The 57,671-nt window shown below is 46.8% G+C and carries 52 protein-coding genes (2 of these 52 cut by a window edge); 39 read left to right on the top strand and 13 right to left on the bottom strand.

The window, feature by feature from the left end; all coding sequences use genetic code 11:
• A protein-coding gene (locus tag BQ8014_RS00805) for a DUF3822 family protein (RefSeq protein ID WP_080902686.1) crosses the window boundary here: on the bottom strand, nt 1-310 show its 5' portion. 521 nt of this gene lie to the left of the window's left edge; only the first 310 of its 831 coding nucleotides appear in the window; it begins with the start codon at nt 308-310; its stop codon lies off the left edge, out of view.
• Between the two features lie 90 nt (nt 311-400).
• Between BQ8014_RS00805 and BQ8014_RS00800 the strand changes: the two genes are divergently transcribed.
• The 4 genes from BQ8014_RS00800 to BQ8014_RS00785 all read left to right on the top strand — a co-directional run bounded on the left by BQ8014_RS00800 (nt 401) and on the right by BQ8014_RS00785 (nt 6,706).
• Nucleotides 401-1,816 (top strand): ATP-dependent DNA helicase, encoded by a 1,416-nt coding sequence (locus BQ8014_RS00800; protein WP_080902685.1) that lies wholly within the window; start codon nt 401-403, stop codon nt 1,814-1,816.
• A gap of 101 nt (nt 1,817-1,917) precedes the next feature.
• The gene (locus tag BQ8014_RS00795; protein ID WP_080902684.1) at nt 1,918-4,563 is read left to right on the top strand and encodes a transglutaminase-like domain-containing protein; all 2,646 of its coding nucleotides are present in this window, start codon (nt 1,918-1,920) and stop codon (nt 4,561-4,563) included.
• Nucleotides 4,560-5,687 carry a DegT/DnrJ/EryC1/StrS family aminotransferase gene (locus BQ8014_RS00790; protein ID WP_234997949.1) on the top strand — a complete coding sequence of 376 codons (1,128 nt, stop codon included), beginning with the start codon at nt 4,560-4,562 and terminating at the stop codon, nt 5,685-5,687. Before BQ8014_RS00795 ends, BQ8014_RS00790 begins: the two co-directional genes overlap by 4 nt.
• On the top strand, nt 5,684-6,706 hold the full coding sequence (locus BQ8014_RS00785; RefSeq protein ID WP_080902683.1) for a Gfo/Idh/MocA family protein: 1,023 nt from the start codon (nt 5,684-5,686) through the stop codon (nt 6,704-6,706). The genes BQ8014_RS00790 and BQ8014_RS00785 overlap by 4 nt, the downstream gene beginning before the upstream one ends.
• Here BQ8014_RS00785 and BQ8014_RS00780 read toward each other — a convergent pair.
• Nucleotides 6,691-7,542 carry an MBL fold metallo-hydrolase gene (locus tag BQ8014_RS00780; protein ID WP_080902682.1) on the bottom strand — a complete coding sequence of 284 codons (852 nt, stop codon included), beginning with the start codon at nt 7,540-7,542 and terminating at the stop codon, nt 6,691-6,693. The genes BQ8014_RS00785 and BQ8014_RS00780 overlap by 16 nt on opposite strands.
• Nucleotides 7,543-7,783: 241 nt before the next feature.
• Here BQ8014_RS00780 and BQ8014_RS00775 point away from each other — a divergent pair, with 241 nt between their 5' ends.
• From BQ8014_RS00775 to BQ8014_RS00760, 4 genes are all read left to right on the top strand, one after another.
• Nucleotides 7,784-8,362: a hypothetical protein gene (locus BQ8014_RS00775; RefSeq protein WP_080902681.1), complete on the top strand. Its 579-nt coding sequence runs from the start codon at nt 7,784-7,786 to the stop codon at nt 8,360-8,362.
• A gap of 93 nt (nt 8,363-8,455) precedes the next feature.
• A complete protein-coding gene (locus BQ8014_RS00770; protein ID WP_080902680.1) occupies nt 8,456-9,259 on the top strand; it encodes a metallophosphoesterase family protein in 804 nt (267 codons plus the stop codon).
• Nucleotides 9,234-9,884, top strand: coding sequence for a hypothetical protein (locus tag BQ8014_RS00765; protein ID WP_369808769.1), 651 nt, complete (start codon nt 9,234-9,236; stop codon nt 9,882-9,884). The genes BQ8014_RS00770 and BQ8014_RS00765 overlap by 26 nt, the downstream gene beginning before the upstream one ends.
• A gap of 72 nt (nt 9,885-9,956) precedes the next feature.
• Nucleotides 9,957-12,026 (top strand): alpha-L-fucosidase, encoded by a 2,070-nt coding sequence (locus tag BQ8014_RS00760; RefSeq protein ID WP_080902679.1) that lies wholly within the window; start codon nt 9,957-9,959, stop codon nt 12,024-12,026.
• Nucleotides 12,027-12,047: 21 nt separating this feature from the next.
• Here the strand turns inward: BQ8014_RS00760 and BQ8014_RS00755 are convergent, their stop codons facing one another.
• The 3 genes from BQ8014_RS00755 to BQ8014_RS00745 form a co-directional block, all read right to left on the bottom strand.
• Nucleotides 12,048-13,718 carry a SulP family inorganic anion transporter gene (locus BQ8014_RS00755; protein ID WP_080902678.1) on the bottom strand — a complete coding sequence of 557 codons (1,671 nt, stop codon included), beginning with the start codon at nt 13,716-13,718 and terminating at the stop codon, nt 12,048-12,050.
• A 112-nt stretch (nt 13,719-13,830) separates the two neighbouring features.
• Nucleotides 13,831-15,285: an aminoacyl-histidine dipeptidase gene (locus tag BQ8014_RS00750; protein WP_080902677.1), complete on the bottom strand. Its 1,455-nt coding sequence runs from the start codon at nt 15,283-15,285 to the stop codon at nt 13,831-13,833.
• A gap of 50 nt (nt 15,286-15,335) precedes the next feature.
• Nucleotides 15,336-16,343, bottom strand: coding sequence for a lysylphosphatidylglycerol synthase transmembrane domain-containing protein (locus BQ8014_RS00745; protein WP_080902676.1), 1,008 nt, complete (start codon nt 16,341-16,343; stop codon nt 15,336-15,338).
• Nucleotides 16,344-16,429: 86 nt separating this feature from the next.
• Between BQ8014_RS00745 and rsmA the strand changes: the two genes are divergently transcribed.
• The 8 genes from rsmA (at nt 16,430) to BQ8014_RS00705 (ending at nt 22,685) form a co-directional block, all read left to right on the top strand.
• On the top strand, nt 16,430-17,236 hold the full coding sequence (rsmA, locus tag BQ8014_RS00740) for a 16S rRNA (adenine(1518)-N(6)/adenine(1519)-N(6))-dimethyltransferase RsmA (RefSeq protein ID WP_080902675.1): 807 nt from the start codon (nt 16,430-16,432) through the stop codon (nt 17,234-17,236).
• 14 nt (nt 17,237-17,250) lie between these two features.
• On the top strand, nt 17,251-18,612 hold the full coding sequence (mgtE, locus tag BQ8014_RS00735) for a magnesium transporter (protein ID WP_080902674.1): 1,362 nt from the start codon (nt 17,251-17,253) through the stop codon (nt 18,610-18,612).
• A 98-nt stretch (nt 18,613-18,710) separates the two neighbouring features.
• Nucleotides 18,711-19,064 (top strand): CidA/LrgA family protein, encoded by a 354-nt coding sequence (locus BQ8014_RS00730; RefSeq protein WP_080905738.1) that lies wholly within the window; start codon nt 18,711-18,713, stop codon nt 19,062-19,064.
• Nucleotides 19,061-19,762, top strand: a complete 702-nt coding sequence (locus tag BQ8014_RS00725) for an LrgB family protein (RefSeq protein WP_080902673.1) — start codon at nt 19,061-19,063, stop codon at nt 19,760-19,762. The genes BQ8014_RS00730 and BQ8014_RS00725 overlap by 4 nt, the downstream gene beginning before the upstream one ends.
• 446 nt (nt 19,763-20,208) lie before the next feature.
• Complete coding sequence (gene efp, locus BQ8014_RS00720) at nt 20,209-20,772, top strand: elongation factor P (RefSeq protein ID WP_080902672.1); 564 nt, start codon at nt 20,209-20,211, stop codon at nt 20,770-20,772.
• 88 nt (nt 20,773-20,860) lie between these two features.
• Entirely contained in the window at nt 20,861-21,547 is a 687-nt protein-coding gene (gene radC, locus BQ8014_RS00715) for a RadC family protein (RefSeq protein ID WP_080902671.1), read from the top strand.
• 40 nt (nt 21,548-21,587) lie between these two features.
• Nucleotides 21,588-21,905, top strand: coding sequence for a metal-sulfur cluster assembly factor (locus tag BQ8014_RS00710; RefSeq protein WP_087880527.1), 318 nt, complete (start codon nt 21,588-21,590; stop codon nt 21,903-21,905).
• Between the two features lie 15 nt (nt 21,906-21,920).
• Nucleotides 21,921-22,685: a UDP-2,3-diacylglucosamine diphosphatase gene (locus BQ8014_RS00705; protein WP_080902669.1), complete on the top strand. Its 765-nt coding sequence runs from the start codon at nt 21,921-21,923 to the stop codon at nt 22,683-22,685.
• A gap of 84 nt (nt 22,686-22,769) precedes the next feature.
• On the opposite strand, the gene BQ8014_RS00700 is transcribed toward BQ8014_RS00705, so the two are convergent.
• The 5 genes from BQ8014_RS00700 to folP form a co-directional block, all read right to left on the bottom strand.
• Nucleotides 22,770-25,586 carry a M16 family metallopeptidase gene (locus BQ8014_RS00700; protein ID WP_080902668.1) on the bottom strand — a complete coding sequence of 939 codons (2,817 nt, stop codon included), beginning with the start codon at nt 25,584-25,586 and terminating at the stop codon, nt 22,770-22,772.
• A gap of 14 nt (nt 25,587-25,600) precedes the next feature.
• Nucleotides 25,601-26,803: an acetate/propionate family kinase gene (locus BQ8014_RS00695; protein ID WP_080902667.1), complete on the bottom strand. Its 1,203-nt coding sequence runs from the start codon at nt 26,801-26,803 to the stop codon at nt 25,601-25,603.
• A complete protein-coding gene (gene pta / locus BQ8014_RS00690; protein ID WP_080902666.1) occupies nt 26,800-27,813 on the bottom strand; it encodes a phosphate acetyltransferase in 1,014 nt (337 codons plus the stop codon). Before pta ends, BQ8014_RS00695 begins: the two co-directional genes overlap by 4 nt.
• Before the next feature lie 134 nt (nt 27,814-27,947).
• The gene (gene cdaA, locus BQ8014_RS00685) at nt 27,948-28,724 is read right to left on the bottom strand and encodes a diadenylate cyclase CdaA (protein WP_080902665.1); all 777 of its coding nucleotides are present in this window, start codon (nt 28,722-28,724) and stop codon (nt 27,948-27,950) included.
• Nucleotides 28,699-29,583, bottom strand: a complete 885-nt coding sequence (gene folP / locus BQ8014_RS00680) for a dihydropteroate synthase (protein WP_080902664.1) — start codon at nt 29,581-29,583, stop codon at nt 28,699-28,701. The genes cdaA and folP overlap by 26 nt, the downstream gene beginning before the upstream one ends.
• A gap of 96 nt (nt 29,584-29,679) precedes the next feature.
• Here folP and murF point away from each other — a divergent pair, with 96 nt between their 5' ends.
• Nucleotides 29,680-30,969, top strand: coding sequence for a UDP-N-acetylmuramoyl-tripeptide--D-alanyl-D-alanine ligase (murF, locus tag BQ8014_RS00675; RefSeq protein WP_080905737.1), 1,290 nt, complete (start codon nt 29,680-29,682; stop codon nt 30,967-30,969).
• Here the strand turns inward: murF and nadB are convergent.
• Nucleotides 30,961-32,550 (bottom strand): L-aspartate oxidase, encoded by a 1,590-nt coding sequence (nadB, locus tag BQ8014_RS00670; RefSeq protein ID WP_080902663.1) that lies wholly within the window; start codon nt 32,548-32,550, stop codon nt 30,961-30,963. The two genes, murF and nadB, sit on opposite strands and share 9 nt — an antisense overlap.
• A 136-nt stretch (nt 32,551-32,686) precedes the next feature.
• Here nadB and BQ8014_RS00665 point away from each other — a divergent pair, with 136 nt between their 5' ends.
• The 15 genes from BQ8014_RS00665 (at nt 32,687) to BQ8014_RS00590 (ending at nt 48,754) form a co-directional block, all read left to right on the top strand.
• Nucleotides 32,687-33,106: a PH domain-containing protein gene (locus BQ8014_RS00665; RefSeq protein WP_080902662.1), complete on the top strand. Its 420-nt coding sequence runs from the start codon at nt 32,687-32,689 to the stop codon at nt 33,104-33,106.
• Between the two features lie 116 nt (nt 33,107-33,222).
• Entirely contained in the window at nt 33,223-33,954 is a 732-nt protein-coding gene (locus BQ8014_RS00660; RefSeq protein ID WP_234997948.1) for a DUF4271 domain-containing protein, read from the top strand.
• Nucleotides 33,945-34,721 carry a uroporphyrinogen-III synthase gene (locus BQ8014_RS00655; protein ID WP_080902661.1) on the top strand — a complete coding sequence of 259 codons (777 nt, stop codon included), beginning with the start codon at nt 33,945-33,947 and terminating at the stop codon, nt 34,719-34,721. The genes BQ8014_RS00660 and BQ8014_RS00655 overlap by 10 nt, the downstream gene beginning before the upstream one ends.
• Nucleotides 34,708-35,094, top strand: coding sequence for a ribonuclease P protein component (gene rnpA / locus BQ8014_RS00650; protein WP_080902660.1), 387 nt, complete (start codon nt 34,708-34,710; stop codon nt 35,092-35,094). Before BQ8014_RS00655 ends, rnpA begins: the two co-directional genes overlap by 14 nt.
• Nucleotides 35,091-35,312 carry a membrane protein insertion efficiency factor YidD gene (gene yidD, locus BQ8014_RS00645; protein ID WP_080902659.1) on the top strand — a complete coding sequence of 74 codons (222 nt, stop codon included), beginning with the start codon at nt 35,091-35,093 and terminating at the stop codon, nt 35,310-35,312. The genes rnpA and yidD overlap by 4 nt, the downstream gene beginning before the upstream one ends.
• Nucleotides 35,312-35,947 (top strand): TatD family hydrolase, encoded by a 636-nt coding sequence (locus tag BQ8014_RS00640; RefSeq protein WP_080902658.1) that lies wholly within the window; start codon nt 35,312-35,314, stop codon nt 35,945-35,947. The genes yidD and BQ8014_RS00640 overlap by 1 nt, the downstream gene beginning before the upstream one ends.
• A gap of 68 nt (nt 35,948-36,015) precedes the next feature.
• Nucleotides 36,016-37,308, top strand: coding sequence for a tyrosine--tRNA ligase (gene tyrS / locus BQ8014_RS00635; protein WP_080902657.1), 1,293 nt, complete (start codon nt 36,016-36,018; stop codon nt 37,306-37,308).
• A 432-nt stretch (nt 37,309-37,740) separates the two neighbouring features.
• On the top strand, nt 37,741-38,265 hold the full coding sequence (locus tag BQ8014_RS00625) for a shikimate kinase (RefSeq protein ID WP_080902656.1): 525 nt from the start codon (nt 37,741-37,743) through the stop codon (nt 38,263-38,265).
• Entirely contained in the window at nt 38,266-39,474 is a 1,209-nt protein-coding gene (locus tag BQ8014_RS00620) for an alanine dehydrogenase (protein ID WP_080902655.1), read from the top strand. It begins immediately after the preceding gene.
• 145 nt (nt 39,475-39,619) lie between these two features.
• Entirely contained in the window at nt 39,620-41,470 is a 1,851-nt protein-coding gene (locus BQ8014_RS00615) for a 2-oxoacid:acceptor oxidoreductase subunit alpha (protein ID WP_080902654.1), read from the top strand.
• A 3-nt stretch (nt 41,471-41,473) separates the two neighbouring features.
• Nucleotides 41,474-42,493: a 2-oxoacid:ferredoxin oxidoreductase subunit beta gene (locus tag BQ8014_RS00610; protein WP_080902653.1), complete on the top strand. Its 1,020-nt coding sequence runs from the start codon at nt 41,474-41,476 to the stop codon at nt 42,491-42,493.
• 141 nt (nt 42,494-42,634) lie between these two features.
• On the top strand, nt 42,635-44,242 hold the full coding sequence (gene pckA, locus BQ8014_RS00605) for a phosphoenolpyruvate carboxykinase (ATP) (RefSeq protein ID WP_080902652.1): 1,608 nt from the start codon (nt 42,635-42,637) through the stop codon (nt 44,240-44,242).
• Between the two features lie 190 nt (nt 44,243-44,432).
• Nucleotides 44,433-45,539 carry a TlpA disulfide reductase family protein gene (locus BQ8014_RS00600; RefSeq protein WP_080902651.1) on the top strand — a complete coding sequence of 369 codons (1,107 nt, stop codon included), beginning with the start codon at nt 44,433-44,435 and terminating at the stop codon, nt 45,537-45,539.
• Nucleotides 45,540-45,579: 40 nt separating this feature from the next.
• Nucleotides 45,580-47,118 carry a YifB family Mg chelatase-like AAA ATPase gene (locus tag BQ8014_RS00595; protein WP_080902650.1) on the top strand — a complete coding sequence of 513 codons (1,539 nt, stop codon included), beginning with the start codon at nt 45,580-45,582 and terminating at the stop codon, nt 47,116-47,118.
• 313 nt (nt 47,119-47,431) lie between these two features.
• A complete protein-coding gene (locus BQ8014_RS00590) occupies nt 47,432-48,754 on the top strand; it encodes an acyloxyacyl hydrolase (protein ID WP_080905735.1) in 1,323 nt (440 codons plus the stop codon).
• 84 nt (nt 48,755-48,838) lie between these two features.
• Here BQ8014_RS00590 and BQ8014_RS00585 read toward each other — a convergent pair whose 3' ends face one another.
• Nucleotides 48,839-49,201 carry a Spy/CpxP family protein refolding chaperone gene (locus BQ8014_RS00585; RefSeq protein WP_080902649.1) on the bottom strand — a complete coding sequence of 121 codons (363 nt, stop codon included), beginning with the start codon at nt 49,199-49,201 and terminating at the stop codon, nt 48,839-48,841.
• Between the two features lie 231 nt (nt 49,202-49,432).
• Between BQ8014_RS00585 and BQ8014_RS00580 the strand changes: the two genes are divergently transcribed.
• Nucleotides 49,433-49,912, top strand: coding sequence for a cytidine deaminase (locus BQ8014_RS00580; RefSeq protein ID WP_080902648.1), 480 nt, complete (start codon nt 49,433-49,435; stop codon nt 49,910-49,912).
• 7 nt (nt 49,913-49,919) lie between these two features.
• Here BQ8014_RS00580 and BQ8014_RS00575 read toward each other — a convergent pair whose 3' ends face one another.
• Nucleotides 49,920-51,254 (bottom strand): NfeD family protein, encoded by a 1,335-nt coding sequence (locus BQ8014_RS00575; RefSeq protein WP_080905734.1) that lies wholly within the window; start codon nt 51,252-51,254, stop codon nt 49,920-49,922.
• A 319-nt stretch (nt 51,255-51,573) separates the two neighbouring features.
• Between BQ8014_RS00575 and BQ8014_RS00570 the strand changes: the two genes are divergently transcribed.
• The 6 genes from BQ8014_RS00570 to BQ8014_RS00545 form a co-directional block, all read left to right on the top strand.
• On the top strand, nt 51,574-52,083 hold the full coding sequence (locus BQ8014_RS00570) for an RNA polymerase sigma factor (RefSeq protein WP_080902647.1): 510 nt from the start codon (nt 51,574-51,576) through the stop codon (nt 52,081-52,083).
• Between the two features lie 102 nt (nt 52,084-52,185).
• Complete coding sequence (locus BQ8014_RS00565; protein ID WP_080902646.1) at nt 52,186-52,575, top strand: putative signal transducing protein; 390 nt, start codon at nt 52,186-52,188, stop codon at nt 52,573-52,575.
• 78 nt (nt 52,576-52,653) lie between these two features.
• Nucleotides 52,654-54,057: a glucuronate isomerase gene (uxaC, locus tag BQ8014_RS00560; RefSeq protein ID WP_080902645.1), complete on the top strand. Its 1,404-nt coding sequence runs from the start codon at nt 52,654-52,656 to the stop codon at nt 54,055-54,057.
• A gap of 182 nt (nt 54,058-54,239) precedes the next feature.
• Nucleotides 54,240-55,574 carry an NADP-specific glutamate dehydrogenase gene (locus BQ8014_RS00555; protein ID WP_080905733.1) on the top strand — a complete coding sequence of 445 codons (1,335 nt, stop codon included), beginning with the start codon at nt 54,240-54,242 and terminating at the stop codon, nt 55,572-55,574.
• 142 nt (nt 55,575-55,716) lie between these two features.
• A complete protein-coding gene (locus tag BQ8014_RS00550) occupies nt 55,717-56,310 on the top strand; it encodes an RNA polymerase sigma-70 factor (protein WP_080902644.1) in 594 nt (197 codons plus the stop codon).
• Between the two features lie 393 nt (nt 56,311-56,703).
• Nucleotides 56,704-57,671 carry the 5' portion of a FecR family protein gene (locus BQ8014_RS00545; protein WP_080902643.1) on the top strand. It continues 16 nt past the right edge of the window, so the window shows 968 of its 984 coding nt (coding positions 1-968); the start codon lies at nt 56,704-56,706; its stop codon lies off the right edge, out of view.

Below are 57,671 nucleotides of genomic sequence, written 5' to 3'. Positions count from 1 at the left end.
ACGCCAGTATCTGCTCCTTTTCTTCCGGAAGGTAAATCTCTTCGGGTACAAGTGTGTAAGACGACGGAAACGGAATCACAAATACTTTCTTGTAAGTATAGGTCAGGAATTCGTGAGAGAAAAAATAATCTTTCAGGGATTCAAGATAGGGCTTATCTTTATCAAAGACTACTTTCACAAAGAAATAACTCCCTTCTTCTTTTGTATTATATCCGGAGAAAGAGAGGCCGCCCGGATCCAAACGTAAATAGACGGTGAACAGTGCGGCGCTATCCAATGTCAAAGTTTCCGGTATTTCAAAAGATTTCATGCCTTTATCCTTATTTAATTTTACAAATGTATAGAAAAGAATATTTAATCCATACCTTTGTTTGTTTCTTTTTGATTAAGAAATGCTTTGATGATTGATACCTATTTACTTCAGCAAATAATAAAATCCTTGCCTTATGTTCCGACGGAGGAGCAGTACGGCGCCCTTCAGGCCATCACCGGCTTTCTGCTTTCCCGGGAAAACGATTCGCTCCTGTTGCTGAAAGGATATGCCGGTACCGGAAAGACGTCCTTGCTCGGGGCGGTGGTAAAAACCTTGACCGGATTGAAACAAAAAACCTTGTTGCTTGCTCCGACCGGACGGGCTGCCAAGGTCTTCTCCGAATACTCCGGAGAAAAAGCCTATACCATTCACCGGAAAATCTACCGGCAGAAGTCTTTTGGGATGGATTCCGGCTTTTCGCTGACCGATAACCTGCATAAGGATACCCTTTTCCTGGTCGACGAGGCCTCCATGATCGCCAACCAAAGCCAGGGGAACCATTTTTTCGGAACCGGCTGCCTGCTGGACGATCTGATTCACTTTGTCTATTCGGGTGAAAATTGCCGGTTGCTTCTTTTGGGCGATGACGCCCAGCTCCCTCCGGTGCAACAGATTGAAAGCCCCGCATTAAACAGGGATTTATTGCAAGGATACGGCTTGCATGTCATTCAGGTTAGCCTCACACAGGTGGTCCGCCAGACGGAAGGTTCCGGTATCCTTTTTAATGCGACGCGCATCCGTGAAGCCTTACGCCGGAATCAGATCCATCTCTTTCCCAAACTTCATCTGGCCGGCTTCCCCGATCTGAAACCGATCCCGGGAGGCGAATTGATCGAGGAAATTTCATCGGCCTACAGTCGCGACGGAATCGACGAAACGATGGTGATCTGCCGTTCCAACAAGCGGGCGAACAGCTATAACCAAGGCATCCGCAATCGTATCCTTTACCGGGAAGAAGAGCTTTCGTCAGGCGACTTGCTGATGGTGGCCAAAAATAACTATTTCTGGACGGCAGACTGCAAGGAGATGGATTTTATCGCCAACGGAGAAATTGTCCGTGTGCAACGGGTCCGCCGGCAAACGGAGTTCTACGGATTTCGTTTCTGCGAAGCGCTCGTCTACTTCCCCGACCATGAAGTGGAACTGGAGGTGAAGGTGATTTTAGACACACTCCAATCCGACAGTCCCGCCTTGTCTGGAGAACAGGCGGACACCCTCTTCCATTCTATCCTGGAAGATTATGCCTATGAAACGACGAAGGCTGGGAAAATGAAGAAACTAAAAGCCGATCCTTACTATAATGCCGTTCAGGTGAAATACGCCTATGCCGTAACCTGTCACAAAGCGCAGGGAGGGCAGTGGAAAAACGTCTTTCTCGACATCGGCTATGTGACGGAAGAAATGCTGGGGGAAGACTTCTACCGCTGGCTCTATACCGCTTTTACCCGTGCCACCCGCCGCCTTTATCTTGTTAATCTCCCGGACGAGTTTCTCGATACATAATGCTTCGTCGCAAAAGAAAAAACGATAAAAAGGGTTCGGAGGCGCAAAAAAAACGAAGGTTTGCGAGATATCATTATCTTTGTGACTTAAATACTGATTTTATGAAGATAAGTTGTTTCGGAACAATTTTGTGTTTCACCCTGCTGGTTACAACCGGCTGCCGGGAGGAATATTTTCTAACGGACAAGTACGTCCGTACACAAGTCTATGCAGACTTGGAAGTAAAGAAGAAAGATTTACCTGCGGGCGATTTGTTTAAAATACTCGATCAAGATATCAATTCACGGGAAAAAGAAGCGCTCGCGTTTCTCTATGCCTATATGCCGGTCGGTGATTTGACCGATTATGATGGTGAATTTTATTTGAAGAACGTACGTTCCTCTTTCCGGGCACAACAGGAAATGCCTTGGGGAAAGACGATCCCGGAAGGGATATTCCGTCATTTCGTCCTACCGGTGCGAGTGAATAACGAAACACTGGACGAGAGCCGGATGGTTTTTTATGATGAACTCAAAGACCGGGTGAAAGGGTTATCGCTTGCAGATGCAGCGCTGGAGGTCAATCACTGGTGTCATGAAAAAGTCATCTATACCCCTTCGGATGCACGTACCAGTTCGGCCCTTGCGTCAGTGAAGACCGCCTATGGGCGTTGTGGTGAAGAGTCTACCTTTGCGGTAGCCGCCCTGCGGTCGGTCGGTATCCCTGCGCGGCAGGTCTATACGCCGCGATGGGCACATACAGACGACAATCATGCCTGGGTGGAAGTCTGGGTAGACGGCAAATGGTATTTCATGGGCGCTTGTGAGCCGGAGCCGGTGCTCAACCTGGCTTGGTTCAATGCGCCGGCTTACCGCGGGATGCTGATGCATACAAAGGTGTTCGGTCGCTATAACGGCCCTGAAGAAGTGATGGATTCCACCCGGAGTTATACCGAGATCAATGTAATAGAGAATTATGCACCTACCGCCAAAAGCTTCGTTACGGTAGTCGATTCCGCCGGTAAACCGCTGGAAGGCGCTTCTGTCGAATTTAAAATATATAACTATGCCGAGTTTTATACGGTAGCGCGGAAAGTAACCGATGCGCGAGGGCAATGTTCGCTTTCGGCCGGTAAAGGCGATATGTTGGTCTGGGCGAGTAAAGACGACTGTTTCGGTTACCGCAGGCTTTCTTTCGGAAAAGAAGATACGGTCACTATTGCTCTGGAGCACCGGCCGGGCGACTTGGGCAATGCTGAGATAGATATCGTTCCCCCGGTTCCGGGCTCCATTCCGTCAGAGGTAGCGGAAGAGCAGAAGGAGGCCAATGCCGTGCGTTTAGTCAGGGAAGACAGCATCCGGAATCAATATGTAGCAACTTTTTATACAAAAGAGAAAGCGGAAATGCTGGCGGAAGAGATAGGCACCGACCCGGCTAAAACCTCCGATTATTTAGTGGGAAGCCGCGGAAACTGGAAAGAAATCGAACAGTTCCTTCGTGAGACACCGGTGGAACAACGTCCGAAGGCGATGGCGCTGTTGGGCGTCATTTCCGCTAAAGACCTGCGTGACACTCCCGCCTCCGTCCTGAAGGCACATCTGGAGTATACGCCGGTGGTCGACAGTCCCTTTTTCGACGCTTATATACTGAATCCGCGGGTAGGATATGAGTATCTCAGCCCTTACAAGAAAGAACTGGCGGAACAACTTTCTGCAGAAATCGGGAAGGAAGCTGTCTCCGAACCGCAGAAATTAGTCGATTGGATAAAAGTTCAAATCAAAGTGCGGGAGGATTTGAATCCGCAACGCATTCCTGTCCGGCCGCTCGGCGTCTATCGCGCCCGTGTGGCGGATCGTAATTCCCGGGATATTTTCTTTGTTGCGGCTGCGCGTAGCCTGGGCATTCCGGCCCGTATCGAACGGGTTGCCGGGAAGGTGCAGTATGCCAAGGGCGGCCAATGGACAGATGTGGACTTTGAATCAAATATACAGATAATCGCTCCGAAGGGGCAGGTGGTCGCCTCTTATCAACCCACGAAAGCATTACCGAATCCGAAATATTATACCCATTTTACTATCGCCAAAGTTTTGTCGGAGGGCATTCTGCAGACCTTGGATTTTGAGGACGGGAACAGCGATCCGACTTGGGCGGGCTTGTTGAAGAAACCTCTCACGCTGGATGCCGGTAACTATTTGTTGATCACCGGTATGCGCATGGCAAGCGGAAAGGTGTTGACAAAGGAAGCGTTTTTTACGGTACGCCCGGGGCAGACCACCTCGATCGCCTTGGAAATGCGGACCAGCAAGGACGATATCCAGGTAATCGGTAGTATTGACGCCGAGGCGAAATTCCGCCCGGTAGATACGTTGGAGCCTACGTCGATCCTGAATACTACCGGACGGGGGTATTTCATCCTCGGGATTTTAGGCTCCCGGCAGGAGCCGACCAATCATGCGATGCGCGATATCGCTGCTTTGCAAAAGGAATTTGAAACGTGGGGACGAAGCATGATCCTGCTGTTTAAGGACGAAGCGGAATGGAAGAAATTCGACAGGAACGAATTCGGCGCTTTGCCGGGTACGATTACCTACGGAATCGATACGGACGGAAAGATTGCCGGGATGGTGGGCAGCGCGATGAATTTGCCTTCATCCGGTATATTGCCCGTTTTTGTCATCGCCGATACATTCGGGCGGGTAGTCTTCGTTTCGCAGGGATATACTATCGGGTTGGGAGAACAAATGATGCAAGTGATTCATAAACTATGAATATAGAAATGGCGGATCTCCGCAGGCAGTATCACCGGCTGAAGCCGGAAATAGATGCGGCTTTGCAGGAGGTGCTTGAAAGCACAGCTTTCATTAATGGCCCGCAGGTTAAATCCTTTGCGGTACATTTGGCGGAATACCTGAATGTTCCGCATGTCATTCCCTGCGGGAATGGAACGGATGCTATACAGATGGCGCTGATGGCATTGAATTTGCAGCCGGGGGATGAGGTGATTGTCCCCGCTTTTACCTATATCTCGGCGGTGGAAGCCGTGGCGATGCTCGGACTGGTGCCCGTCCTCGTGGATGTCGATCCGGAGACTTTCAATCTGAATATCGAACAGATCGAACAGGCTATTTCCTGGCAAACCAAGGCGGTGATCGCCGTCCATCTCTTCGGCCAGTTATGCGACATGCAACCGCTTATGACCCTTGCGAAGAGGTATCATCTCTATGTCGTCGAGGATAATGCCCAATCCCTCGGTGCCGAATGCCTTTACCCTGATGGAAAGACGCAAAAGGGGGGGACGATCGGACATATCGGGACGACCTCCTTTTTTCCTTCCAAGCCGCTTGCCTGTTACGGGGACGGAGGTGCAATGATCACGCCGGACGATACATTGGCGGAAACTTTGCGGCAGATTGCCAATCATGGCCAGATCTCAAAGTACAATCATAAAATAATCGGCTGCAATTCCCGTTTGGATACTCTGCAGGCGGCAGTCCTCGAGATAAAACTGAAGCATCTCAAAGCCTTCAACGAGGCGCGCATCCGGCTAGCCCAGCGGTATGATGAGGGATTGAAAGGCTTTGATGCGTTTGTTCTCCCGGTGAAATCGCCTTTTTCCACCCATCTATATCATCAATATACGGTACAGGTGAAGGATGGGCAAAGGGAGAAGTTGCAGGCCTGGCTGAAAGGAAAGGGCATTCCGACGATGGTTTACTATCCTTTGCCGGTACAAGCACAGGAAGCCTATAAATGGGTTGCCCGAAGCGCTTCGGATTTATCGGTAGCGACGCGTTTGTCCAAGGAAGTCCTTTCTCTGCCGATCCATTCCGAATTGACGGAAGAAGAACAGAACTATATTATAGATTCGATTATAGAATTCTGGAAAAAATGAGTGAAAAGAAAATTATCCGCTTTGCCGTAGTCGGTTGCGGGCACATCGGGAAACGGCACGCCGAAATGATCTCCCGTGATCCACAAGCAGAACTGGTCGCGCTTTGCGACCTGCTTCCCCGGGAAGAACTGGGGCTGGAAGCCTATCCGGTTCCCTTTTTCAGCAGCTTGGAGGCATTGCTCGACAGCGGGCTTTCTTTCGATGTTGTGAATATCTGTACGCCGAACGGCCTACATGCACCGATGGCTTTGCAGGTGATCGAAGCCGGCTATCATACAGTGATTGAGAAACCGATGGCTCTTTCTCTCTCCGAAGCCGAGAAAGTGGTCTACGCTTCACTCAACTATCACCGGCAGGTCTTTTGCGTCATGCAGAACCGCTATTCGCCTCCTTCCGTCTGGATAAAAGGGATGGTGGAATCCGGGCGGCTCGGCAAACTGTACATGGTACAGTTGAACTGTTACTGGAATCGCGACGAACGGTATTACCAGAAAGGCGGATGGCATGGGAACGCTTTGCTTGACGGTGGAACGTTGTTTACCCAATTCTCCCATTTTATCGATATCATGTACTGGCTTTTCGGAGATATCTGCAATATCCAGGCCCGTTTCGCCGATTTCAATCATGCGACATTGACCGACTTCGAAGATTCTGGTTTCGTCAACTTTAATTTTGTAGATGGAGGGATGGGTACGCTTGCCTATTCGACGGCGGTATGGGACAAGAATCTGGAAAGCAGCCTGCTGATCGTGGCGGAGAACGGAAGCATTAAGATCGGCGGACAGTATATGAACGAGGTGACCTATTGTCATATTAAAGATTATGAGATGCCTGAATTACCACCGACTAATCCCGGCAATGATTATGGCCCTTATAAAGGTTCGGCACAAAATCACAACTATGTTATCCGTAACGTAGTCAACGTTCTTTCCGGACAACCCGCCGAGACTATTACGACCAATGTGCTCGAAGGGATGAAGGTGGTCGACATCATCCAGCGCATTTATGCTTTGAAATGATCGTCAAAAAAGCCTTTGGTCTGTTCGGGCTTAAAAAAATCGTTGATTTTTTTCACCGTAGATGCTTTTATGTAGGCGTCATGGCAATAAACGAGGATTTGCCCCTCAGCAGCCGCCTTTTCCAATAGCCGTACCTTCGAATAATAGGATGCTACGGGGTAGGTATCATAAGCTGAGATCCAAGTAGGAGAGACGCTTGCCGCCAGAGGGATCACATCTCCGGCAAAAACAATCGTTTTATTCGGCAGGTAGATGTAGGGGACGAGCTGTCCCGGCGTATGTCCGTCGTATAATTTCAATTCGACGGAGGGATCCGGATGTATTTCTTTATCTACCAGGCGGAGTAATCCGCTTTCTTCAACGGCGCTCATGTTTTCGAGGAAAAAAGAATCGGCTTCTAACGGATTCGGTCGTTGGAAATTCTCCCATTGTGCCTTACCTACCCAGTAATTCGCCCGGGGGAAGGTCGGAACGAGCCGACCGGTTTCCGGATCCCGTCGCGTCGCATCCCCGCAGTGGTCGAAATGAAGGTGGGTAAGGATGACATCCGTTACTTGTCCGGGGGAAATACCCAGTTTCTCTAGTTCGGAAACCAGATCTTTGAGGTCGAAGAAATGATAAAAGCTAAGTAATCTCAATTGCTTCTCCCCGGCGCCTGTGTCGACCAGTATCACTCGCCCGTTGCCGGTTCGTATGACCGCCGTTCGCATTGCGAGGATGCATCCGTTCTTTTCATCCGAAGGATAGCGCCGACTCCATGAGGTCTTGGGTATCGCACCGAACATGGCCCCACCGTCTGCATGGAAATAACCGGTATCGATTAATCGAACTTCCATCTCTTTTTTGATGTAAAGATAGTAAAAGATCGCCTTTTTGTGGTCTATAGTCTTTTTTTACCATTACTAAAACGATCTAATTTGTGAGGATAACGATTGATTTGTTTCGAATAATAGAACTCAGATCCCTCTTTTTTCTTTTAATTTGAGTGTATAAAACTTAAATGATTCTCTATTATTGATAATATTGCATTAAAAATGCTATCTTTGTCAAATTAAATAACTATAAAATCATATTGAGATGAAGATGAAACAAAATATTTTGGGTTTATTGCTTGTATTAATGTTTACTCTCGCTTCTTGTGGAGGAGATGATAAGAAGGTTGCTTTACCTGTCTCAAAAGAGATTCCTTATATGATTACGATTGAAGTGGCGGGTATCGAAGGAACAACGACTCCTCCTTTAGTGAATGTTACTTTGGATTCAATTATTGGTAAGGAGAATGCTCGAAATCTATCGCCGGCTAATGAGCAGAACTTTCAAAGAGGAAAGTCCTATTTTGGTGTTTATGGGTTGAAAAATGTATCTGAATCGGCTATATTACAGAATTTTACCATAACGATCGGGAATAATACCCCAGTTAATTTAGGTTCATGTTCTCCTTCCGGAATAACGGGGATCGGTTTTTTATCGGAAACCGATTTATCTGATGATAAGTATACCAACATTATTAAAGCACTTTTTGATGAACTTATTGTAAAGAAAAGTTCGACGGTAAAGATATCTTATGATGCCAATCAAGATATATCAAGAGACCAAAAAGTCCTCTTTAAATTGTATTTGAACGGTATTTATAAATATAATACCTATCCGGATTAAAAAAACACTTAATTATTGAAAAAAGGTTACAATGAACTTGTAACCTTTTTTTATCTCTATTCAATCTTATCTTTGTAGTCAAATGCGGCGGAAATGAAAAAGAATGCACAATTTATGTTTGTTATCTTCCTTTTGCTGTTTTCTGGCTGTGATCTTTTCGAATACCATCCGTATGACGGGCGGATCAAAGGAGAACGGAATATTAATTACAAGAATATCCTGCGTATAGAGGAAGCTTGCCGGGATAAAGATACAATCCGGTTTCTTTTTATGGGGGACACTCAGCGCTGCTATGATGAAACGGTTGATTTTGTAACGGCGGCCAACCGACGGACGGATATTGATTTCATTATCCATGGGGGAGATGTGGCTGATTTCGGATTGACCAAAGAGTTCTTATGGACGTGCGATATATTGGAGAAATTGTATGCACCTTATGTTGTATTGCTTGGTAATCATGATTGTCTGGCCAATGGGGAAGAAATTTTTCGTCAAATCTTCGGCGATGAAAATTTCGCTTTTCAGGCGGGGGATGTGAAATTTGTTTGTTTAAATACGAATGCGTTGGAATACGATTATTCCCGGCCTATTCCCGATTTCCATTTTATGGAAGAGCAATATAGGGATTCGACGGCGCATCGGCGGACTATTTTTGTGATGCATGTCCGCCCTTATTCAGAGCAATTTAATAATAATGTCGCTTATGTATTTCAGGAGTTTATAAAGAGATTTCCCCAATTGATGTTTTGTTTGAATGCACATGACCATCGATTGTCTGTAGATGATCTTTTTGAGGATGGTGTTATGTATTACGGAACTCCTAATATTGAGAAACGGCAGTATTTAACTTTTACATTAACACCGAATTCATATGATTATGAAGTGGTTGACTTTTGAATATCGGAGGCGGTTGCTTTGTCTTTGGATGTTATGTGCCGTCATATCGCTTTCAACCCAGGATGCTTATCAAAAAAAGATAGATAAGTATCATGAAATTTGGACAAGTTTAATTCCTAAATATGTAAAGTTACAATATGCTGGCTCCATGGGCTTTCTTTCGTTCGGTACCGGTTGGGATTATGGAAAGAATAATCAATGGGAAACCGATGTTTTTTTAGGTTTTATCCCCCGTTATTCTACGGATGATTTCAAAATAACTTTTACCTTAAAGCAAAATTTTATTCCTTGGAAGGTTCGATTGAATCCGAGCTTCTCTTTGGACCCACTGGCGTGTGGAATCTATATGAATACAGTTTTTGGGGAAGATTTCTGGATCAGTGAAGCAGAAAGATATCCAAGCGGTTACTACTCTTTTTCGACTAAATTAAGAATGAATGTGTTCTTGGGGCAACGGATTACTTATAATATACCGGCAAGTAAACGGTACTCGGCAAATGCAATTACTTTCTTTTATGAGATCAGTACGAATGAACTGTATTTAATCAGCCGGATTCAGAATCGTTATTTGACGCCAAAAGACTACTTGGGGTTATCGTTAGGATTAAAAATACAATTCTTTTAATCTAATCTTATTTGTCAATCTGTTTTTTTACTCTCCTTTTTGTATTTTTGAGCTGTTTCAAAACTAAACGCGATGAACAATAGAAATCCTTTTTTGAGCCTAGGGCTCTGCTTTTTCCTTTTTTCGGCTTGCCAATCGTTCGTTCCGCCGCCCGCGCTGGTCTTGCCGGTGCCTACGCCGGATCAGGTGGCATGGCATAAATTGGAAACATACGCTTTCGTACATTTCGGGCTGAATACTTTTAACGATTTGGAATGGGGATACGGTGATACCCCGGCGGAAACATTCAATCCTACGAATCTGGACTGTGATCAATGGGTGCGGACGATAAAAGCGGCCGGGTTGAAAGGAGTGATCCTTACGGCCAAACACCACGACGGATTCTGCCTATGGCCGACAAAAACGACGGAATACAGTGTCAGGAATACTCCCTGGAAAGAGGGGAAGGGGGATGTCGTACGTGATCTTTCGGAGGCCTGCAAGAAATACGGGCTGAAATTCGGTATCTATTTGTCCCCCTGGGATCGGAACAGCGCCAATTACGGGACTCCGGGTTATGTAGACAAGTTCCATGCGCAGATGCGCGAGCTATTGTCGAATTACGGCCCGATCTTCGAATACTGGTTCGACGGAGCCAACGGAGGGGACGGCTGGTATGGCGGGGCAAAAGAGAAACGTTCGATCGATTCGAAGACATATTATCGTTACGAAGACGCCCGCAAATTGATCAAAGAGTTACATCCTACTGCTATGATTTTCGGCGGAACGGTACCGGACATCCGATGGATCGGCAATGAAGAAGGATGGGCCGGAGATACCCAGTGGAGTATGTTCTGGCCGGAACCGGCCTTGGGGTATGTATACCGGCAGAGCCAATGGGGAGATGAGAACGCTCCGCAATGGCTTGGGGCCGAATGCGACGTGTCGATTCGTCCGGGATGGTTTTATCACCACCGCGAGGATCATCAGGTGAAGACTTTGGCGCAGTTGGTCGATTTGTATTATTGCAGCGTCGGACATAATGCCAATTTCCTGCTGAACTTTCCGGTTGCCCTGGATGGGCGGATCAGTCCTTCCGACTCTATCCGCGTGGTAGAATGGTATCAGACGATCCGGAATGATTTGAAGGTGAACCTGCTGAAGAATGCGAAAGTGAAAGCAAGCCATACCCGGGGATACCAATATAAGGCAGCCAATGTAGTGGATCCGAGCTGGGATACCTATTGGGCGACCGAAGACGGAGTAACCTCCGCTTCGTTGACCTTTACCTTTTCCCGACCTACGGAGGTGAACCGCCTGCTTATGCAGGAATATATCCCCTTAGGACAGCGGGTACGTAAGTTCAGTGTCGAAGCAGAAACCGGAAAAGGCTGGGCTCCGGTCGAATCGGTCGACTCGACCACCACCATCGGTTACAAGCGGATCGTCCGCTTCCAGACGGTAAAGGCGCAAAAGCTGAGGATTCATTTCCTCGATGCCCGCGGGCCTCTTTGCATCAATAATATTGAGGCATATCTGGCACCGGTATTAATGACGGAACCGCTTATCCGCCGTAATCCGGGAGATACGGTTACGATCCGGCCCGGAGATGCCAATTCGATCGTTTATTATACGCTCGACGGAGCGGATCCTACGAAGCAGGCCGCTGTTTATAAAGGCGGTTTCCCGTTTGCCCGGAGGGGGATAGTGAAGGCGGCCGCTTATGATCCGACCTTCGACCGTTGGGGGCCAGTGGCTACCCGGAAATTCGACCTGCCTGCCTCTTCTTATAATGTAATTATCCCCAAAGAGTTGGCATCCAACCCAATTCTTTTCGACGACAATGGATATACCGCTTATCACCTGCCGGAAGGAAGCCGGGAACTGGTTATTGAACTGGATGAACCGGAACAGATCTCCGGTTTCCGTTATACGCCCAATCAACGTCGTGATGCGGGAGGGCATATTTCTCATTATGATTTGTTTGTTGATCGGAAGGAAGTCTCTGTCGGGGAGTTTTCGAACATAAGGAACAATCCGATCGAGCAGGAGGTTCGTTTTGCCCCGGTTAGGGGGAAAATCGTCCGCCTGGTTGTGAAAAACGTGGTGGATAACGCCCCGCGCGCCGGAATTGCCGAGTTTTCGGTTATTACGGAAGAATAAGAAGCAAAAGAGCTGTGGAGATTAAATCTCCGCAGCTCTTGCCAATGCTTCGTTGATGTTACTGCAAATATTTTTTTCTCCGATTTTGTCGGCCAGTCCGCATTTGATGATCAGGGCCCGTACGTTTTCATTCACGCCGGAAAGAACAAAGGCGATGTTTTCGTTTTTAGAGAGATAATATAAATTCTCCAGGTTATGCAGTCCGGTAGAATCCATAAATGGAACTTTCCGCATCCGGATGATCCGTACCCTCGGATTATCCGCCACCACTTTCATAGCCTCATCGAATTTACTTGCGACGCCGAAGAAGAACGGGCCGTCTATTTCATAAACCTCCACGTCTTTAGGGATGGAAAGTATTTCCATATCATACGGAAATTCTCCCTCTTGCGTTAAATCGAGTTTTTCAGTTGTAATGGAGACATGCGTTGTTTCCGCTACCCGGCGCATGAATAGAAGCATGGCCATCAGGAGGCCGATTTCGATGGCGATCGTCAGATCGAAGATGACGGTCAGCAGGAACGTCGTCAGCAGGACGGCCGTATCGCTTTTCGTCCCTTTCATCAGGCGCAGGAAGGTACGCCATTCGCTCATGTTATAGGATACGACTACCAGTACGCCGGCGAGGCAGGCCATGGGAATATGTTTGGTCAGAGGGCCGAGGAAAAGAAGGATCAATAGTAGAACGACCGCATGTATCAATCCGGCTACGGGAGTCCGTCCCCCGTTATTGATATTGGTCATGGTTCGGGCAATGGCGCCGGTCACCGGGATACCTCCGAATAGCGGGACGACGATATTTGCCGCTCCCTGCGCAATCAGTTCCGTATTCGAATTATGCCTGTCGCCCGTTACCCCATCGGCAACCGTGGCGGAAAGCAGCGATTCGATCGCCCCCAGGATGGCAATTGTAAAAGCCGAAGGAAGCAATAGATTGATGGTCTCCATATTGATGGAGATCGCTTCCGGTTGGGGGATAGAAGCGTTGATCGTAAAACGGTCCCCGATCGTCTCGATGCCGGAGATCCCGAAATACGAGCGAAGGAAGTAGACAATTAGTGTAACGACCACGATGGCGATTAATGATCCGGGTATCTTTTTGGATATTTTCGGTGTCAGGATAATAATCAGGATGCTGATCAGCCCGATTAGTAACACCCAACCGGAAAGCGAGGAGAAATGATCGAAATAGACTCCCCATTTGGAAAGGAAATCCGCCGGCATCTTTCCGATCTGCAGTCCGAAGAGGTCTTTGATCTGGGTAGTAAAGATGGTGAGTGCTATACCGCTGGTAAATCCTACGACAATCGGATAAGGAATGAACTTGATGATCGTTCCCAGCTTCAGCGCACCCATCAGGATCAACATAATACCGGCGATAACCGTGGCAATCGCCAATCCTTCGATACCGAAATTTTGGATGATACCGTAGACAATGACGATGAAAGCTCCGGTAGGTCCTCCGATTTGGACCGAACTTCCACCAAGGAAAGAAACGATAAAACCGCCTATAATGGCAGTGATTAACCCTTTTTCCGGACTGACGCCGGACGCGATTCCGAATGCGATGGCCAAAGGGAGAGCCACAATCCCGACAATAATTCCCGCCATGAGATCGCCCATAAAGCGCTCTCTGGTGTAACCATGCAACATTTGGAAAAGCTTCGGCTGGAACGCAAATGCTTTTTTCATTTATTTTACCTTAAAATTTGTTACCTTAGAATCCAGCCGCAAAGGTAGATGTTTTTATTTCAGTAACAAGGATATTCTATTGCAAAGTTACCTGTGAAAAAGATCTCTGTTTTTAGATGTTTTCCAAAGTTGTCTTGATTAAATTCCAGACTTTTCCGACCGATCGGATTTCGACCGCCTCATCCGGAGAATGGGGATGTTTCAGATTCGGACCGAAAGAGATCATTTCCATTTTCGGGTAGGATTCTTGAATGATGCCACATTCCAGGCCGGCGTGCATGACTTTGACCGAAGGAGTCTTCCCATACAGTTGCTGATAACTTTTTTGCATGATCTGAAGGATCTCCGAATGGATATTCGGTTGCCAGCCGCCATAGGAGCCGCCATATTCGACTTTGGCCCCGGCCAGTGAGAAAACGCTTTCCAGGCTGGAGCAGATGGCTTCTTTTCGACTGTCGGAAGAACTCCGGGCGAGTATTTTTATGTCGATCAATCCGTCCCCGCCCTTTACGAGCGCCAGGTTGGATGAGGTCTCGACAGTTCCCGGGAAATCGTTCAGATAGCTTATGACTCCGTTCTGGCAACCCTCAATAGCATTGATCAAGTCGTCTTGAATCTCTTCCGGGATCAAAGAGGCAGGCAGGTCGACCGGTTCTGCGGTAAAGGTGATGCCTTCTTCAATACCGGCATATTCATTGCGATATAGATCCTGGTAATCGGCAACCAATTCCCAAATGGCTTCCACTTCGTCCGCCGGCAAGGTGATGATGGCGAATGCTTCGCGTGGAATGGCATTGCGCAATGAACCGCCTTCGACGAAAGAGAGACGTGCGCCGTAGTCGCGTACAATTTCTTTCAGGAAGCGGAACAGCAGTTTGTTGGCATTAGCCCGTCCGAGATGGATGTCTACGCCGGAGTGTCCACCTTTCAGGCCGGTCAGGCTTACTTTTACCGCCGCATCGCCTTCGATGGGAGGCGTCCCTTCCTTATATTGGAAAGAAATATTCAGATCTGCGCCTCCGGCGCAACCGACAAACAATTCGCCTTCCTCTTCCGAATCGCAGTTCAGGAGGAAATCTCCTTTGAGGAATCCGGGTTTCAGCCCGAAAGCGCCGTCCATTCCAACTTCCTCATCGACGGTAAAAAGCGCCTCCAAAGGACCGTGCTGCAAGGTTGTATCGGCCAGGGCAGCCAAGGCGAGGGCAACGCCGATTCCGTCGTCGGCTCCCAATGTCGTATCGCGTGCAGTTACCCAGTCGCCGTCAATATAGGCATCGATCGGATCTTTGGGGAAATCGTGTGCAACTGTTGAATTCTTCTGGGGAACCATATCCAGGTGGGATTGCAGGGTTACGGTCTTGCGGTCTTCCCGTCCGGGGGTAGCCGGTTTGGAGATGAGTATGTTTCCGGCCTCGTCCTGTTTCGTTTCCAAGCCTAATTCCCGGCCGAAGTCAATCAGGTATTGTGTTACAGCCTTCATTTGGCCTGTAGGGCGTGGAATTTGCGTTAAATCATAGAAATATCCCCATACGGGTTGGGGGACGAGTGTTTTAATTTCTGCTGACATAGAAGTAATTTTAAGATGAATATCTTCTTTCTTTTGCCGAAAGATACGAATTATTTTGATGCGGCCGCCGATGTCTTTTTATTTACTAAAGGTAAAAGGACAATGGCAGCAGTTCCAACCAAGGCTATCCAGACTGTTTGTATGGTCCATACAATCAATGCAAAGGCGGCAGCGTCCGTTCGGTTGACACCAAAACAAACCAGGGTGGCGATGACCATGAAATGCCAGGGGCCGATTCCTCCTTGTACCGGGACGGCGACTGCAATGCTGCTCATCGTAAATCCGATCAGCCCGACTCGGATGCCCAGGTCATGGGTGAAGTCGAACGCATAGAACGTGATATAGAAGAAACAGAAATATCCGAGCCAGAGCAGGAGGGTCAGCAGGAGGAAATGCATTTTATTCTTCATCAGCCAGATGCTTTTCATACCGCCCCAGATGCTGGCCAATACCTCTTTTGCTTTTCGGATCAGGAACAAATGCGTCCAATAGGTAAAGGCAATCCACGTCAGCAGGATTGTACCCGTAAATAAGACGTAAGTCCATACCGAGTGGAAAAAAGAATGAAATCCCATTAACAGGCTCGGGTTATCCGCAAAAAAACGGGTGAAAAACCCGATATTGAACGTAAAGACAAGGAGAGTGGTCAGTCCGACCATAATGGTGTCGCATACACGGTCGATGAGCAGTGTCCCGAAAAGTTTCGGGAAAGATATCTTATCGTATTTTGTCAAGACGCCGCAGCGCCAGACTTCTCCTACCCGGGGCAAAATCAGATTGACTGCATAATTCCCTACCACGGCCAATACGGCATTTTTCTTTTTAAATTTTTCCCCGAGGGATTCGATCAACAGGCTCCAGCGAAGGCCCCGGACGATATTACCTCCCAATCCGAATAAGAGGGAGAAAAGAATGATATCATAACGGACTCCCTTCTGGATCACTCGCAGCAACTCGTCCAAATTGACTTTTCGATAAAGGAACCAAAGGAGCAGACAGCCGAATGCTAAGGGTAGCACTATCTTTAGTACGGTGTGGAGAAGCTTCTTAAAATTCATTTATTATAGAGTACTTAAATTTTTATTGTATTTTTGTCCATCTGCAAAGATAGAGATTATTTACATAAATCATAATTGAGACGCCGGTGAGATTCGTAAGACCTAAAAAAGGATTGGGACAGCATTTTCTGAAGGATCAGGAGATTGCTCGTCGGATTGCCGACACCCTCGTAGAGTATAAAGGAACTCCCGTATTGGAAGTCGGGCCGGGAATGGGTGTATTGACCAAGTATCTGTTGCAGGCCGGGCACGACCTTGCTGTAGTGGAACTCGATCTGGATTCGGTCGATTACCTGGAACAGCATTATTCCGAATTGGACGGGAGAATCATCGCGGATGATTTTTTACGACTCGACCTCCACAAGCTTTATGCCGGCCCTTTCTGTGTGATCGGCAATTATCCCTACAACATCTCCAGCCAGATCTTTTTCAGAGTACTGACTTATAAAGACCAAGTGCCTTGCTGTTCCGGAATGGTTCAGAAGGAAGTAGGCGAACGGCTGGCCTCCGGACCGGGGAAGAAAGCATACGGTATTATCAGCGTCCTGCTCCAGGCCTGGTACGATATCGAATATCTCTTTACGGTGAATGAAAATGCCTTTGATCCTCCACCGAAGGTGAAGAGCGCCGTGATCCGCATGACCCGTAACAAGCGGACGGAGCTGGGTTGTGACGAAAGCTTGTTCAAGCAAGTGGTGAAGACTTCCTTCAACCAACGCCGAAAGACCTTGCGGAATTCCATGAAGCCGATCTTAGGAAAAGACTGCCCGGATTACCCTTTACCGATCTTTGATAAGCGCCCCGAGCAGCTATCGGTTGAACAATTTATAGAACTTACGCTAATTACGAGTCAAAACCTCAACGCTGCCTGTCCGCCAGGTTCCGTTGATTAAAAGAAAAGAACCGGATGATTCAATTGACAAAGGAATATGTAGAAACCCTGAAGAAAGTCATTGAGGAGAAGGATGACAAGCAGGCAATTGCGATCATAAAAGACCTGTATCCGGCAGATATAGCCGAACTGTATAAAGAACTGAATCTCGACGAGGCCATTTATCTCTATCTGTTGATGGACGGAGAAAAGGCGGCCGACGTACTGATGGAACTGGAAGAGGAAGAACGGCATAAGTTGCTGAAGGAACTTCCGACCGAAGTGATCGCCCGGCAGTTTGTCGACAATATGGAAACTGACGATGCGGTAGACCTGATGCGTGAATTGGACGAGGATACGCAGGAAGAGATCCTTTCCCACATCGAAGATGTCGAGCAGGCCGGCGATATTGTCGACTTGCTGAAATATGATGAAGATACCGCCGGAGGTTTGATGGGGACGGAAATGATCGTTGTGAACGAAAACTGGAGTATGCCCCAATGCATCGATGAGATGCGTAAGCAGGCGGAAGAGATGGACGAAATCTACTATGTTTATGTAGTGGATGACGACGAACGGCTGAAGGGTGTCTTGCCTTTGAAGAAAATGATCACTTCCCCTTCCGTTTCCAAAATCCAGCATGTGATGCAAAAAGACCCGATCGCCGTACGGGACAGTGAAAGTATCGAGGAGGTAGGCCAACGGATCGAGAAATACGACTTGGTAGCCCTGCCGGTTATCGACAGTATCGGCCGGCTGATCGGGCGCATCACGATCGATGACGTGATGGATGAAATCCGCGAACAACACGAAAGGGATTACCAGTTGGCATCCGGTATTTCGCAGGATGTGGAGACGTCGGATAATGTTTTCGAGCAAACGGTTGCCCGTTTGCCTTGGTTGCTGATAGGAATGATCGGCGGGATTACCAATTCAGTCATCCTGGGCGGATTCGAAGCCGGATTTGCAAGTAATCCGAAAATGGCGCTGTTTATTCCTCTGATCGGCGGAACGGGGGGGAACGTAGGCATCCAATCTTCGGCAATTGTGGTGCAAGGCATCGCCAATAACTCGTTCAAGCAGAATAAGTCGTTTACGCAGGTGCTCAAGGAATCAGTCGTTTCTTTAATCAACGCCAGCATCATCAGTATGGTGGTCTTCGTCTATAATTTCTTCACCTTGGGAGATCCCGTAGTGACTGCCTCCGTATCGCTCAGCTTGTTTGCAGTCGTGGTCTTCGCCAGTATCTTCGGAACTTTGGTTCCGATGACGCTGAACCGCTTCCGGATAGACCCTGCGTTGGCAACCGGGCCGTTTATTACGATCACGAACGATATCATAGGCATGTTGATATATATGACTATTTCAACGTTGTTGATGAAGGCGGCTTTAGGGTAAATGTTTAAATATATTTAAATGCTGCGCGATAAATATGTTTTAAAACATGAATGTCGGGATTCTCTTTTATCTTTGCCTTGGTTTTAAAGGTAAAAAAAATGTTGTCGCAAGTATTTTATGTACTTTTCTTCTACTTTATGGGAGAAGTAATCAGTTACTTTACCTACGGGATTGTTCCGGGGAGTGTAATTGGCATGATTCTGTTATTTTTGTCATTGGCTTTTAAATTAGTTCATCCGGATAAGGTGAAACGCGTAGCCAATCTCCTGACCCAGAATATGGGCTTTTTCTTTCTTCCGGCCGGAGTCGGGCTGATGAATATGTTCGGCCTTCTATCCAAGCATTGGGTCGTTATTCTCACCATTTGCATGGCCAGCACCATTATGGTGATTGCGAGTGTTGCACTGGTACAGGAACACTGGGAGAGATTAAGGAAAGACAGGCAGTTATGAACCATTCTTTATTTCAATCCGAAATATTTGCCCTTACCCTAACCTTGGGTACTTACTTGGTCGCATTGAAGTTGTATAAGAAAACCCATCTGAGTTTGTTGCATCCCCTGCTGACTTCCATCTTCATGCTGATCGTTGTGTTGATGATGCTGGAGGTCCCTTACAAGGATTATTTTGAGAATAGTTTTCTTATTCATTTCATGCTGGGTCCTTCGGTTGTGGCTTTGGGATATGTGCTGTACGACCAGATGAAATACTTGAAAGGGAATGTGATATCCATCTTGACTTCCGTCCTGGTCGGGTCCGTGATCGGCATTGTGAGCGTGGTTTGCATCGGTAAAATCATGGGAGCGGATGATATCCTGATCGCCACTCTGGAACCGAAATCGGTGACGACTCCCATTGCAATGGGCATATCCGAAAAGTCCGGAGGCATTCCTTCATTAACGGCCGTGATCGTCGTAGCCGTTGGAATTTTCGGTAGTATTGTGGGGCCTTTCGTGATGAAGGTGCTGGGCATTGAAAGCCATATAGCGAAAGGGCTGGCCTTAGGCGCCTCTTCCCATGGGGTAGGTACGGCAGCCGCAATCCAGATCGGTGCTGTGGAAGGCGCTTTAAGTGGTTTGGCCATCGGTCTGATGGGGGTAATGACCGCCCTGCTTATTCCGATAATCAATCTTCTTTTCTCCCGGATTTAATCTGCAATTCTTTTTCATGCCAAGGTCGTGGCAAAACATTGCGGCGGCAGTGTCTTTTTGTTATAACGGGCAGTTGCAACTGATTTTTGCCGACCGGCAAAAGATCTTTCACTGGCCGGCAAAAGATTTTCGTATGGCCAGCAAAAGATCTTCGTATGGCCGGTGAAAATTATAGAGTCAATGCAAAGTGAATAAAAACAGTACGTTGAAGAACTCAAAAGCCAACATGTAAATTCTGTTTTCCCTTGCGCCATTCACGACGCCGGGACAGAGATGTGACAGGCTGGTTTTATTGCCTTTACTTTGTCCGTTTCATGGCATACCGGGTTGATATGCAATCGTTTTCTATATAAAAGAAGGAAAATCTGTTGTTTCTATGCCTGAAATATACTACTTTTGTCCTCGGAATTATCTTCAGACTAATAAAATATCAAATAAAATAAAGTATGATAAATTCTCAGGACATTAAAAACGGGACATGTATCCGTTTAGACGGCAAATTATATTTCTGCGTCGAATTCCTTCACGTAAAACCGGGAAAAGGAAACACGATCATGCGCACCAAGCTGAAAGATGTTGTAAAAGGCAATGTTATTGAGCGTCGCTTCAACATCGGTGAAAAGCTGGAAGACGTGCGCGTGGAACGTCGTCCTTACCAATACACTTACAAGGAAGGCGAACACTATCATTTCATGAACCAGGAAACATATGATGACGTCATTATCGACAAAGGACTAATCAACGGCGTTGACTTCATGAAAGAGGGAGAAATCGTAGACGTGGTTTCCGACGCTTCCACAGAGACGGTTCTTTTTGCGGATATGCCCGTGAAAGTACAATTGGCTATTACTTATACGGAGCCGGGAGTCAAGGGGGATACGGCAACGAATACACTGAAGCCTGCAACGGTGGAGACCGGCGCCGAAGTTCGCGTTCCCCTCTTCATCAACGAAGGAGAGATCATCGAGATCAATACTGAAGACGGTTCCTATGTAGGACGCGTCCGTTAAGCAAAGATTTTTTATTCAGGATTTAAAAAATAAAGGCGGTCCATAAAGGCTGCCTTTGTCCATTTTTCCCAAACCGGATCTAATAACTATGAAAATTAAAGAGTGGTCGAAGGAAGACCGTCCCCGTGAAAAAATGTTGCTGAAAGGAATCAATTCCCTGAGCAACGCTGAACTGCTGGCGATCCTGATTGGGTCGGGCAACCTTAATGAAACGGCTGTAGAGTTATCCCAGCGTATCCTAAACTCGGTAGACAACAATCTGAACGCCCTGAGTAAGGTGTCGGCCAAGGAACTGACGGCTTCGTTCCGTGGAATAGGTGTAGCCAAAGCCATCAGTATCGTGGCGGCTCTGGAGCTCGGGAAGCGGCGGAACGACTGCGGGCCCTTGCAACAGCGCATCGTGCGCAGCAGCCGGGAAGTCTACGATTTGTTCTATCCTTTGCTTTGCGACCTGCCGCATGAAGAACTCTGGATAGCATTGTTGAACCGTTCGGGCAAGGTGATCGAACGGACTAAAATCAGCCAGGGCGGAACCAGTGAAACTTCCGTTGACCTGCGGATCATACTCAAGGCGGCCATCCACGCCCTTGCCTCCGGCATCCTCCTTTGCCATAACCATCCGTCCGGAAACACGAAGCCCAGCCGGCAGGACGATCTACTGACACACCGGCTGAACAAGGCTGCCGAGCTGATTGACATCCGGCTCCTGGATCATCTGATCTTATGCGACGGGAGTTACTATAGCTATGCCGATGAAGGGCGGTTGGAGGAATAACGGGAATAATGTATATATTTGTAGGCAAAACAGTAAAATGATGGAGAACGAATTCTTACAAACGGAAGAAAAGATCGTCACTGTCTTGAAGACGGTTTACGATCCGGAAATACCCATAAATATATACGATTTGGGATTGATCTATAAAATAGAAGTGGATGACCGGCAAGTCGTCCATATTGATATGACGCTGACGGCGCCCGCTTGCCCGGCTGCCGATTTCATCCTGGAGGACGTGCGCATGAAAGTCGAGGCGGTGGAAGGCGTGAAAGAGGTAGATATTAATTTAGTCTTTGATCCTGCTTGGGACAAGGAGATGATGAGTGAGGAGGCAAAAATGGAACTCGGGTTTCTTTAACACCTCTTTTCAGGCATGGACTTACTTCGAACCAAGATATACTTTGCGTCGGATGCCCACTTGGGATCCCGCTATCTAAAAGATCCCCTGGGCAATGAAAAGAAATTGGTCCGTTGGCTCGACCGGGTGAAAAAAGATGCGAAAGCCGTCTATTTCCTCGGAGATATGTTCGATTATTGGTATGAGTACAAATATGTCGTGCCCAAGGGGCATGTACGTTTCCTGGGAAAACTGGCGGAATTGTCGGACGAGGGTATCGCAATCCATCTCTTTATCGGGAATCATGACATCTGGATGTTCGATTATCTCCGGAAAGAAGTAGGGGCGGAGATCCACCAGGGGCCTCTGACCGTCGACTTGCTGGGGAAACGTTTCTTCCTGGCGCATGGCGACGAGGTGGATTACCGCAGCCGGGCTTTCCGTTTCCTGCGAGCCCTGTTCCGAAATAAATTCTGCCAATGGCTTTATGCGGGTATTCATCCCCGCTGGACCTTCGGTTTCGCTTTGGATTGGTCGCTCGACAGCCGTAAAAGCGGCCTGGAGAAGGCCGGCCTTCCCGAATATCAGGGAGAGGCTTCCGAATACCTGGTCGTTTTCGCCAAAGAGTACTTAAAAACGCATCCTGATATCAACTTCTTCATCTTCGGACACCGGCATATTATGCTCGACCTGATGCTGACCCGTACCTCCCGGCTCCTGATTGCGGGGGACTGGATGCAGTATTTTTCCTATATCGAATGGGACGGAGAGACATTAGCCTTGAAACAGTTCGAGGAATAGATTACTCAAAGGAAGGAAAAAAGGAATAAAAAAACGGGAACTTCAACCAAAGAAGTTCCCGTTTTTTTGAATCATCCCGCAGGATTAGGCGGCAGGCTTCATTACTACCTCGATTACGTTATTCTGATCTACGATCTCTTTCAATGTCTTCCGGATTAGTTCCGGAGTCAGTGCGTTTACGGCATCCTTGTAATCTTTTGCCAGATTCCAGCCGTCTTCATAATAGACCTTGATAGCGCTTCTCCACCAAGCATTTTCACGGAGGTTCTCCGCATATTTCTTCAGCATGTTTTCCTGGATCTTCTTCACGGATTCGATGCTGGGTCCATTCTTGACCAAATCGTCCACTTCCCGGTAGATGATACCGATCAGCTTAGGTTGTTTCTCCGGATCAGTATCGAAGTTCATCAGCAGAGAGGCCTCTTTTACCGGAATATCATTGATGCCGGCTTGTACCCCAACACCATAAGAACCGCCTTCCTTCTCACGGATGCTTTCCAGGTAACGGTCGAACAACAGGTTTTCGATGGCCTGCAACGTTACATCGTTCTGCATGTTGTAGGGTAAGGTGGCACTATAAAAGACCAGGTTGGAAGCTGTCTTGACCTGCATTTCTTTCGTGAATGTATTCTCAATTTTCCCTTTGGGAACGCGGACCTTGTTATCGGTGTAATTCTCCTTGGTCTGGGCGGACTTCAAGCCTCCCAGATAAGTCGAGATTACCTTGCGCACTTCGGGATTTTTCGGATCGATGTTTCCGGTGAATACGAACGTGAAATCGGCGGGGATGGCGAAACGATCGCGGAAAATAGCCAATGCTTTATCTTGGTCGATCTTATCGATAATGGCCGGCTCCATCAATATCGTACGCGGGCTGTGGCCGCTTAATGCCAGATTGATCGTGTCGGAGAAGGCTTTCTTCGGATCCTTTGCACTGTTTGCCAAGCTTGTGCGGAGCATGTTGGTAAAGGCTTGGAAACTATTGTCGTCCTTGCGGGTGCCCGTGAAATTGAGGTAAACCAACTGGAGCAACGTCTCGAAATCCTTAACGGAAGAGTTGCCGTTAAATCCCTCGCTATAGGTGCTGATGTAGGGACTTACGTTGGCAATTTTCCCGGTCAGCACTTTCTGCAGGTCGACCTGGTTATATTCCCCTAATCCATTGGAACCTGCAATATGGGAGGCGAAGAACGCCGAAGGAAGATCGGCAATGTTGCTGACCTTCGAAGTGCCTCCCTTGCTGAAGGCCGTCATGAGAATCTCATCTTTCTTGAAATCCGTCGGTTTCAGTAGAACTTTTATGCCATTGCTCAGGGTCCATTCGGTTACGCCCAAGGCAGCATTATCCGTTTCTTTGGCAATGCTTCCGGCGGCGGGGGTTTCCTTCAGAAGGGGCTTGTTCAGATCTTCTTCCGCTTTGGCTGCCAATTCCGTCTTTTCGGCTTTCGCGAGGGAAGCAAGTACGGCCTCTTTCGTGGGAAGTTGCGTTGCCTTATCGGATGTTGTTATGGAAACAATCAGGTTCTTGTCCGTGATATACGATTTAGCCATTTCATTGATCGTAGCAAGGGAAAGTTGGGGGAGGGCCATCTGCAGGGTTTGGTATTCCCATTCAATGCCGGGAATCAGTTCTCCCTCGAGAAAGTTGCGTACATATTCGCGCGCCAGCGCTACATTCTTTTGATTCTCCCTTTCGTTGTATTGTTTCTCTACATTCTTCAGCAAATCGGTTTTCGCCCGTTCGAATTCCGAATTGGTAAAGCCGAAACGCTTGATCTTCTCGGCTTCAAGCGCCAATGCATCCAGTCCGGCCTGCTCCTGCCCGTCTTTCGGGATAGCTATCAGGTAGAAGGCGTCTTTCGATTTGACCAGGTTGCCGTAGCTTCCGAAACCTGCGATAAAAGGAGCGTCGGCCTGTTGCGTAATTTCAGAGAAACGGTTGTTGATCATGAACGAGATCAAATTGTTAGCCGCGTTGAAAAGGTATCCATTGATCGATTTCTTCACGTCGTCCGGAAGCGGATCTTTCTTATACTCCAACGCCATCTGTGTAACACGTGCCTCCGGGTCGGTAACAATCGCGACGATCGGTTCGTCATTGTCCGCAATCTCATAAACCGGGCGTTCGCCGGCATTTTCTTTTTTAGGAATATCGCTGAACAGTGTCTTTAATTTGGCTTCCACCTGGTCGACGTCAATGTCCCCTACTACCAGGATGGCTTGCAGGTCGGGGCGGTACCATTTGTGGTAAAAATCCCGGAGCGCCTGGTGGGAGAAATTGTTGATCACGGCCGTATCCCCGATCACATCCCGCTTCGCATATTGCGATCCCGGATATTTCAACGCATTGGCTTTCTTCCACATCCGGCGGTTAGCGTCCGCGCCGGTTCGCCATTCTTCCAGGATGACTCCTCGCTCGCTTTCTATTTCTGTATCTTCCAGAAGAATGAAGCTCGACCAGTCGTGGAGTACGAGCAGGGCGCTGTCGATAATGCCCTCCCTTGTGGTCGGAACATCGGAAAGGTTATAGACTGTTTCGTCCAATGAAGTATATGCGTTGATATTATATCCGAAGCGTACGCCGATCGACTCAAAATATTTGATGATTCCTTTTCCGGGAAAGTGGGTTGTTCCGTTGAAAGCCATATGTTCAAGGAAGTGAGCCAGTCCGTTTTGGTCGTCGTTTTCAAGAATGGCGCCGACATTTTGGGCAATATAGAACTCCGCGCGTTCTTTGGGCTCTTGGTTCGCCCGGATATAGTAAGTGAGCCCATTTTCCAATTTTCCATACCGGACCTTAGGGTCGATCGGAATGAGTGGAACCTGCTGCTGTGCATATAATCCGATGGATGATAGCCATAGAACCGCCAGGACAATGCGGTTTAATATTCGTGTTCCCATATTAAATCATTTTTTTATTTCTTATTTAGAATCTCTGCCGTATCGGATGCGATCATAAACTCTTCATCCGTCGGGATGACGACGACCTTTACCCTGCTTTCCGGAAGGCTGATAATAGCCTCCGTGCCATGGATTTTCTTATTGGTTTCAACGTCGAACCGGATGCCCAGGTATTCCATATTCTCGCAAATCGTTTGCCGGGTGATTGCCTGGTTTTCGCCGACTCCTCCGGTGAATACCAGAATATCCAGTCCGCCCAGTGCGGCAGAGTAAGCGCCGATGTATTTTTTGATTCTGTAGTCGTAGACGGACAGCGCCAGGATCGCTCTTTCGTTCCCTTCTTTTACTCCCTTTTCAATGTCCCGCATGTCGGAAGAGATGCCGGATAATCCCAAGACTCCGCTCTGCCGGTTAATAAGATTAGAGAGCCCGGCTCCATCCATGTTCTCTTTGTCCATGACAAAGGCCAGGGCTCCCGGATCAACATCGCCGCAACGTGTTCCCATGACCAATCCTTCTACGGGAGTCAATCCCATGGAGGTATCGATGGATTTTCCGTCTCTGATGGCCGTTACGGAACCACCGTTGCCGATATGGGCGGTTATGATTTTCTGCTCTTCATAGGGAACGCCCAGGAACTCGCAGGCCCGGCGGGATACATAGCGGTGGCTCGTGCCGTGGAATCCGTAACGCCGGACCCCATATTTCGTGTAAAGTTCGTAAGGTAAGCCGTACATGTAGGCTTTTTCAGGCATCGTTTGGTGGAAGGCCGTGTCGAAAACGGCAACCTGCGGCGTCTGCGGCAAGATGCCTTGCATGGCATAGATACCTTTCAGATTCGCCGGATTATGCAGCGGTGCCAGATCGGAGCATTTGATGATCATGTCGAGCACCTCCTGGTTGATTTGTACGCTGGATGAGAAGGCTTCCCCTCCATGTACCACCCGGTGGCCGATCGCATCGATTTCCTTGTAGCTTTTAATGCAGCCGTATTTGTCGTCGGTCAGGATGTCGAGGATAAATCCGATTCCTTCCTGATGCCCGGGAATTTCTTTTTCGATAACTACTTTCTCTCCGTTTTTGTCGGTTAATTTCAGGAAGGCGCCTTTTAGCCCTACTTTCTCAATTCCTCCCTGCGCCATGACTTCGCGGGTCTCCATGTCATACAATTTATATTTGATGGAGCTGCTTCCGCAATTTAATACCAATATTCTCATTTTCTGTTTTTTACGGCGATTGCCTGGTTACAACAAATAGCGACCATCTTATAGATATCTTCTACGGAACAACCTCTTGAAAGGTCGTTTACCGGAGCGGCCATCCCCTGTAAAAGAGGGCCGATCGCTTCCGCTCCTCCGAAACGCTGTACCATCTTGTAACCGATGTTTCCGACTTCCAGGTTGGGAAATACAAATACATTCGCTTTGCCTGCAACGGCGCTTCCCGGCGCTTTCTTTTGCGCTACGGAAGGAACTACGGCGGCGTCCGCCTGCAACTCGCCGTCTATGGCCAGTTCCGGCCTTAATTCTTTGGCCAGGCGGGTGGCTTCCACTACTTTTTCAACCTGCTCACCGGAAGCGCTTCCCTTGGTGGAGAAGCTAAGCATGGCGATCCGGGGCTCTATGCCTGCGATATGGCGGGCGGTATCGGCTGTCGAAATGGCTATTTGGGCCAATTCCGGCGCGGTCGGATTCGGCATCACAGCGCAATCGGCGAACAACATAAGCCCGTTTTCACCGTAACTCTTATCCTTGAGGAATATAAGGAAGGCTCCGGAAACACAACTGATGCCCGGCAGCGTCTTTATGATTTGCAAGGCCGGACGCAAAACGTCCCCCGTCGTATTGTCCGCACCGGCGATTTCACCGTCGGCATCGCCGGCCTTGATGATTAGGCTGCCTAAATAGAGTGGATTCTCTACGAGTACAGCCGCCTTTTCGGGCGTCATCCCTTTCTTTTGACGCAGTTGAAAAAGCAATTCGGCATAAGCCGCTTTCTTGGGATGGCTTTTGGGATCGATGACGGTAGCCTTTTTGATATGCGACAAACCGAATTTTGCCGCTAAGGCTTCGATTTCTGTTGGATTACCGATAAGAATGATATCTGCGACCTGATCTGCAAGAAGTTGGTCAGCCGCCTTTATCGTCCGTTCTTCCGTCCCTTCCGGAAGGACAATGCGCTGTTTGTTTTCTTTGGCGCGCGCAATAAGTTGTTGAATTAAATCCATGAGGAAGTTTATTATTTTGTTAGCATAGATACTTTGATTCGTTTTACAAAAGTAACTATTTGCAACATAGGGTTTGCAAAATAGGCAAAAGATTTAAAAGTCAACTTGTCAGTTTCAGAAGATTTAACAATTTATCAGATTTTTCGTTCGCCCGAAAGGATTTGTTGCAATTCTTCGGCGCTGATGTTGATCTGAAGTTTGCCGTTATGGGCTACTGAAATCTGCCCTCTTTCTTCCGAGACGATAACCACCATGGCGTCGGTTTCCATCGACATGCCGAGCCCGGATCGGTGCCTCAATCCTAAATCTTTCGGAATCTCCGCATTCTGTGCGACAGGGAGTATACATCCGGCCGCCTTGATCCGGTTATCCGCTATGATCATGGCTCCGTCGTGCAGGGGACTGTTCTTGAAAAAGATATTTTCGATCAGGCGGGCGTTTACTTCCGCGTTGAACATCTCGCCCGTATGTTCGTAAACTGACAAATCGATTTCCTTTTCGATGACTATCAGGGCTCCGGTCTTCTTCTTTGCCATATTCATGCAGGCCAGCACCACGGGAGCAATGTATTTTCCTTCGTTTTCGGTATCTGTGTCCCGTTTTGAAAAGAATTTGGCGAGAAAGCGCCAGCCACTATGGGTGCCCAGTGCTACCAGGAATCGTTTGATGTCATCCTGGAACAGGATAACCAGGACGATGAATCCCACGCTAATGAATTTATCCAGTATAGAGCCTAACAGGCGCATTTCCAGTACCTGTGAGACGAGTATCCAGACAACCAGGAAGGAGACAAGCCCGCTGAAGATCGCCAGGGTCCCCGAGCCTTTCATCAGTTGATAGGTCTTATATAAGATGAAGGCAACCAACAGAATGTCGATGGCATCTTTAATGCCGAATGGTATCCACGTCATTTTTCAATAATATTTTATCAGAAGATGCTTTCAGTTTCTCAACAATCCTGACCGCTTCCGTTGCCGCCTTCACGTCATGCACGCGCAGGATATCGGCTCCTTGCAGGAGTGCATACGTATTGAGAGCCGTCGTTCCGTTTAGGCTTTCTTCCACTGTCGAATCCAATAAATTCCAGATCATTCTTTTACGGGAAATGCCTACCAGCAAAGGTAATTCAAACGTTTCAAACTGATGTAATTCCCGCATCAACTTGTAGTTCTGGTCCAACGTCTTGCTGAATCCGAATCCGGGATCCAAAATGATGTCGTTGACTCCAAGCAGATGCAGTTGGCGGACTTTCCGTGCCATATAGAGGAGGATCTCTTCCATCAGGTCGGCGTAATCGGTCTGTTGCGTCATTGTCTGGGGCGTTCCCTTCATATGCATCAGGATATAGGGCACATGCAGTTCCGCTGCCGTCGGAAACATATCCGGATCGATTTCGCCGCCGGAGATGTCATTGATGATGGCAACACCGTATTCTTCAACAGCGCGGCGGGCGATCTCGGCGCGGAATGTATCGATCGAAACGGTTGCTTCCGGATAGTGGGATTGCAGGATCCGCAAGGCGGGCAGGAGGCGCTCCATTTCTTCTTCGGCCGATACCGGGACGGCATCCGGACGCGTGGAATAACCTCCGACGTCAATGATCGTACCGCCTTCCGCCAGGATCGTTTCGATGCGTCCGGTTATTTCTTTTTCGCTTTGTTTGCGGCTTCCCGGATAGAACGAGTCCGGAGTGATATTCAAAATTCCCATTACGACCGGGTGTTCCCATGCCGTAAGCGTTCCTTTTATATTGAGGGATTTAACGTCCATTCTTTATTTTAGGGATAAACAAATTACTACAAATGTAGAGAAATAATGCAATATACATTACTTTTGCCGGAAAATAACATGAAGGAAAATAGTATAATGAGCCTCACAGAATTGTATGAATTGTTTGTGTTTCATCCCAAAATCACGACCGACAGTCGGAACTGCCCGGCCGGTTCCCTCTTTTTCGCTCTAAAGGGAACCACTTTTGATGGAAATGAATTTGCAGAAAAAGCCTTGAACAGGGGCTGTGCGTACGCAATTATTGATGATCCGAAGTATTTCAAAGGAGAGCGGACGATTTTAGTGGATGACGTACTGACAACCTTGCAGGAATTGGGGCAGCGTCACCGGAAGATGTTCAACATACCGGTGATTTCCATTACCGGAACCAATGGGAAGACGACTACGAAAGAACTGGTCGCTTCTGTGCTGGCAACCAAATATGAAGTCCTTTATACGGAAGGCAACCTGAATAACCATATCGGCGTGCCGTTGACACTGTTGCGTTTGAACCACGACCATGAGATCGCCGTGATTGAAATGGGAGCCAACCATCCGGGAGAGATCAAGGCATTGGTTAATATGGCGATGCCTACGTATGGATTGATTACGAATGTAGGCTATGCCCATCTGGAAGGCTTCGGCTCTTTTGCCGGTGTTGTGAAAACGAAGGGAGAGATGTACGATTATCTCCGCCAAACAAAAGGCAAGATCTTTATTCATAAAGGGAACAAGGACTTGGAAAAGATCGGAGCGGGCATCGAACAAATCACCTATGGAGAGGAGGAAGATTGCTTTGCTTCCGGCCATGTGGTTGAAAGCAACCCTTTCCTGGCTTTCAACTGGAAGCAACAAGGGAAAATACATACGGTGGAAACCCATTTGGTTGGTGCGTACAATCTCGAAAATGTCCTGGCGGCAGTTGCCGTCGGACGCTATTTTAAGGTGCCGGCCGAGCGTATCAGCCGGGCAATCGCCGGATACGAACCGAATAATAATCGTTCGCAACGGAAGCAGACCGGGCGGAACGACCTCGTCATCGATGCCTATAATGCTAATCCGAGCAGTATGAAGGCTGCCTTGGCAAACTTTTCCGCGATGCAGGCTTCTCCCAAGGCGGTCATCTTGGGAGATATGCTGGAACTGGGAAGCGAGAGTGCCGCATTGCATGCCGAAATTCTCGATCTGGTCGAGTCCATGCACTTTGAGAAGGCGATCTTCTGTGGCGAACAATTTGCCTCCTTGGCCGGGGCCAAAGGATATCCCTGCTTCAAGAATAAGGAAGAATTGGCAGTCTATCTCACGGCGCAACCCCTGGAAGGGTACCATATCCTGCTGAAGGGCTCGCACGGACTTGCCTTGGAAAAAGTCCTGGATTTACTCTGATTCCGGGACTTTTCTCTTTGCCGCCGGATAATCGAGCGTGTAATGAAGGCCGCGGCTTTCTTTTCGCTCTATAGCCTGGCGCATGATCAGGTAGCCGGTATTAATCATGTTACGCAATTCACAGATCTCTTTGGATGCAATGGAACGTTTGAAGAGGTCTTCGGTCTCCTCATAAAGAATGTCGAGGCGATCCCATGCTCTCTTCAACCGCAGGTTCGAGCGGACGATGCCGACGTAGGTACTCATGATCTGCCCCACCTCCTTGACGCTTTGGGTGATGAGTACCATTTCCTCTGGAGAGCGGGTACCTTCATCATTCCAAGCCGGTATGTTTTCCTGATAGCTGAGGGAATCCAAAAGCGCCATACTGTCTTTGGCGGCTGCGTCCGCGTAGACGACCGCCTCGATAAGGGAGTTCGATGCAAGGCGGTTCCCTCCGTGCAGGCCCGTGCAGGAACATTCTCCCGCGGCATATAGCCGGTGGATCGAACTCCTGCCGCTTAGGTCGACTTTGATCCCTCCGCAAAGGTAGTGTGCACAGGGAGCGACTGGAATATAATCTTTGGTGATGTCGATTCCTAAGGAAAGGCATTTTTTATAGATGTTCGGGAAATGTTTCTTTGTCTCCTCCGGATCCTTGTGGGTGACATCCAGGAAGACGTGGTCTTCTCCCCGCATCTTCATCTCATTGTCGATAGCCCGGGCTACAATGTCGCGCGGAGCCAGGGAGAGGCGCGGATCATACTTCTGCATGAATTCTTTGCCGTCCAGGGTGCGCAGGACGGCTCCGTACCCCCGCATGGCTTCGGTAATGAGAAACGACGGCCGGTCGCCCGGATGATAGAGGGCGGTCGGATGGAACTGTACAAACTCCATATCCTTAACGGTTCCTTTGGCCCGATAGACCATGGCGATGCCGTCTCCGGTCGCCACCATCGGGTTGGTGGTCGTCTGATAGACGGCTCCGATGCCGCCGGTTGCCATCATGGTAACTTTTGAGAGGAATGTATCGATCTTACCTGTTTTGAGATCCATGATGTAGGCACCATAACATTCAATGTCTGGCGTCTGGCGGGTGACGGTGACGCCAAGATGGTGCTGTGTCAGTATTTCGATGGCGAAATGGTTCTCAAAAACGGTAATGCCCGGATGTTTTTGTATGGCGCGAATCAGACTGTCCTGTATTTCGGCTCCCGTGTTGTCCTGATGATGCAGGATGCGGAACTCGGAGTGCCCGCCTTCGCGGTGCAGGTCGAAGTTTCCCTTATCGTCTTTATCAAAATGAACGCCCCAACTGATTAATTCCTTAATTTGTTCGGGCGCCTTGCGTACCACCTGTTCCACGGCCTGCCGGTCGCTTAGCCAGTCGCCGGCGATCATCGTGTCTTCGATATGCTTGTCGAAATTGTCTACGATCAGATTTGTGACGGAAGCGATGCCTCCCTGGGCAAAGTAGGTGTTGGCTTCTTCCAGGGTCGTTTTGCAAATCAAGGCGACACGGCCTTTCTTAGCTACTTTTAACGCGAAACTCATTCCCGCAATGCCGGATCCGATCACCAAATAATCAAATCTCTGTACCATTCTCTTTTTATTATATATAAAAGAACAAAGGTATAAAATTACCTGTATTTTGTTCGTTTTTTTCCCTGTTCCCTTTAAAAATGGTTCTTAAAATAGTTCTTTCCATTCTTTTCGCTATCTTTCGGAAAAAAAGAGTATGGATCGAATTTTCAGGTCGAGAGTCGGAGGTTGGTATTATATATTAATGTGTCTGATGAGTTTTGTCTGCATGCGAGCGATCATGGACGAGCAGAGAATAATAACCGTTTGTACGGTTATATTCCTTTTCGGATTACTTCACATCTATTTCAGCACCTATTATATCGTTACCAGGGAAGCGACTCTGGTCATGCGATGCAGTATTTTCCCACGCCGGGTCATCGAGATCCGGGATATCCTCCAGGTGGAACATACCGCCAATTCCGCTTTTAGTTATGCCCTGTCGATGCATCGCTTATTACTCCGCCAAAAAGATAAGACCAAAATTCTGATTTCTCCGGAAAAGGAAGAACAGTTCGTCAAACTGCTGCTCCAGTTAAATCCCGATATCCGGTTGGAAAAAGAGAGAAACGAATAAAGACCGGTTCGGAGGGGCGGAAAAATGTTTCGCCCGCATGCAAAGAAATCCTTACTTATGACTGAAGAAAAGCCTATCTTTGTTCCCCAATAAGAGATTATCAATTAGAGCGTGTCGTGGAACCTGGTTTGTTTGAAGGATATATAGGTATTAGGTTATGGGACGGACAGCTGATCAGTGATGTCGTTTTTTCGCTGATGTTTTTCCTGCTTTTCCTTTTTGCTCTTCTATTCCGGGCAAACAGACACTATTTTGCCCAAATGCTCGGGGACTTGTTTAGCGTGAAAGACCGGAAAAGCCTGTTTGAAGACTCGGTCGCAGATGATTTCCAGATACGTACCTTTCTTGTTTTCCAGGCCTTGTTTCTTTGCTGTATCATCCTCTTTTCCGGTGTTTATGCTTATGGAAAGATCAGTATTCCGAGTGTGAAAGCCGTCTGTGTCCTGCTCCTGCTCCTTTTTTGTGTCTTTTTTGCTTTTTACCAGTTCAAGCAAGCAATGAACTACATCCTGGGATGGGTCTTTGCGGATGCGGAAAAATACCGTTTGTGGAAGACACATTATAATGTGATCATGGGGTTCTGGGGAATCTTCTTATATCTGCCGGCTTTATGGATTGTCTTTTTCGGAGAATTGATCATTGTGCCGGTCATTATGTTTCTATTTTTTTATATTTCTTGTCGGATTCTATTAATTTATAAGACGCTACGAATATTTTACATAAAAAATTCAGGTTTGTTGTATTTAAGTTTGTATCTTTGCGCCCAAGAAATACTACCTATTGTATTCTTGTACGAAGGGTTGATTTATTTATATAATATTATCGAGACAAGTACTTTATGGCATTAAGTATCAAAAAATTGTTGGTTTCGCAGCCAAGACCCTCTTCCGAAAAATCTCCTTATTTTGAGATTGCGGATAAATATGGTATTGAAATCGACTTCCGGCCGTTTATTAAAGTTGAAGCTTTGTCAGCGAAAGAATTTCGTCAGCAAAGAGTATCCATCTTAGACCATAGCGCCATTGTCTTTACCGCACGCACGGCCATCGATCATTTTTTTCATTTATGCGAGGAACTGCGGACTACCATACCCGAAACGATGAAATACTTCTGTATGACGGAAGCTATCGCCGTATATCTGCAAAAATATATTGTCTATCGTAAGCGCAAGATTTTCTACGGACAAACCGGAAAGTTGGAAGACTTGGTTACGATTATCGGAAAACATGTGAAAGAAAAATATCTGGTTCCTGTATCCGACGTCCATAAGGACGACCTTTTCATTCTCCTGGATGCGAAGAAGATTACTTATACCAAGGCGGTGATGTACCGGACGGTAAGCAATGACTTTTCGAAAGAAGAAAAGTTCGACTATGATATGCTGGTATTCTTCAGCCCTTCCGGAATCTCTTCGCTTTTAAAGAACTTTCCGGACTTTAAGCAGGAGGACATTCGTATCGGCTGCTTTGGGCCGACAACCGCCAAGGCGGTGTTGGATGCCGGTTTAAGGTTGGATGTGGAAGCTCCGACGCCCGAGGCTCCTTCGATGACGGCTGCGCTGGAGCAGTTTCTGAAGAAAGAGTTCGACGAAAACAAAAAGAATGGCAATCCTTGAGAATACGCTTTCGAAGGAGGAAAGACTATTCTGGAAACGATCGATCGACTTATTGTTTGCCCAAGGGAAGTCTTTTATGGCTTACCCTCTGCGAGTGGTTTATCTGCCGGTTGAAGAAAGCGCCGCACCGGCCGCCGTTATGATCAGCGTACCGAAGAAACGGATCAAGCGCGCCGTGCATCGCAACCGGATCAAGCGGTTGGTACGTGAAACATATAGAGTGCGGAAGCATAGCCTGGTTAAACTGCTTTCGGATAAAAACCAAAGCCTGTACATCGCCTTTTTATATGTAGGAAACGAGGTCGCGTCGTTCCCGCTTATGGAAAGCGCAATGGATAAGGCAATCGGAATCCTGAATGAAAAGATTCGATGAAAAAGTTTTTTACATACCTCTTTTTGCTGCCGGTTTATTTCTATAAATATTGTATCTCTCCCCTTACCCCGGCTTCGTGCAGGTTCGTTCCGACTTGCTCCGAGTATGCTGTGCAGTCTTTGAGAAAATACGGACCGTTCAAAGGAGGATGGCTGGCTTTGAAACGAATCGCCCGTTGCCATCCCTGGGGAGGCAGCGGCTATGACCCGGTGCCCTAATGATTTATTGCGATGTCCATACCCACCGGGAAGGCAGCCCTGCGGCAGATGAATTGGTTATCCAGGACCGGGAAATCAACGCTTCCTTTGTATTGCCGGAAACCTATTGTTCCGTCGGGATTCATCCCTGTTCAGCTCCGGCTCAGTGGGAGCCCTATCTGGAATCCTTGGCATCGGTGATCGGATCGCCGGTTGTCGTAGCTGTCGGGGAAGCCGGATTTGATAAGCGCGCCGCTGCTTCTCTGGCCCAACAGGAGAAGCTCTTTATCGCCCAGGCTGAATTGGCGGAGGCGATAGGAAAGCCTTTGATCATCCACTGTGTAAAGGCGTGGGATGAATTGCTGCAAGTCCGCAAACAGATAAAACCCCATAGCCCATGGGTTATTCACGGATTTCGCGGAAATGACTTGCTGGCGGGACAGTTGGGAAAGGCCGGCCTTCTGCTTTCCTTCGGCTATTATTTTAACCCCGAAGCCGTGAGGTCGGTATGGCCGAAAGGGATACTGGCCGAGACGGATGAACGCAAAGTGGAAATCCGGGAGGTCTACGAGCGGCTTTCCGGAGCCTTGGGACTTCCGGTGGAGGTTTTCGCCCGGCAGGTCAGAGAAAATGTAGGGGCATGTTTTTCTATTTGATAAACAAAGTCGTACCTTTGTCCCTTTCCAATAGGAGAAACAACCGTTAATAAACAGATTATAAAACAATGAACTTTGTTGAAGAATTAAGATGGAGGGGCATGATCCACGATATGATGCCCGGAACGGAAGAGCAATTACAAAAAGAATTAACCTCCGGTTATGTAGGGATTGACCCGACAGCCGATTCATTACATATCGGTCACTTGGTGAGCGTCATGATATTGAAGCATTTCCAGCGTGCGGGGCATCGTCCAATTGCGCTGATCGGCGGAGCGACGGGAATGATCGGCGATCCTTCCATGAAATCGCAGGAAAGGAAGCTCCTGGACGAGCCGACTCTGCGTCATAACCAGGAAGCAATCAAGAAACAATTGGCCAAGTTCCTGGATTTTGAATCCAATAAGCCGAATGCCGCCGTATTGGTCAATAACTACGATTGGATGAAAGATTACACCTTCCTGAATTTTATCCGGGATATTGGAAAGCATCTGACCGTTAATTACATGATGGCAAAGGATTCGGTGAAAAAACGATTGAGCGGCGAATCCTCCGAAGGGATGTCTTTCACCGAGTTTTCTTATCAGTTGCTGCAAGGATATGATTATCTCTATTTATACCAGCACTACGGCTGCCGGATCCAGATGGGCGGTTCGGATCAGTGGGGAAATATCACGACCGGGACCGAATTAATCCGCCGGAAAGAGGGTGGCGAGGCCTTTGCCTTGGTCTGTCCGCTGATAACGAAAGCTGATGGGGGTAAGTTCGGGAAAACCGAATCCGGGAATGTCTGGTTGGATCGACGGTATACGACCCCTTATAAATTCTACCAATTCTGGTTGAACGTCAGTGATGCGGACGCCGAAAAATATATCAAGATTTTTACGGCGCTGGACAGGGAAGAGATCTCGGCTTTAGTCAAAGAACAGCAGGCGGCTCCTCATTTGCGCCCGTTGCAAAAGCGGTTGGCGAAAGAGGTTACTATCATGGTTCATTCCGAAGAGGATTACAATCTGGCGGTGGAGGCCTCCAATATTCTATTCGGGAGCTCGACTTCCGAGGTGTTGAGGAAACTGGATGAAGAAACACTTCTGTCCATCTTCGACGGGGTGCCCCAGTATGAAGTTTCCAGCAATACACTTGGAGCAGGAGTGAAGGTGGTCGACCTTTGTACGGAGCTTGCACCGATCTTTGCTTCTAAAGGGGAAATGCGGAAGCTGGTTCAAAACGGAGGGGTGAGCCTGAATAAGGAAAAGTTGGAAGACGTAGAGACGATAATCAGTGCGGACAATCTTCTGGATGGAAAGTATCTGTTGCTTCAGCGGGGCAAAAAGAATTATTTCCTGCTAATTGCCAAATAAAAATGAAGCGGGATTTGCAGAAATAAAATAGTATTCCTACTTTTGCACGACTTTAACGGCAAAGATTTGAATTGTCTCATGGTGTAATGGTAGCACTACAGTTTTTGGTTCTGTCTGTCGAGGTTCGAATCCTCGTGAGACAACAATAAAAATCAAGGAAGCGATTGTATATTAATTGAATATGCAATCGCTTTTCTTTTACTCACGAATAAACTCATGAAACCATTAAAAATAAACATCCTCCATGCCAGTCTTTTAGGATCAATTCCAAAACCCGGTTGGAAGCAAAAAAAGAAGCCCTGATAGAACGTCTTTTATATATCGTAAAATTTGAACTTTAGATAGAATAGGAGGCTTTCTTTGTTACTTCTGATCTTTTAGATTTGTTTTTGGCTATAAAAGAGTATCTTTGCCACAATTGACGGATAAATCATGAAACGTATATTCCTGATCGGATACATGGGAGCCGGAAAAACAACGGTGGGCAAGATTTTGGCCGGGCGGTTAGCCTTATCTTTTATTGATTTGGATCATTATATTGAGAGTCGTTACCATCGGACTATTGGACAGTTGTTTACGGAAAAAGGAGAGGAGGAGTTCCGCCGTATCGAACGGGCGATGCTGCAGGAGGTGGCAGACTTTGAAGATGTCTTGATATCAACCGGAGGAGGAGTTCCCTGTTTTTATGACAATATGGAATTTATGAACAAGGTGGGAACGACGGTATACCTGAAAGTTTCAGTAGAGGAATTGGCCGCGCGCCTGGAAATGTGCAAAGGAACCCGCCCTGTCCTGCAAGGACGTTCCGGCGAAGAGCTCAAAGGCTTTATCGCTCGAAATCTCGGGAAACGCACTTCTTTTTATGACCAGGCGACTATTATATACGATGCCGAACAGATGGACACGGAAACAGATGTAATCACCATTTCGAAAGGATTGGAAAGACTATTATTATAAATGGGACAAATAGGAGGAGATTCGAAACAGGCCTATATCCCCCAGGAGTTATTACGGGAGATTAGTAAGGTCAATAACCGTTTGTTGATCGGGATTCCGCGTGAAAGAGGAAAAGGCGAACGACGAATGCCGTTGACTCCGGAAGGGGTCGAGATCCTGACTGGTTGCGGCCATCAGGTATTGGTTGAATCCAATGCCGGGTTGGGCATTAACTATTCCGACAATCACTTTTCGGAAGCAGGGGCTGTGATCGTAGAAACTCCTGCCGAAGTTTTCCAGGCCGATATTATCATTAAGATCCTTCCCCCTTTGGCGGAAGAAGTTGCTTTAATGAAAAGCCGTTCGATCCTCCTGTCCATGGTTCAATTCAATATTTTTGAGACGGAGGCGTATCTGTTGATGATGGAGAAACGGATAACGGCAATCTCCTACGAGTTGATTACGGACGAAAGAGGAAGCAGTCCCGTATTAAATACAAGCTCGGAGATCGAGGGCGCCACTTCCATAACAATCGCCTCCCATCTGCTCAGCAATCTGCAGGGTGGTAAAGGAATCTTGCTGGGAGGAGTCCCCGGCGTACCCCCGACTGAAATCGTGATTATCGGCGCCGGTACGGCCGGAACCGTAGCCGCCCGAGCCGCCTTGGGTTTGGGCGCCTTGGTCAAGGTTTTTGATGAAGACATTAATAATCTGAGGGCAATCCAATCCAGCTTGGGGCAGAAGGTCTTTACCTCCAATTTCCATCCGAAAGTGTTGCAAAATGCATTTAAAACGGCGGATGTGATCATTGGCGCCATGCGTTATATTAATGCGCGCCGGCATTATGTTATTTCGGAAGAATTGATCCGGACATTGAAAAAGGGAGCGTTGGTGATTGACTTGCGGATCAATCAAGGGGGATGTTTCGAAACAACCTGCGGATTGAAAGATTCCGATCCGGCTATTTTTGAGCAATACGGCGTCCTGCATTATTGCAAGGCGAATATCAGCAATTATGTGGCACGTACTACCTCGATGGCATATAGCAATTTGTTCGTCCCGATATTACTGACGTTCGGGGACATGGGGGCTATTCAGATGATGATCAGAGCGGAAAATGGATTCCGTAACGGCGTTTACATGTATCATGGGAAGCCCGTTAATGAGTACGTCTCCTCTCATTTTAATATAATATCAGGGAATCTGGATATTTATTTGGCGGCATTCTGACTATTTGATGGAATGGCTTTCTTTTTCGCGAGCAGGGCTAAGGGATAAACTTTTGAATCAACAAGATTTGAATACCCACAAGTTTATTCCTACTTTTGCTGGCAAATAAAATACGGTGATAATCTAAAGACTAAAAATAGCAGCAATGACAGAAAAAACAAAGGTTAAAACGTTGGAAAAAGTCGTCATACGCTTTTCTGGTGATAGTGGGGACGGAATGCAATTAACCGGTACCATCTTCTCTAATTTGTCAGCGATTTTCGGAAACGATATCTCTACTTTCCCCGATTATCCGGCGGAAGTGCGCGCTCCCCAAGGAACGTTAAGCGGAGTTTCCGGTTTTCAGGTGCATTTAGGCTCACGGAAGATATTTACTCCGGGGGACAAAGCGGATGTATTGGTGGCGATGAATCCGGCCGCGTTAAAGGTAAACGTAAAAAATCTGCAACCTAATGCAATTGTAATTATTGATACGGACTCTTTCCAAAAGAGAGATCTGGCGAAAGCTTTGTTCACAACGGACGACCCTTTTGACGAATTAGGCCTTAGGAATGTTCAGGTTATTTCTGCTCCTATTTCTACGATGGTAAAAGACGGGTTGGCCGAGTTTGAACTGGATAATAAATCGGCGCTCCGTTGTAAAAATATGTTTGCTTTAGGCTTGGTTTGTTGGCTGTTCTCACGTCCGCTGGAAAGCGCGATGCATTTACTGCAAACCAAATTTGCCAAAAAGCCGGCGATTGCACGGGCAAATATAAAGGCGTTGACAGACGGATATAATTACGGACATAATATTCACGCTTCGGTTTCAACTTACCGGATCGAACCGACTACATTTGAACCGGGCTATTATATAGATGTGAATGGCAATAATGCCACATCTTACGGATTGATTGCAGCGGCGGAAAAAGCGGGGCTCACCCTGTTCCTGGGAAGTTACCCGATCACTCCGGCGACAGATATTTTACAAGAATTGGCGAAACGAAAAGACTTAGGTGTCATTACTGTCCAGGCGGAAGACGAGATTGCCGGTATTTGTACCTCTATAGGAGCCAGTTTTGCGGGCTGCCTGGCAGCAACTTCTACTTCCGGCCCCGGCTTGTCACTGAAAAGCGAAGCGATCGACCTTGCCGTTATTTCCGAACTGCCGTTGGTTGTTATCGATGTACAACGCGGTGGCCCCTCTACGGGACTTCCTACCAAAAGCGAACAGACCGATTTGCTGCAAGCGCTTTATGGACGTAATGGAGAAAGCCCGCTTGTCGTCATTGCCGCTTCTACTCCGACAGATTGTTTTGAAGCGGCTTTCTGGGCCGGCAAACTGGCGGTCGAACATATGACACCGGTTATCTTGTTGACGGATGCCTTTATTGCCAACGGATCGTCCGCTTGGCGGATTCCGGACTTGGAAAAATATCCTTCCATCACTCCCCATTATGCGACTTCTTATAAGGGGGATGACTGGAAAGCGTATCGTCGCGATTCGGAGACGTTGGTTCGTTATTGGGCGATTCCCGGTATGGAAGGATATACCCACCGGATCGGAGGTCTGGAAAAAGATTATGTAAGCGGCGGAATCTCTACCGAACCGCTGAATCACCAAAAGATGATTTATACGCGTAAAGCTAAAATCGATAAAATAGCGGATTTCATACCGGATTTGAAGGTCCAGGGAGATGAGGATGCCGATTTGCTTATCGTCGGTTGGGGAGGTACTTACGGACATTTGCATGAAGCGATGGAAATCCTCCATGAACAAGGTAAAAAAGTGGCGCTGGCCCATTTCAAATTTATCAATCCTCTGCCCAGGAATACGGAAGAGATTTTGAAAAAATACAAGAAAGTAGTTGTTGCCGAGCAAAATACAGGACAATTTGTTACCTACCTTCGTGGGAAGATAGACAACTTTACTCCGTATAAATTTAATCGTATCAAAGGGCAGCCGTTCATTGTTGCCCGCTTAGTGGAAGAATTTACAAAAATATTGGAGGCCTGAAAAATGAGTACAGAAGTAGAATTGACGTATAGCCCAAAAGATTATAAAAGTGATCAATATGTGCGCTGGTGCCCCGGTTGCGGTGACCATGCAACGCTGAACTGCCTGTATAAGGCGATGGCGGAGATAGGGGTAGCGCCTTACAATATGGCTGTTCTTTCCGGGATCGGTTGTTCTTCCCGTCTACCTTATTATATGAGTAGCTATGGCTTCCATACGATTCATGGACGGGGCGCTGCGATTGCAACTGGTGTGAAGACAGCCCGCCCGGATCAGAGCGTATGGTTGATTACCGGTGACGGCGACTGTTTGGCAATCGGAGGAAACCATTTTATCCATGCAGTCCGACGGAATATCGATATAAACGTTGTCCTGATGAACAATAAGATCTACGGCTTGACGAAAGGGCAGTATTCTCCCACATCAGACCGGGGATTTGTCTCCAAGAGTTCTCCTTTCGGAACGGTGGAAGATCCGTTTATTCCGGCGGAATTGACATTAGGAGCGCGAGGCACCTTCTTTGCCCGTTCGATCGATACGGATTTGTCCAATTTGACGGATCTGTTCATTGCTTCGGCAAAACATAAGGGAACTTCCGTCGTGGAGGTTTTGGTGAACTGCGTTATATTTAATGACGGAATCCATAAAACGATAACGGATAAGGAATACCGCGCCGACCGTACTATTTTTCTGAGACATGGAGAAAAGATGGTATTCGGGAAGAACAAAGAGAAGGGTTTGGTTTTGGATGGATTGAAAATAAAAGCGGTTACTATCGGCGAAGACGGATATTCGTTGGATGATGTGCTTACGCATGATGCCAAGGAAAAAGATCCGACCCTTCATTTGATGCTTGCGATGATGGCGGATGACCTGCCCGTTGCATTGGGGGTTATCCGTGATGTAGAGGCTCCGTCCTATGATGAATCGGTTGCATCGCAGATTAGGGATGTGCAATCTAAGTCAAAGAATCACAGCCTGAAAGATTTCTTATTAACAAAAGATGTGTGGGAAATAAAGTAAATCATATTATATTACTGAAAAATTTCCTTAATTAAGGAGCAAGCAATTGAAAAATGTATTATTTTTGCAACCAGAGTTTAGGAAACTTGGTTTTAATAGGGAAAGAGAGTCAGTAATATAAATCATTTAATTATTTTCAAAATGGCTAATTTAGATTTAAGCAAGTACGGGATTACCGGTGTAACAGAAATCGTTCACAATCCTTCTTACGATTTGTTATTTGAAGAAGAAACAAAACCGACTCTGGAAGGTTTTGAAAAAGGTCAGGTGACTGAGCTTGGTGCTGTGAATGTAAAAACAGGTGTTTACACAGGTCGTTCTCCCAAAGACAAATTTTTTGTATATGATGATACCACAAAAGATACCGTGTGGTGGACTTCTGATGAGTACAAAAATGATAACAAACCTCTTCCGGTAGAAAGCTGGAAAGTTTTGAAGGGTATCGCTACCAAAGAATTGTCTAACAAAAGACTCTTTGTTGTAGACGCATTCTGCGGTGCAAACGAAAACACACGTTTGAAAATCCGTTTCATCGTGGAAGTAGCTTGGCAGGCACATTTCGTAACGAACATGTTCATCCGTCCGAACGCTGAAGAATTGGCAAATTTCGGAGAACCTGATTTCATCGTAATGAACGCTTCCAAAGCAAAAGTTGAAAACTTCAAGGAATTAGGATTGAACTCTGAAACTGCTGTTGTATTCAACTTGACTGAAAAAGTACAGATTATCCTGAATACCTGGTACGGTGGTGAAATGAAAAAAGGTATGTTCTCTTATATGAACTACTTGTTGCCATTGAAGGGAATCGCTTCCATGCACTGTTCTGCCAATACCAACAAAGAAGGCAAAGAAACAGCTATCTTCTTCGGTCTTTCCGGTACAGGTAAAACAACTTTGTCAACAGATCCGAAACGTTTGTTAATCGGTGATGACGAACACGGATGGGATGATGAAGGCGTATTCAACTTCGAAGGCGGTTGCTATGCAAAAGTAATCAACCTGAGCAAAGAAGCGGAACCGGATATCTACAATGCAATCAAACGTGACGCTTTGCTTGAAAACGTAACGGTTGACGCTAACGGTAAGATCGATTTTGCAGATAAGAGCGTAACGGAAAATACGCGTGTTTCTTATCCGATCTATCATATCGAAAATATCGTAAAACCGGTATCCAAAGGTGCACCTGCACAAAAAGTTATTTTCTTGTCCGCTGATGCATTCGGAGTATTGCCTCCGGTTTCCATCTTGACTCCGGAACAAACACAGTATTATTTCTTGTCCGGATTTACGGCTAAGTTAGCAGGAACGGAACGTGGCATTACAGAACCGACTCCTACCTTCTCCGCTTGCTTCGGTGCAGCTTTCTTGTCTTTGCATCCTACAAAATACGGCGAAGAATTGGTAAAGAAAATGAAGAAGTCCGGAGCGAAAGCTTATCTGGTAAATACAGGTTGGAACGGAAGCGGCAAACGTATCTCCATCAGAGATACACGGGGTATTATCGACGCAATCCTTGACGGTTCGATCGACAAGGCTCCGACAAAAGTAATCCCTTACTTCTCTTTCGAAGTTCCGACTGCTTTGCCGGGTGTTGATCCGAAGATCCTTGATCCTCGTGATACTTATGCAGATGCTGCTCAATGGGATGAAAAAGCAAAAGATTTGTCCGCACGTTTCATTAAGAACTTTACGAAGTTCACAGGAAACGATCTGGGTAAATCCCTGGTTGCTGCCGGTCCTAAATTATAAGAAAATAAGGCAGGAAATCTGAACTCTTAGGTTTCCCGCTTTGAAAATGAAAGAAAAGGGATGTGGACGATAGTTTCACATCCCTTTTTTATTAAATAAAGCAAGAGAATTGTCTTTTTGTATAAAATATCATAAAAATATCATTACATTTACTCCCGTATAATTTTATGAATTGATAAGTTACCACTAAATGATAAAAAAGGAATACTTTCTTTTCTTGTTCAGCCTTTTATGCCTCTTTTCTTCCTGCGGGGAGAAGGCGGCTTATCGCATTGAAGGGAAACTGACAAATCTGGAAGACGAAACACTTTACGCCGTCTTTGAATCACCGGAGAAAAAATTGGTTGATACGGTTCAATGTAAAAAGCCCGGCATGTTTGAGATATTGCAAACGGAACCTGGTTTTCAGACCTTGACTCTATTCTACCATAAAAAACAAAGTTGGATCACTATTTATCTGGAACCTAAAGCCAATATCTCCCTTTCCGGAGATGCATTTTATCCTCAGCTTATACAGGTTAAGGGTAGCCGTATTAATGATAAACTAACGGACTTCAAAAAAGGGATCGCCGCCCTGTTAAGAGAGCAGGTTACACTGGAAAATCAGGTAGACAAAGCGGATGATGATGCTGCGATCAAAGGAGAGTCCGACGCCTTAGGCAAATTGCGTAACGTTAATTATATGATCGAAGAGCAGGTTTACGCTTATATTAAGAAGAATCCGAAAGAAGAAGCTTCCGCAATCCTGATCCGGAACTATTTTGCCGACGCGGACGATCCGCGCAAAATGGACGAACTGCTTGCCGTATTGGATCCCAAACTGAATGATTTCTATGTTGTGGAAGATCTGAAACAACTTAGTGAAAAGGCACAACGGACGGTTGTCGGAGCGATTGCCCCTGAATTTAAGATAAAAGATATCGAGGGAAACGTGCTTACGCGGGACTCGTTTGCAAACCGGTTCTTGCTGATGGCCTTTACGGCTCCCTGGTGTGATATTTGCCAAAGTGAAGAAATCTTGCTCAATGAAATCTCCAAGAAATACACAGGCGATAAATTGGATTTGCTGATGATCATTTTAGAAGAAGACATAGAAGGAGCGAAAAACTTTGTGAAAAGAGATTCCCTCCGGTGGAATCTGGTTGCCGATAATGAAGGGGAAGCAACATCTATGATCGAATTATATAATGTGAGCGCATTGCCCCGCTGTTTTCTGATAGATAGGGAACGGAAGATCGTTTTGAAAACGGAAAACGGGCTTGAAATAAAACAGAAATTGGAAGCATTGATCGACTGATTCACGATTGTTTCTTCCGGAACCAAAACTTTTCTTTACTATGTTAGTTAAAACCTATGCTGCTGCTCTGATGGGCATTTCTGCCACTGTCGTTACCATTGAGGTCAATTGTACAAAAGGAATCCAATTTTATCTTGTCGGCTTGCCTGATAATGCTGTCCGGGAAAGTCATGAACGGATCATATCCGCCCTTCAGGTGAATGGATATAAATTCCCGCGCAGCCGAATCGTAATCAATATGGCTCCGGCCGATATCCGGAAAGAAGGCTCGGCTTACGATCTCCCTCTGGCAATCGGGATAATGGCGGCGGCGGGTGAACTGGATGCCGGTGCTTTAGATCGCTATATGATCATAGGAGAACTCTCCCTCGACGGTAGCTTGTTACCCGTGAGAGGAGTACTTCCCATCGCCCTTAAGGCGAAGGAAGAGGGCTTCAAAGGAATTATCTTGCCTAAATCCAATGCTAAGGAAGCAGCCGTTGTGGAGGGACTCGAAGTCTACGGCAGTACGAATATCCTGGAAGTAATTGAATTTATCGCCGGAAGGCGGAAAATCGAACCGATGGTAATCGATATCCGCGAAGAGTTTTACGCCAAACAGCAGCAATTCGATACCGATTTTTCGGATGTCCATGGCCAGGAGAGTGTCAAGCGAGCCCTCGAAGTGGCGGCTGCCGGAGGGCATAACCTATTGATGATCGGCTCCCCAGGTACCGGGAAATCAATGTTAGCCAAGAGGTTGCCTACCATTCTTCCTCCGTTTACCCTACAGGAGGCGTTGGAGACTACTAAGATCCATTCGGTAGCCGGTAAAGTTCCCGGAAATACCTCCCTTATCACACAACGGAGCTTCCGCGCCCCGCATCACACGATTTCTGCAATCGCCTTAGTCGGAGGCGGAGCCTATCCCCAACCGGGAGAGATCAGTCTGGCTCATAACGGGGTCCTTTTTCTCGACGAGTTACCGGAATTCAATAAAAATGTATTGGAAGTTTTGCGGCAACCTTTGGAAGATCGCAAGATCACTATCTCCCGGGCTCGTTTTACACAGGATTTTCCTGCCGGTTTTATGCTGGTGGCTTCAATGAATCCCTGTCCCTGCGGCTACTATAATCATCCGGATCATCCCTGTATCTGTACTCCCGGCAGCATACAAAAATATATGAGCCGGATTTCCGGCCCATTGCTGGATCGGATTGATATTCAGATAGAGGTTGTTCCGGTCCCTTTCGAGAAAATATCGGAGCGAAGTACTGGCGAAACCAGTGCAGTGATCCGGGAGCGTGTGATCCGTGCCAGGAAGATCCAGGAAAAACGATTTGAAAGAGACGAAGGAATCTATTGCAACGCCCAGATGGATTCCAAACAGTTACACGCATACGCCGTACCGGATGCAGCCGGATTGAAATTGCTGAAGAATGCGATGCAGAAACTAAGTCTTTCGGCTCGTGCTTATAATCGGATCCTGAAAGTTTCGCGTACAATTGCGGACATGGATGATTCTGCAGATATAGAATCCTCCCACTTGGCAGAAGCTATCCATTATCGTAATTTGGACAGGGAAACCTGGGGAGTATGAAAAATGTTTTTTATTAAAATTTCGTTTGCGTCTCCAAAAGAAAAATATATATTTGCACTGTAAGTGTTCTACATTTTCCCGGCTATAGATATTCTTTGCCGACCTTAGTTCTATCCAAAACCGATTCTATGACGTAGGATATTTACATTATGAGAGACTACCCACACTAAGGCAGCCTCTCTTTGTATAAGGCCTCTCGCAATTCTCCCTTTATTTCTTTTTATGGATCCATTCTAATCAATGCAATAAAATTATATATTTGTAACCCGTACAGGGTTTATCCCCGGATTATCATAAAGACTTGATACGATATATAAAAAGGGAAATGCGTATGTGGAGGGTTATGGCTTCTTTAGGAGCCATGCTCTCTTTGTTCCCTATTCTCTCTGCCGGGATCTGTCTCAATAAAATTTCAGAGAATGTAACAGATACGGCCGGTGGAGGCTATGATAAAAAAGCACTGCCGGAAAAACTTCCTCCGGGAAAGGATTCCCTGTTTTTTTCCCGCCGCTCCATCCACCGGATCAGTGCTGAGGTACGTCCGGGGTATATTCTTCCGACCAATTCCTTTTTGCGCGGAGAGTATTCGGATGGTATACCGAGATCTCCGATCCGGAATTCTTTTTCCGCCCATCTGGGTTACTCTTTCCAGTTCGATCCCAATACCTGCCTCGACCGGATCTACGGCGGAGCCTACCAAGGGTTGGGGTTGGCTTATTATACGTTCGGGGAGCCGCAACAGATTGGCAATCCGCTCGCTTTTTATCTCTTCCAGGGCGCACGCGTCTATCAATTTTCTCCCCGTGTATCGTTAAATTATGAATGGAACTTTGGTGTGTCTACCGGGTGGAAGCCCTATGATCCGTTCTACAACATCTATAATATAACAATGGGCTCGAAAGTAAACGCATACATGAATGTGAATTTCTACATGAACTGGATGCTTTCGCGTCAATTTGATCTGACGACCGGAGTTGCCCTAAGCCACTTTTCCAACGGGAATACCAAATTCCCCAATGCGGGGCTGAATAATGTCGGGTTGAAAGTGGGCTTGGTATATAATTTCAATCGCAAAAACGATTATCTTGCAAGGTCTTGGATCCGGACGAATATCCCTCAATTTCCCCGACACATCAGTTATGACCTGGTCCTATTCGGTTCATGGCGCCGGAAGGGCGTTGCATTCGGTGAAGAACAAGTAGCTTCGCCGGAGGCTTATACTGTGTTGGGCTTCAATTTCGCGCCCATGTATAATCTGGGCTATAAGGTTCGTGCGGGCGTATCGCTGGACGGTGTTTATGACGGAAGCGCCAATGTCTATACTGAAGATTATATTGTAGGGACAAAACAGGAGTTTTTCAAGCCTCCGTTAAGAAAACAGCTAGCCCTCGGCTTGTCTGCGAGGGGAGAGTATATCATGCCTTACTTTACTGTCGGCTTGGGACTGGGTGTGAATGTACTTCACGGAGGAGGCGACCTGAAGGCCTTCTATCAGATTCTGGCGCTGAAGGTTGAGGTAACTCGCGGTTCTTTTCTCCATATCGGCTATAGTCTTCAGAATTTCCATACGCCCAATTTCCTGATGCTGGGCATCGGCTACCGCTTTAATAATAAATATCCCTCCTTCCATCGTTGATTAGAGAAATAAAAAAAAGTGCGTTGTTGAAAGCGCACTCTTTTTACTGAATATTTTCCTGTAAAGATAAATCCGGAGAACGGTTTATTTTTCCCGTTTTGAAAAACGATCTGCTTGTTTTTTCATGAAAGCATCGTATTGGGTCTTTTGCTCGTCCGTCAAGATACTCTTTATTTCAGCCGTTTGCTCTTCTCTCTTTTTTTGGAATTCAGCTCTCAGTTTTTCACGATCCGTTTGGTCGGCAGAGCCGGCGCGTTGTGCCGGGACATTCTTCAAATAGATTGCTTTCACTTTTTCTTTCTGCTCAGCCGTCAGGTTCAGTTCTTTGGCTAAAGCCTCGGTCTGTTTTTCTACTCTTTCCTCAGGGGATACACGTTGTCTGTTCTGAGCCGAAGCGACGGTCGTACCCAGGAACACAACCAAAGCGAATAATACGAACTTTTTCATACCTTCTTTTTTTAAATTTATAAATCAGCTAATTTTGATGATCCAACCCTTTCTAAAGCATTAATAGGTTGTTTCCTGATATAAGACAGAAAGAAAGGCAAAAGGTTTATCGGTGAGTTTGTTTATTCTTTGATAATATTTATTGTCTGAAGTCAAATAGAGGGGAAATAAAAGATTTTCATTGGATGATTAACATTATCTTTGTTTCCCGTAAAAAGAAGCTGAGAATGCATGAGAGACATAAATATTGAGGTTAAGGTACAATCTCTTTTTATCAATGAATTATCCGACAAGGAACGACAATTGGCCGAGCAGGCTTATATTGCCGCCGAACGTGCTTATGCGCCTTATTCCCGTTTTTATGTAGGGGCGGCTGTCCTATTGGAAAACGGGGCAATCGTATCCGGAAACAATCAGGAGAATGCCGCCTATCCTTCGGGTTTATGTGCCGAGCGGGTCGCTCTCTTTTATGCGGGGGCCCAATATCCGAACATCCCTGTTACTACCCTTGCCGTCATAGCATTGAAGGGAGGGGAGATACAGGAACATGTATCGCCTTGCGGCTCTTGCCGCCAGGTCTTGCTGGAGACGGAACAACGCTACCAGCGTCCGATTAAAATCTTATTATGCGGGCGGGAAGACGTGTTAGCCATAGAAGGCGCCACTTCCCTTCTTCCGCTGAGCTTCGGCAAAGAATATCTGGACAAATAAGAGAGATTCAGAAACGGATTTCTTCTACATACACCTGCGCTTGTCCGGTACGGACAACCACAATCGTTTTGCCCTTTTCAATAAATCCCGATTCCGATACGCCGTCATACAATTCGCCGTCGATATTCACGGTGCCTGAAGGGCGGAGAACCGTTTCTGCTTTTCCCTGCTTGCCTATAAGAGCGTTTAGCCCCAAGGAGGTCGTCGCTCCTTCCAGGTCGGTAACCAACGCCATTCTTTGCAAAGGACCTCGCCGGCCGATACGGCTCGAAAGCCATATCAAGCTGAAAAAACCCAATCCGACTCCTAATAATACCGTTAGGATAGCCCGTCCGATCTCATCTCCGGATACGCCCTCAAAGTCGAAATTGACATTTCCCAGCAGGCTGAGGATCAATCCTCCCACAACGAGTATTCCTCCTGCGATGCCGGGCACGCCGAATCCCGGAACCACGAATATTTCGATCGCAATCAGTATCAGGCCAATGATAAACAGCAGGATCTCCCAGTTCGCCGCCAGGCCCTCGATATAGAGAGGCAGAAAATAGAGCACCGCCCCTAAAATGGCTACAATGGAGGGGAAGCCCAATCCGGGGGATTGCATCTCGAAATAGATGCCTCCGATAATAAAGAGGATCAGGAAGGACTGTAGAAAAGGATTCATCAGAAAGCCTCTCATATTATCCAACCAGGAAGGGGTAAAACGTTCGATCTCGTAATTGTCATAGCCCAGGTATTTTGTAATGACCTCATCGACCGATTCGGCGATGCCGTCGCAATATCTCCATTCCAACGCTTCCCCGGCGGTAAAAGTCAATACTTTCCCGGAGTCGATTAGTCCGGGAATGACAATCCGGTCGTCTACCATTGCCTCCGCGATCTTCGGGTCGCGCTTCCAGCGATAGACTGTATCTCCGCCCTGGACAAGGGTATCTTTTCCTTGCGCTTCGGCGGTGGAGCGGATCATGGATCGCATGTAAGACTGGTACTTGTCTGGCATGGCCGCCCCGGATTGGTCGACGACTGTCGCCGCCCCGATATTGGCCCCCTTACGCATGAAAATCTTCTTGCAGGCAATGGAGAGAAGGGCTCCGGCAGAGGCAGCGTTATTGTCGATAAAAACATAGACCGGAATGGGGCTATAGAGGATGGACGTCCGCATCGAATCCGCCACGTCGACTAGCCCTCCATATGTGTTTAAGTGGATCACCACGCCGTCCGCCTTCACTTTGTTGGCTTCGGCCAGGCCTTTCGACAGGTAGATCTGGGTCGTATGGTCTATTTCCTTTTTAATGTCGATCTGGTAGATCAATTTGGCTGGGGAAGTCTTTTCCCCGTGCATTTTCGCCTGAGAAAACAATAAAAGGAGGAAAGAGATCAAAAACGGCAGTAGCCGGAAAAAAGAATGTTTCTTTTCCATTGATTTTATGATTAAATTTTAGTGTTTCTTTTCCCTGAAAAGAGGCAATAATCCTGTCTCTTTAGCATTGTATCCATGATTGTTCTTTTTTGCTAACAAAAGTGATAAAAAATATTGATATATTGATAGATAGTATAATGTATTAAAAAACATCAAAGCCCGGATATATTAATAATAAATCATTATATTTGTTACTGTCTTAAACAAAGACAAGAGATAATAACCTCTAAAGTGATCAGATATGAATGCATTGCAATTTCAGAAAAAATTATTGAGCATGCAAGAAAATATGATGAATTTTGCTCTGATGCTCACCGCTAACCGGGACGACGCGCAAGACTTAATGCAGGAAACTACACTCAAAGTTCTGGATAATCAAGAGAAATTTATTGACAATATCAACTTCAAGGGATGGGTACTGACCGTCATGCGTAATATATTTATCAATAATTATCACAAAGTAGTGCGGACCCAGACCGTCGTTGACCAAGGGGTCGATTTGTATAACCTGGACATAGTCAACGATTCCGGTTTCGATTCTCCCGACAGTTCCTATCAGATTCAGGAAATAACGAAAGCGATCAACAGCCTGAATGAAGAATTGAAAGTACCGTTTTCAATGTTCCTGAGCGGTTATAAATATAACGAAATAGCAGATACGTTAGGCGTTCCTCTGGGAACGGTCAAGAGCCGTATCTTTTTTGCCCGCCAGGAATTGAAAGAAATGCTGAAGGATTTCCGCGATGCGTAACGTTTAAAAAATAAAAATTTGAAAGAAAGGCTTCCATTGGAGAAGCCTTTTTTATTGTGTTATTGCTCGAAATATCTTTCCTTTGTAAAAAGGAGGAAAAGGATGGATCGAATGGTAGAAATAGCCCGGTTTCAATATTTGTCGGAAGCCCAAACACTGGTTTCCTATCTGAAATCGGAAGGAATAGACTGTTATGTACGGAATGAGGCTAGCAGCCAGGTACTGGCCGGTTATGTAGGGATGGAGTTGGTGCGCGTGGAAACGTTGGAAAGCAATGTACCCCATGCTTTGGAAACCATGAAAGCCGGCGGTTATGAAGTCCCTGACGAAGGGGAGTATTCCGAAGAGATAAAAACAGTGGTCGGATGGGCGAAGCATATCCCTTTTCTCAGGCGGTTTTCTCTGGAAAAGCAGATCATAATATTATTTATCATCATTGCCATTCTCTTGGTTATACTGATCCTGGTCAGCTCCTACTTAACGAAACGATGAGAAGAGCGATGAAGTATGAACAATGAACGGTTCATACTTCATCGTTAATGACGCATTTATTTAATAAATAATACATACATGAAAGCATTCTTAGATGAGAACTTTGTTCTCGAAACTGAAACGGCTCAAAAATTATATCATGAGCATGCCCGGAAACTACCTATTATTGACTACCATTGTCATTTGAATCCCCAGTTAATCGCCGAAGACCATCGATTCGCCAACCTTGGCGAAGTATGGTTGGCCGGTGATCATTACAAATGGAGGGCCATGCGGACTAATGGGGTCGATGAGCGCTATTGTACCGGAGATGCCAGCGACTGGGAGAAATTCGAGAAATGGGCCGAAACGGTGCCTTATACTATGCGGAACCCACTATATCATTGGACCCACCTGGAGTTAAAGACCGCCTTCGGCATCACGAAATTACTCGATTCGACAACAGCGCGCGAGATCTACGACGAATGTACCGCCAAATTGCAGACCCCTGAATTTTCCGCCCGCGGACTGATGAAGCATTACCGGGTAGAAACGGTCTGCACAACGGATGATCCGATCGATTCCCTGGAATATCACCTTGCCCTGAAGAAAGAAGGATTCGAGATAAAGGTGCTTCCTACCTGGCGGCCTGATAAGGCAATGGCTGTCGAATCTCCGGCCAATTACCGGCAATACGTGGAAAAGTTGTCCGCCATATCGGGAGTGGAGATCAGCAATTATAATGATTTGATCGCGGCTTTGCGCAAGCGCCACGACTTCTTTGGCAGTGTCGGCTGTAGGCTTTCCGACCATGGACTGGATACGTTCTATGCCGAGGAGTATACCTCTGCCGGAATTGCAGCCATCTTCAATAAAGTTTATGGCGGGAAGGAACTGACGGAGGAGGAAATCTCCAAATTCAAATCGGCGATTCTCTGGGATTTCGCTTTAATGGACTGGGAAAAAGGGTGGACACAACAATTCCATTACGGAGCGCTTCGTAATAATAATACGCGTCTATTCAAGCAACTCGGGCCGGATATCGGATGCGATTCCATTGCCGATCCGGATGTTGCCCGGAGTATGTCCCGCTTCTTCGACCGGCTGGACAGCGAGAATCATCTGGCAAAGACAATTATCTATAACCTGAATCCGCGCGACAACGATATGGTCGCTACGATGATCGGTAACTTTCAGGATGGTTCCGTTGCCGGTAAAATCCAATTCGGTTCCGGATGGTGGTTCCTCGATCAGAAAAGCGGAATGGAAGCGCAGATGAATTCACTCTCTAATATGGGGCTGTTAAGCCGTTTTGTCGGGATGCTGACGGATTCCCGTAGTTTCTTGTCCTATCCACGCCACGAATATTTCCGACGGATCCTTTGTAATCTGATTGGCAATGATGTAGAAAAAGGACTGTTGCCTGCTTCACAGATTGATTTCTTGGGAAAAATGGTGGAAAACATCTCTTATTATAATGCGAAGAATTTCTTCCGGTTCTGATTTCTGGTTTTGAAAAAGATCGCACCTCGATAGGGCGGAGAAGCTTTTCTGTACTTTTCCGTCCTTTTTTATGTCGAATTATTACAAATGCTTTGTTTTATATTTCAAACTGTTTAACTTTGCACCTCTTTCATGTATTAGCGGTAATACAAAGAACATTCTATAATCAAAACAAACCCTTTATGAAGGCAAATGAAATTTTAGACCTTTTAAAAAGACGGTTCCCTAATGAACCGGAGTATCATCAAGCGGTAGCGGAAGTGCTACCCACCATCGAGGAAGCATATAATGAGCATCCCGAGTTTGAAAAAGCCAATCTGATCGAACGCCTTTGCATTTCCGATCGGATTTTTTCTTTCCGCGTCACTTGGACGGATGACAAGGGGCAAGTCCATACCAATATGGGCTATCGTATCCAGCATAACAATGCCATCGGTCCGTACAAAGGCGGTATTCGTTTTCATGCCTCGGTAAATTTATCGATTCTTAAATTCCTCGCTTTCGAACAGACCTTTAAAAATGCCTTGACCACCCTTCCGATGGGAGGAGGCAAGGGAGGCTCGGACTTTAACCCCAAAGGAAAATCCAATGCTGAAATCATGCGTTTCTGCCAGGCTTTCATGCTGGAATTGTGGCGTCATATCGGCCCGGAGACCGACGTGCCGGCAGGTGATATCGGCGTAGGAGGACGTGAAGTCAGTTTCCTCTATGGCATGTACAAGAAGTTGGCCCGTGAGAACACAGGAACCCTCACCGGTAAAGGTATCGAGTTCGGAGGCTCCTTGATCCGCCCGGAAGCAACCGGCTACGGAAATGTCTATTTCCTCTTGCAGATGTTGGAAACACGGAACATTGATATCAAAGGAAAAGTGGTCGCCGTTTCCGGTTCCGGCAATGTGGCTCAATATACCGTTGAAAAATTGATCGAATTAGGTGCCAAAGTGGTCACCCTTTCCGATTCCAACGGATATATCTATGATTCGGAAGGCATCGACAGCGAAAAGCTGCAATATATCATGGATCTTAAAAATCTTTATCGAGGCCGTATCCGTGAATATGCGGAACACTACGGATGTAAATATGTAGAAGGAGGACGTCCTTGGGGTGAAAAATGCGATATCGCCCTTCCCAGCGCAACACAAAACGAACTGAATGGCGACGATGCAAAGACATTGTTGGCCAACGGCTGTATAGCCGTCTCCGAGGGAGCGAACATGCCCTCGACTCCGGAAGCGATCGATGAATTCCTGAAGGCCAAAATCCTTTACGCTCCGGGAAAAGCCGCCAATGCAGGTGGCGTTTCGGTTTCCGGCCTCGAAATGACGCAAAACGCCATGAAGCTGAGCTGGAGCCGTGAGGAGGTAGACGAGAAGCTGAAAGGCATCATGCGGTCTATCCACGAACAATGCACGAAATACGGTACGCAGAGCGACGGTTACGTGAACTACGTCAAGGGGGCCAACGTGGCCGGCTTCATGAAGGTTGCCAAAGCCATGATGGCGCAAGGCATCTTATAAAAAACTCTCATAGATAGATTTTGCGAAGAGGGACTCTTTTTTAAAGGGTTCCTCTTTTTTTATTAATTTGCTATCGCTACATTTGGAAGCGTACAAGAATATGAAAATCACGAAAGCCAATTTTGTCCTAAACCGTTGAGCCATGAATGCGGATGAAGAGTATCTGTCGAATCAGTTAAGAGAAGGAAAGGAGAGTGCTTATAAAAAGCTTTTCGACCTCCATTATTCCGCCCTCTGTCTTTTCGCCTATCAATATGTAAAGGATCGGTTTGCGGCTGAGACAATCGTGAGTGATGTATTCTTCAATCTCTGGCAAAAAAGGGAAGATCTACAGATCAGCCAGTCTATCCGGAGCTACTTGCTAAAAGCAGTCAAAAACCGCTTCCTGAATTATCAGGAAGAGATGCGGAACCGGGAAAACCTGAAAGAGCAGGCCGGGCGGGAATGGGAAGAAAGACAAACGGCTTCCGAAGAGGATTCCGCGAATCCGCTAGCCCGCCTGATCGAAAAGGAACTGGATCTGAGAATTAGTGAGAGCCTTGAGAAATTACCTGGGTTCACCCGTGAAATTTTTGAATTGAGCCGCTTTTCCGGCCTTAAATACCAAGAGATCGCGGAGAAGTCCGGCGTCTCCGTCGATACGGTGAAGTATCATATCAAACAAGCGCTCTCCCGCCTGAGGGAAGAACTAAGGGATTATTTTATAGGCATCCTCTTTTTTATTTTTATTCTCTGATTACCTTTTAGCCCAATGACTTGCCATTGGTGCTACCCGCTTCTTTCACCGGCTACAAAATGAGTCAATGTGATTTATAACTAAATAATAAACAAGTCAACCTAACTTATAAGTTAGAGAAAATGTAGTCAACTAAAATCATTAAACTAGACAGTTTAGTGTTTGACGGCTGTCGAACACGTGTTCTACGGCTGTGAAACACGTGTTCGACAGCCGTCAAACACGTGTTTCATTGCCATCAAACACCCAAAGGCTCCTACTGTTTGTAACCAATTGATATACCGGCTACTTGGAAAGAGTCTACCTGCGTTTTAATTTATCTCTCAAAAAAACGATCTTTCATTTACCCTCTTTTTGTTTTCAACTGTCTAATGGATAGAAAGAGTAAAAAGGATGATGCACTCGATACCAAATAAGGACTATTGGACCGTCCTCATTATTGATTCGTTGACAGGAAACCTTTCCGGCGAATCAAAACAGGAATTGGATGCCTGGATTGCGGCGTCGGAAGAGAACTTTATGTATTACGAAGAGATGAAACAGACGTGGGACTCTCTCCGCATACTCGAATCGGGAAAGATATTCGATAAAGAGGAAGCCTACCGGCTCTTCAGGAAACGTACCCGTTCGAAGCAACGCTTCTTGGGGCGTAGTTTGCTATATGCTGCCGTACTGCTCCCTTTTGCTTTCCTCTGCTATTTCGCTTATTCTTATTTTACACCCCGGGAAAAGGAACGGGTACTGATCTCCGATATTGTCGTTCCAAATGGCTCCAGAACGCAGTTGACTTTGGAAGACGGGACAAAAATATGGCTGAATGCGGGGACAAGCCTTTCCTTCGATCCGAAATTCGGAAAGAAGGAGCGCCGGATCCGCCTTATCGGTGAAGCCTATCTGGAGGTCGCCCAAAACAAATCGCTTCCCTTCATCGTTGACGCCGGAGCGGTGTCGGTCAGGGTACTGGGCACGAAATTTAACGTAAATGCGTATTCCGACAATGAAAACATCAAAGTGGCCCTCCTGGAGGGATCGGTGCAATTATCTGCGAATGCCTACCCTTCCACCCTCCTGAAACCGAATGATATCGCCTTATATAATCCCGCAACGGGGAAAATGATCGTTAATAATAATATTGACGGGGCCACGGACTGGTTACAGAACCGGATGGTTTTCACCGGAGAAACATTTGAGGAAATCATCCGGGTATTGGAGCGGAATTTCAACGTAGAGGTCACGATCAACAGCCAATCCATTAGGAAACGTCATTTTATCGGAGACTTTAAAAATAACGAAACTATTGAACAAGTTTTCAATGTCATGGCATCTGACGGAAAATTCAAGTATCGAATCAATGGAAACAA

Origin of the sequence: Parabacteroides sp. Marseille-P3160 (assembly GCF_900162725.1) — a bacterium.
Lineage (GTDB): Bacteria > Bacteroidota > Bacteroidia > Bacteroidales > Tannerellaceae > Marseille-P3160.
Note: the sequence above shows the minus strand (reverse complement) of the source record. Positions and strands in the feature narration are given on the sequence as shown.

Bases quoted from the DNA above. Each gene is read 5' to 3' on its own strand.
- BQ8014_RS00800 (WP_080902685.1), top strand. From the start codon at position 401: ATGATTGATACCTATTTACTTCAGCAAATAATAAAATCCTTGCCTTAT.
- BQ8014_RS00795 (WP_080902684.1), top strand. From the start codon at position 1,918: ATGAAGATAAGTTGTTTCGGAACAATTTTGTGTTTCACCCTGCTGGTT.
- BQ8014_RS00790 (WP_234997949.1), top strand. From the start codon at position 4,560: ATGAATATAGAAATGGCGGATCTCCGCAGGCAGTATCACCGGCTGAAG.
- BQ8014_RS00785 (WP_080902683.1), top strand. From the start codon at position 5,684: ATGAGTGAAAAGAAAATTATCCGCTTTGCCGTAGTCGGTTGCGGGCAC.
- BQ8014_RS00780 (WP_080902682.1), bottom strand. From the start codon at position 7,542: ATGGAAGTTCGATTAATCGATACCGGTTATTTCCATGCAGACGGTGGG.
- BQ8014_RS00775 (WP_080902681.1), top strand. From the start codon at position 7,784: ATGAAGATGAAACAAAATATTTTGGGTTTATTGCTTGTATTAATGTTT.
- BQ8014_RS00770 (WP_080902680.1), top strand. From the start codon at position 8,456: ATGAAAAAGAATGCACAATTTATGTTTGTTATCTTCCTTTTGCTGTTT.
- BQ8014_RS00765 (WP_369808769.1), top strand. From the start codon at position 9,234: ATGATTATGAAGTGGTTGACTTTTGAATATCGGAGGCGGTTGCTTTGT.
- BQ8014_RS00760 (WP_080902679.1), top strand. From the start codon at position 9,957: ATGAACAATAGAAATCCTTTTTTGAGCCTAGGGCTCTGCTTTTTCCTT.
- BQ8014_RS00755 (WP_080902678.1), bottom strand. From the start codon at position 13,718: ATGAAAAAAGCATTTGCGTTCCAGCCGAAGCTTTTCCAAATGTTGCAT.
- BQ8014_RS00750 (WP_080902677.1), bottom strand. From the start codon at position 15,285: ATGTCAGCAGAAATTAAAACACTCGTCCCCCAACCCGTATGGGGATAT.
- BQ8014_RS00745 (WP_080902676.1), bottom strand. From the start codon at position 16,343: ATGAATTTTAAGAAGCTTCTCCACACCGTACTAAAGATAGTGCTACCC.
- mgtE (WP_080902674.1), top strand. From the start codon at position 17,251: ATGATTCAATTGACAAAGGAATATGTAGAAACCCTGAAGAAAGTCATT.
- BQ8014_RS00730 (WP_080905738.1), top strand. From the start codon at position 18,711: ATGTTGTCGCAAGTATTTTATGTACTTTTCTTCTACTTTATGGGAGAA.
- BQ8014_RS00725 (WP_080902673.1), top strand. From the start codon at position 19,061: ATGAACCATTCTTTATTTCAATCCGAAATATTTGCCCTTACCCTAACC.
- efp (WP_080902672.1), top strand. From the start codon at position 20,209: ATGATAAATTCTCAGGACATTAAAAACGGGACATGTATCCGTTTAGAC.
- radC (WP_080902671.1), top strand. From the start codon at position 20,861: ATGAAAATTAAAGAGTGGTCGAAGGAAGACCGTCCCCGTGAAAAAATG.
- BQ8014_RS00710 (WP_087880527.1), top strand. From the start codon at position 21,588: ATGGAGAACGAATTCTTACAAACGGAAGAAAAGATCGTCACTGTCTTG.
- BQ8014_RS00705 (WP_080902669.1), top strand. From the start codon at position 21,921: ATGGACTTACTTCGAACCAAGATATACTTTGCGTCGGATGCCCACTTG.
- BQ8014_RS00700 (WP_080902668.1), bottom strand. From the start codon at position 25,586: ATGGGAACACGAATATTAAACCGCATTGTCCTGGCGGTTCTATGGCTA.
- BQ8014_RS00695 (WP_080902667.1), bottom strand. From the start codon at position 26,803: ATGAGAATATTGGTATTAAATTGCGGAAGCAGCTCCATCAAATATAAA.
- pta (WP_080902666.1), bottom strand. From the start codon at position 27,813: ATGGATTTAATTCAACAACTTATTGCGCGCGCCAAAGAAAACAAACAG.
- cdaA (WP_080902665.1), bottom strand. From the start codon at position 28,724: ATGACGTGGATACCATTCGGCATTAAAGATGCCATCGACATTCTGTTG.
- folP (WP_080902664.1), bottom strand. From the start codon at position 29,583: ATGGACGTTAAATCCCTCAATATAAAAGGAACGCTTACGGCATGGGAA.
- murF (WP_080905737.1), top strand. From the start codon at position 29,680: ATGAGCCTCACAGAATTGTATGAATTGTTTGTGTTTCATCCCAAAATC.
- nadB (WP_080902663.1), bottom strand. From the start codon at position 32,550: ATGGTACAGAGATTTGATTATTTGGTGATCGGATCCGGCATTGCGGGA.
- BQ8014_RS00665 (WP_080902662.1), top strand. From the start codon at position 32,687: ATGGATCGAATTTTCAGGTCGAGAGTCGGAGGTTGGTATTATATATTA.
- BQ8014_RS00655 (WP_080902661.1), top strand. From the start codon at position 33,945: ATGGCATTAAGTATCAAAAAATTGTTGGTTTCGCAGCCAAGACCCTCT.
- rnpA (WP_080902660.1), top strand. From the start codon at position 34,708: ATGGCAATCCTTGAGAATACGCTTTCGAAGGAGGAAAGACTATTCTGG.
- yidD (WP_080902659.1), top strand. From the start codon at position 35,091: ATGAAAAAGTTTTTTACATACCTCTTTTTGCTGCCGGTTTATTTCTAT.
- BQ8014_RS00640 (WP_080902658.1), top strand. From the start codon at position 35,312: ATGATTTATTGCGATGTCCATACCCACCGGGAAGGCAGCCCTGCGGCA.
- tyrS (WP_080902657.1), top strand. From the start codon at position 36,016: ATGAACTTTGTTGAAGAATTAAGATGGAGGGGCATGATCCACGATATG.
- BQ8014_RS00625 (WP_080902656.1), top strand. From the start codon at position 37,741: ATGAAACGTATATTCCTGATCGGATACATGGGAGCCGGAAAAACAACG.
- BQ8014_RS00620 (WP_080902655.1), top strand. From the start codon at position 38,266: ATGGGACAAATAGGAGGAGATTCGAAACAGGCCTATATCCCCCAGGAG.
- BQ8014_RS00615 (WP_080902654.1), top strand. From the start codon at position 39,620: ATGACAGAAAAAACAAAGGTTAAAACGTTGGAAAAAGTCGTCATACGC.
- BQ8014_RS00610 (WP_080902653.1), top strand. From the start codon at position 41,474: ATGAGTACAGAAGTAGAATTGACGTATAGCCCAAAAGATTATAAAAGT.
- pckA (WP_080902652.1), top strand. From the start codon at position 42,635: ATGGCTAATTTAGATTTAAGCAAGTACGGGATTACCGGTGTAACAGAA.
- BQ8014_RS00600 (WP_080902651.1), top strand. From the start codon at position 44,433: ATGATAAAAAAGGAATACTTTCTTTTCTTGTTCAGCCTTTTATGCCTC.
- BQ8014_RS00595 (WP_080902650.1), top strand. From the start codon at position 45,580: ATGTTAGTTAAAACCTATGCTGCTGCTCTGATGGGCATTTCTGCCACT.
- BQ8014_RS00585 (WP_080902649.1), bottom strand. From the start codon at position 49,201: ATGAAAAAGTTCGTATTATTCGCTTTGGTTGTGTTCCTGGGTACGACC.
- BQ8014_RS00580 (WP_080902648.1), top strand. From the start codon at position 49,433: ATGAGAGACATAAATATTGAGGTTAAGGTACAATCTCTTTTTATCAAT.
- BQ8014_RS00575 (WP_080905734.1), bottom strand. From the start codon at position 51,254: ATGCACGGGGAAAAGACTTCCCCAGCCAAATTGATCTACCAGATCGAC.
- BQ8014_RS00570 (WP_080902647.1), top strand. From the start codon at position 51,574: ATGAATGCATTGCAATTTCAGAAAAAATTATTGAGCATGCAAGAAAAT.
- BQ8014_RS00565 (WP_080902646.1), top strand. From the start codon at position 52,186: ATGGATCGAATGGTAGAAATAGCCCGGTTTCAATATTTGTCGGAAGCC.
- uxaC (WP_080902645.1), top strand. From the start codon at position 52,654: ATGAAAGCATTCTTAGATGAGAACTTTGTTCTCGAAACTGAAACGGCT.
- BQ8014_RS00555 (WP_080905733.1), top strand. From the start codon at position 54,240: ATGAAGGCAAATGAAATTTTAGACCTTTTAAAAAGACGGTTCCCTAAT.
- BQ8014_RS00550 (WP_080902644.1), top strand. From the start codon at position 55,717: ATGAATGCGGATGAAGAGTATCTGTCGAATCAGTTAAGAGAAGGAAAG.